Annotated in this window: 56 protein-coding genes and 3 pseudogenes (2 of these 59 cut by a window edge); 19 read left to right on the forward strand and 40 right to left on the reverse strand. The window is 35.7% G+C overall.

Going from position 1 to position 57,671, the window contains the following annotated elements; genetic code table 11:
• Positions 1 to 252, reverse strand: partial view of an FAD-dependent oxidoreductase gene (locus BAQ46_RS05515; protein ID WP_071741754.1) — the start only. It extends 1,368 nt beyond the left edge of the window; only the first 252 of its 1,620 coding nucleotides appear in the window; the start codon lies at positions 250 to 252; its stop codon lies beyond the left edge, outside the window.
• A 475-nt stretch (positions 253 to 727) separates the two neighbouring features.
• Here BAQ46_RS05515 and BAQ46_RS05520 point away from each other — a divergent pair, with 475 nt between their 5' ends.
• The 5 genes from BAQ46_RS05520 to BAQ46_RS05545 all read left to right on the forward strand — a co-directional run bounded on the left by BAQ46_RS05520 (position 728) and on the right by BAQ46_RS05545 (position 5,365).
• Positions 728 to 1,123, forward strand: coding sequence for an ArsR/SmtB family transcription factor (locus tag BAQ46_RS05520; RefSeq protein ID WP_001041183.1), 396 nt, complete (start codon positions 728 to 730; stop codon positions 1,121 to 1,123).
• Positions 1,124 to 1,231: 108 nt separating this feature from the next.
• Complete coding sequence (locus tag BAQ46_RS05530) at positions 1,232 to 2,230, forward strand: NADP-dependent oxidoreductase (RefSeq protein ID WP_000646405.1); 999 nt, start codon at positions 1,232 to 1,234, stop codon at positions 2,228 to 2,230.
• A 179-nt stretch (positions 2,231 to 2,409) separates the two neighbouring features.
• Positions 2,410 to 3,876: a protein adenylyltransferase SelO gene (locus BAQ46_RS05535; protein WP_000164891.1), complete on the forward strand. Its 1,467-nt coding sequence runs from the start codon at positions 2,410 to 2,412 to the stop codon at positions 3,874 to 3,876.
• A gap of 257 nt (positions 3,877 to 4,133) precedes the next feature.
• On the forward strand, positions 4,134 to 5,228 hold the full coding sequence (locus BAQ46_RS05540) for a response regulator aspartate phosphatase (protein WP_061131706.1): 1,095 nt from the start codon (positions 4,134 to 4,136) through the stop codon (positions 5,226 to 5,228).
• Positions 5,228 to 5,365: a Phr family secreted Rap phosphatase inhibitor gene (locus BAQ46_RS05545; RefSeq protein WP_071741755.1), complete on the forward strand. Its 138-nt coding sequence runs from the start codon at positions 5,228 to 5,230 to the stop codon at positions 5,363 to 5,365. The genes BAQ46_RS05540 and BAQ46_RS05545 overlap by 1 nt, the downstream gene beginning before the upstream one ends.
• Positions 5,366 to 5,411: 46 nt before the next feature.
• On the opposite strand, the gene BAQ46_RS05550 is transcribed toward BAQ46_RS05545, so the two are convergent.
• The 6 genes from BAQ46_RS05550 to BAQ46_RS05575 all read right to left on the reverse strand — a co-directional run bounded on the left by BAQ46_RS05550 (position 5,412) and on the right by BAQ46_RS05575 (position 10,025).
• Entirely contained in the window at positions 5,412 to 6,047 is a 636-nt protein-coding gene (locus BAQ46_RS05550; protein WP_071741756.1) for an FMN-binding negative transcriptional regulator, read from the reverse strand.
• 134 nt (positions 6,048 to 6,181) lie between these two features.
• Positions 6,182 to 6,709, reverse strand: coding sequence for a GrpB family protein (locus BAQ46_RS05555; RefSeq protein WP_071741757.1), 528 nt, complete (start codon positions 6,707 to 6,709; stop codon positions 6,182 to 6,184).
• A gap of 23 nt (positions 6,710 to 6,732) precedes the next feature.
• Positions 6,733 to 7,080 carry a DUF4260 domain-containing protein gene (locus tag BAQ46_RS05560; RefSeq protein WP_001172036.1) on the reverse strand — a complete coding sequence of 116 codons (348 nt, stop codon included), beginning with the start codon at positions 7,078 to 7,080 and terminating at the stop codon, positions 6,733 to 6,735.
• Positions 7,081 to 7,092: 12 nt separating this feature from the next.
• Positions 7,093 to 8,061, reverse strand: a complete 969-nt coding sequence (locus BAQ46_RS05565) for a bile acid:sodium symporter family protein (RefSeq protein WP_071741758.1) — start codon at positions 8,059 to 8,061, stop codon at positions 7,093 to 7,095.
• A 4-nt stretch (positions 8,062 to 8,065) separates the two neighbouring features.
• Positions 8,066 to 9,457: an FAD-binding oxidoreductase gene (locus BAQ46_RS05570; RefSeq protein WP_061131703.1), complete on the reverse strand. Its 1,392-nt coding sequence runs from the start codon at positions 9,455 to 9,457 to the stop codon at positions 8,066 to 8,068.
• Positions 9,458 to 9,626: 169 nt separating this feature from the next.
• On the reverse strand, positions 9,627 to 10,025 hold the full coding sequence (locus BAQ46_RS05575) for a DUF2871 family protein (RefSeq protein ID WP_000737903.1): 399 nt from the start codon (positions 10,023 to 10,025) through the stop codon (positions 9,627 to 9,629).
• Positions 10,026 to 10,282: 257 nt separating this feature from the next.
• Here BAQ46_RS05575 and BAQ46_RS05580 point away from each other — a divergent pair, with 257 nt between their 5' ends.
• Positions 10,283 to 10,786 carry a GNAT family N-acetyltransferase gene (locus tag BAQ46_RS05580; protein ID WP_000636234.1) on the forward strand — a complete coding sequence of 168 codons (504 nt, stop codon included), beginning with the start codon at positions 10,283 to 10,285 and terminating at the stop codon, positions 10,784 to 10,786.
• A 93-nt stretch (positions 10,787 to 10,879) separates the two neighbouring features.
• On the opposite strand, the pseudogene BAQ46_RS29395 reads toward BAQ46_RS05580, so the two are convergent.
• A pseudogene (locus BAQ46_RS29395) lies at positions 10,880 to 11,255 on the reverse strand (Tn3 family transposase); the annotation flags it as partial.
• Positions 11,256 to 11,299: 44 nt separating this feature from the next.
• Positions 11,300 to 11,602 carry a hypothetical protein gene (locus tag BAQ46_RS05595; RefSeq protein WP_000717603.1) on the reverse strand — a complete coding sequence of 101 codons (303 nt, stop codon included), beginning with the start codon at positions 11,600 to 11,602 and terminating at the stop codon, positions 11,300 to 11,302.
• Positions 11,603 to 11,959: 357 nt separating this feature from the next.
• Between BAQ46_RS05595 and BAQ46_RS30000 the strand changes: the two genes are divergently transcribed.
• From BAQ46_RS30000 to BAQ46_RS05610, 3 genes are all read left to right on the forward strand, one after another.
• Positions 11,960 to 12,346, forward strand: a complete 387-nt coding sequence (locus BAQ46_RS30000; protein ID WP_161490997.1) for a transposase — start codon at positions 11,960 to 11,962, stop codon at positions 12,344 to 12,346.
• Between the two features lie 4 nt (positions 12,347 to 12,350).
• A complete protein-coding gene (locus BAQ46_RS30880; protein ID WP_239696967.1) occupies positions 12,351 to 12,569 on the forward strand; it encodes a transposase in 219 nt (72 codons plus the stop codon).
• Between the two features lie 121 nt (positions 12,570 to 12,690).
• Positions 12,691 to 12,876 (forward strand): hypothetical protein, encoded by a 186-nt coding sequence (locus tag BAQ46_RS05610; RefSeq protein WP_071741760.1) that lies wholly within the window; start codon positions 12,691 to 12,693, stop codon positions 12,874 to 12,876.
• A 39-nt stretch (positions 12,877 to 12,915) separates the two neighbouring features.
• Here the strand turns inward: BAQ46_RS05610 and colA are convergent, their stop codons facing one another.
• Positions 12,916 to 15,831, reverse strand: a complete 2,916-nt coding sequence (colA, locus tag BAQ46_RS05615) for a collagenase ColA (protein ID WP_071741761.1) — start codon at positions 15,829 to 15,831, stop codon at positions 12,916 to 12,918.
• A gap of 203 nt (positions 15,832 to 16,034) precedes the next feature.
• Complete coding sequence (locus tag BAQ46_RS05620; RefSeq protein ID WP_071741762.1) at positions 16,035 to 16,712, reverse strand: MgtC/SapB family protein; 678 nt, start codon at positions 16,710 to 16,712, stop codon at positions 16,035 to 16,037.
• 292 nt (positions 16,713 to 17,004) lie between these two features.
• Between BAQ46_RS05620 and BAQ46_RS05625 the strand changes: the two genes are divergently transcribed.
• Both BAQ46_RS05625 and BAQ46_RS05630 read left to right on the forward strand, forming a co-directional pair.
• Entirely contained in the window at positions 17,005 to 17,523 is a 519-nt protein-coding gene (locus BAQ46_RS05625) for a GNAT family N-acetyltransferase (protein ID WP_071741763.1), read from the forward strand.
• On the forward strand, positions 17,520 to 18,437 hold the full coding sequence (locus tag BAQ46_RS05630) for a GNAT family acetyltransferase (protein ID WP_071741764.1): 918 nt from the start codon (positions 17,520 to 17,522) through the stop codon (positions 18,435 to 18,437). Before BAQ46_RS05625 ends, BAQ46_RS05630 begins: the two co-directional genes overlap by 4 nt.
• A 21-nt stretch (positions 18,438 to 18,458) precedes the next feature.
• Here the strand turns inward: BAQ46_RS05630 and BAQ46_RS05635 are convergent, their stop codons facing one another.
• Both BAQ46_RS05635 and BAQ46_RS05640 read right to left on the reverse strand, forming a co-directional pair.
• Entirely contained in the window at positions 18,459 to 19,367 is a 909-nt protein-coding gene (locus BAQ46_RS05635) for a VOC family protein (RefSeq protein ID WP_071741765.1), read from the reverse strand.
• A 189-nt stretch (positions 19,368 to 19,556) separates the two neighbouring features.
• Positions 19,557 to 20,468, reverse strand: a complete 912-nt coding sequence (locus BAQ46_RS05640; RefSeq protein ID WP_000488988.1) for a VanW family protein — start codon at positions 20,466 to 20,468, stop codon at positions 19,557 to 19,559.
• A 361-nt stretch (positions 20,469 to 20,829) separates the two neighbouring features.
• Between BAQ46_RS05640 and BAQ46_RS05645 the strand changes: the two genes are divergently transcribed.
• Positions 20,830 to 21,171: a hypothetical protein gene (locus tag BAQ46_RS05645; protein ID WP_001997954.1), complete on the forward strand. Its 342-nt coding sequence runs from the start codon at positions 20,830 to 20,832 to the stop codon at positions 21,169 to 21,171.
• A gap of 117 nt (positions 21,172 to 21,288) precedes the next feature.
• Positions 21,289 to 22,380 carry a DUF3900 domain-containing protein gene (locus BAQ46_RS05650; RefSeq protein ID WP_000345047.1) on the forward strand — a complete coding sequence of 364 codons (1,092 nt, stop codon included), beginning with the start codon at positions 21,289 to 21,291 and terminating at the stop codon, positions 22,378 to 22,380.
• A gap of 239 nt (positions 22,381 to 22,619) precedes the next feature.
• On the opposite strand, the gene BAQ46_RS05655 is transcribed toward BAQ46_RS05650, so the two are convergent.
• From BAQ46_RS05655 to BAQ46_RS05695, 9 genes are all read right to left on the reverse strand, one after another.
• The gene (locus BAQ46_RS05655) at positions 22,620 to 22,967 is read right to left on the reverse strand and encodes a hypothetical protein (protein ID WP_071741766.1); all 348 of its coding nucleotides are present in this window, start codon (positions 22,965 to 22,967) and stop codon (positions 22,620 to 22,622) included.
• Positions 22,968 to 23,000: 33 nt separating this feature from the next.
• Positions 23,001 to 23,162: a hypothetical protein gene (locus BAQ46_RS30600; RefSeq protein ID WP_000387292.1), complete on the reverse strand. Its 162-nt coding sequence runs from the start codon at positions 23,160 to 23,162 to the stop codon at positions 23,001 to 23,003.
• Positions 23,163 to 23,339: 177 nt separating this feature from the next.
• Entirely contained in the window at positions 23,340 to 24,185 is an 846-nt protein-coding gene (locus BAQ46_RS05665) for an exonuclease (protein ID WP_071741767.1), read from the reverse strand.
• 191 nt (positions 24,186 to 24,376) lie between these two features.
• Positions 24,377 to 24,577, reverse strand: a complete 201-nt coding sequence (gene cspB / locus BAQ46_RS05670) for a cold shock-like protein CspB (RefSeq protein ID WP_001179150.1) — start codon at positions 24,575 to 24,577, stop codon at positions 24,377 to 24,379.
• 215 nt (positions 24,578 to 24,792) lie between these two features.
• Positions 24,793 to 25,692: a WD40/YVTN/BNR-like repeat-containing protein gene (locus tag BAQ46_RS05675; protein ID WP_071741768.1), complete on the reverse strand. Its 900-nt coding sequence runs from the start codon at positions 25,690 to 25,692 to the stop codon at positions 24,793 to 24,795.
• Positions 25,693 to 25,708: 16 nt separating this feature from the next.
• On the reverse strand, positions 25,709 to 26,152 hold the full coding sequence (locus tag BAQ46_RS05680; protein ID WP_001062756.1) for a flavodoxin: 444 nt from the start codon (positions 26,150 to 26,152) through the stop codon (positions 25,709 to 25,711).
• A gap of 138 nt (positions 26,153 to 26,290) precedes the next feature.
• Positions 26,291 to 26,911 (reverse strand): acetate uptake transporter, encoded by a 621-nt coding sequence (locus BAQ46_RS05685; protein WP_000070938.1) that lies wholly within the window; start codon positions 26,909 to 26,911, stop codon positions 26,291 to 26,293.
• 86 nt (positions 26,912 to 26,997) lie between these two features.
• Entirely contained in the window at positions 26,998 to 27,393 is a 396-nt protein-coding gene (locus BAQ46_RS05690; RefSeq protein WP_000197779.1) for an NUDIX hydrolase, read from the reverse strand.
• On the reverse strand, positions 27,390 to 27,731 hold the full coding sequence (locus BAQ46_RS05695; protein WP_001268357.1) for an ASCH domain-containing protein: 342 nt from the start codon (positions 27,729 to 27,731) through the stop codon (positions 27,390 to 27,392). Before BAQ46_RS05695 ends, BAQ46_RS05690 begins: the two co-directional genes overlap by 4 nt.
• A 110-nt stretch (positions 27,732 to 27,841) precedes the next feature.
• Here BAQ46_RS05695 and BAQ46_RS05700 point away from each other — a divergent pair, with 110 nt between their 5' ends.
• Entirely contained in the window at positions 27,842 to 28,399 is a 558-nt protein-coding gene (locus BAQ46_RS05700; RefSeq protein ID WP_000966320.1) for a CatB-related O-acetyltransferase, read from the forward strand.
• Positions 28,400 to 28,446: 47 nt separating this feature from the next.
• Here the strand turns inward: BAQ46_RS05700 and BAQ46_RS05705 are convergent, their stop codons facing one another.
• Positions 28,447 to 35,919: a DUF7507 domain-containing protein gene (locus BAQ46_RS05705; protein WP_071741769.1), complete on the reverse strand. Its 7,473-nt coding sequence runs from the start codon at positions 35,917 to 35,919 to the stop codon at positions 28,447 to 28,449.
• Between the two features lie 116 nt (positions 35,920 to 36,035).
• Between BAQ46_RS05705 and BAQ46_RS05710 the strand changes: the two genes are divergently transcribed.
• On the forward strand, positions 36,036 to 36,785 hold the full coding sequence (locus tag BAQ46_RS05710; RefSeq protein ID WP_001271062.1) for a (S)-benzoin forming benzil reductase: 750 nt from the start codon (positions 36,036 to 36,038) through the stop codon (positions 36,783 to 36,785).
• A 35-nt stretch (positions 36,786 to 36,820) separates the two neighbouring features.
• Here BAQ46_RS05710 and BAQ46_RS05715 read toward each other — a convergent pair whose 3' ends face one another.
• From BAQ46_RS05715 to BAQ46_RS05740, 6 genes are all read right to left on the reverse strand, one after another.
• Complete coding sequence (locus tag BAQ46_RS05715) at positions 36,821 to 37,654, reverse strand: GNAT family N-acetyltransferase (protein WP_048557163.1); 834 nt, start codon at positions 37,652 to 37,654, stop codon at positions 36,821 to 36,823.
• A gap of 67 nt (positions 37,655 to 37,721) precedes the next feature.
• Positions 37,722 to 39,230 carry an argininosuccinate lyase gene (gene argH, locus BAQ46_RS05720; protein WP_071741770.1) on the reverse strand — a complete coding sequence of 503 codons (1,509 nt, stop codon included), beginning with the start codon at positions 39,228 to 39,230 and terminating at the stop codon, positions 37,722 to 37,724.
• A gap of 101 nt (positions 39,231 to 39,331) precedes the next feature.
• Positions 39,332 to 40,441 carry a serine hydrolase gene (locus tag BAQ46_RS05725; RefSeq protein ID WP_000751358.1) on the reverse strand — a complete coding sequence of 370 codons (1,110 nt, stop codon included), beginning with the start codon at positions 40,439 to 40,441 and terminating at the stop codon, positions 39,332 to 39,334.
• Between the two features lie 117 nt (positions 40,442 to 40,558).
• The gene (locus BAQ46_RS05730) at positions 40,559 to 41,506 is read right to left on the reverse strand and encodes a nucleoside hydrolase (protein WP_155005152.1); all 948 of its coding nucleotides are present in this window, start codon (positions 41,504 to 41,506) and stop codon (positions 40,559 to 40,561) included.
• A gap of 106 nt (positions 41,507 to 41,612) precedes the next feature.
• Positions 41,613 to 43,046: a sodium/pantothenate symporter gene (gene panF, locus BAQ46_RS05735; protein ID WP_001104829.1), complete on the reverse strand. Its 1,434-nt coding sequence runs from the start codon at positions 43,044 to 43,046 to the stop codon at positions 41,613 to 41,615.
• Positions 43,047 to 43,049: 3 nt separating this feature from the next.
• Complete coding sequence (locus BAQ46_RS05740; protein ID WP_000800722.1) at positions 43,050 to 43,328, reverse strand: YhdT family protein; 279 nt, start codon at positions 43,326 to 43,328, stop codon at positions 43,050 to 43,052.
• A gap of 273 nt (positions 43,329 to 43,601) precedes the next feature.
• Between BAQ46_RS05740 and dhaS (BAQ46_RS05745) the strand changes: the two are divergent.
• A pseudogene (dhaS, locus tag BAQ46_RS05745) lies at positions 43,602 to 44,372 on the forward strand (aldehyde dehydrogenase DhaS); the annotation flags it as partial.
• Between the two features lie 52 nt (positions 44,373 to 44,424).
• Here the strand turns inward: dhaS (BAQ46_RS05745) and BAQ46_RS30300 are convergent.
• Complete coding sequence (locus BAQ46_RS30300) at positions 44,425 to 44,673, reverse strand: hypothetical protein (RefSeq protein ID WP_131801177.1); 249 nt, start codon at positions 44,671 to 44,673, stop codon at positions 44,425 to 44,427.
• Positions 44,674 to 44,694: 21 nt separating this feature from the next.
• On the opposite strand from BAQ46_RS30300, the gene BAQ46_RS05750 reads away from it, so the two are divergent.
• A complete protein-coding gene (locus BAQ46_RS05750; protein WP_061157477.1) occupies positions 44,695 to 44,901 on the forward strand; it encodes a hypothetical protein in 207 nt (68 codons plus the stop codon).
• Positions 44,902 to 44,934: 33 nt separating this feature from the next.
• On the opposite strand, the gene BAQ46_RS05755 is transcribed toward BAQ46_RS05750, so the two are convergent.
• Genes BAQ46_RS05755 through BAQ46_RS05770 form a run of 4 tightly spaced genes read right to left on the reverse strand, consistent with a single transcriptional unit; the run spans position 44,935 to position 51,365 of the window.
• The gene (locus tag BAQ46_RS05755) at positions 44,935 to 45,624 is read right to left on the reverse strand and encodes a hypothetical protein (RefSeq protein WP_061157476.1); all 690 of its coding nucleotides are present in this window, start codon (positions 45,622 to 45,624) and stop codon (positions 44,935 to 44,937) included.
• Entirely contained in the window at positions 45,617 to 47,293 is a 1,677-nt protein-coding gene (locus BAQ46_RS05760) for a tyrosine-type recombinase/integrase (protein ID WP_061157475.1), read from the reverse strand. Before BAQ46_RS05760 ends, BAQ46_RS05755 begins: the two co-directional genes overlap by 8 nt.
• A gap of 16 nt (positions 47,294 to 47,309) precedes the next feature.
• Positions 47,310 to 50,045, reverse strand: a complete 2,736-nt coding sequence (locus BAQ46_RS05765) for a hypothetical protein (protein WP_061157474.1) — start codon at positions 50,043 to 50,045, stop codon at positions 47,310 to 47,312.
• A gap of 21 nt (positions 50,046 to 50,066) precedes the next feature.
• A complete protein-coding gene (locus BAQ46_RS05770; protein ID WP_061157473.1) occupies positions 50,067 to 51,365 on the reverse strand; it encodes a hypothetical protein in 1,299 nt (432 codons plus the stop codon).
• Between the two features lie 257 nt (positions 51,366 to 51,622).
• On the opposite strand from BAQ46_RS05770, the pseudogene dhaS (BAQ46_RS05775) reads away from it, so the two are divergent.
• Positions 51,623 to 52,336: pseudogene (gene dhaS, locus BAQ46_RS05775) on the forward strand (aldehyde dehydrogenase DhaS); the annotation flags it as partial.
• Between the two features lie 50 nt (positions 52,337 to 52,386).
• On the opposite strand, the gene fabG reads toward dhaS (BAQ46_RS05775), so the two are convergent.
• Entirely contained in the window at positions 52,387 to 53,127 is a 741-nt protein-coding gene (gene fabG / locus BAQ46_RS05780) for a 3-oxoacyl-ACP reductase FabG (RefSeq protein ID WP_000395021.1), read from the reverse strand.
• 283 nt (positions 53,128 to 53,410) lie between these two features.
• On the opposite strand from fabG, the gene BAQ46_RS05785 reads away from it, so the two are divergent.
• Positions 53,411 to 53,560 carry a YfhD family protein gene (locus BAQ46_RS05785; RefSeq protein ID WP_001035808.1) on the forward strand — a complete coding sequence of 50 codons (150 nt, stop codon included), beginning with the start codon at positions 53,411 to 53,413 and terminating at the stop codon, positions 53,558 to 53,560.
• 72 nt (positions 53,561 to 53,632) lie between these two features.
• Here the strand turns inward: BAQ46_RS05785 and BAQ46_RS05790 are convergent, their stop codons facing one another.
• The 5 genes from BAQ46_RS05790 to BAQ46_RS05810 all read right to left on the reverse strand — a co-directional run.
• Complete coding sequence (locus BAQ46_RS05790; protein ID WP_071741771.1) at positions 53,633 to 55,486, reverse strand: terpene cyclase/mutase family protein; 1,854 nt, start codon at positions 55,484 to 55,486, stop codon at positions 53,633 to 53,635.
• A gap of 99 nt (positions 55,487 to 55,585) precedes the next feature.
• Entirely contained in the window at positions 55,586 to 56,011 is a 426-nt protein-coding gene (locus BAQ46_RS05795; protein ID WP_000447815.1) for a divergent PAP2 family protein, read from the reverse strand.
• A 77-nt stretch (positions 56,012 to 56,088) separates the two neighbouring features.
• Positions 56,089 to 57,030, reverse strand: coding sequence for an EamA family transporter RarD (gene rarD / locus BAQ46_RS05800; RefSeq protein WP_000535534.1), 942 nt, complete (start codon positions 57,028 to 57,030; stop codon positions 56,089 to 56,091).
• A gap of 92 nt (positions 57,031 to 57,122) precedes the next feature.
• Positions 57,123 to 57,371 (reverse strand): DUF1294 domain-containing protein, encoded by a 249-nt coding sequence (locus BAQ46_RS05805; protein WP_000871337.1) that lies wholly within the window; start codon positions 57,369 to 57,371, stop codon positions 57,123 to 57,125.
• Between the two features lie 159 nt (positions 57,372 to 57,530).
• Positions 57,531 to 57,671, reverse strand: partial view of a hypothetical protein gene (locus tag BAQ46_RS05810; protein WP_048557167.1) — the 3' end only. It continues 258 nt past the right edge of the window; 141 of the gene's 399 nt are visible here — the last part of the coding sequence; its start codon lies beyond the right edge, outside the window; it ends in the stop codon at positions 57,531 to 57,533.

Genomic DNA, 57,671 nt, shown 5'->3' on the forward strand with positions numbered 1-57,671 from the left:
TGTATGAACAGCTATTCTTCCTCGGCAATTTTCTAATGTTTTACCCGCTGATCTAATTCTTTGTTCTAAACCTAATTCTCGAAATAACTCCATCGTACGAAAAGCGATTCCACCTGCTTTCGGATGAATGGCAGTAGACGGATGCCTTTCAATAAGCAAGTATTCAATATTATGTTTTGCAAGGAATAACGCAGACGCTAATCCTGATAATCCCCCTCCAACAATTAAAACTGGTACATAATTCAATTCCATATACTTATCCTCCACATCATTGTTCTGAGCTCAGTGACATAAATATAATCAAAAAAACAACAAAGATATAGACTTATATTTCATTTTAAATTATCATATAGATAGATTACGCCCCAAATTACTTTTACTTTTTCATACATCTATAATCTGCTTGAATTATGCATGTATGAAAGAGTAAAACGAAACAACTCACTTCAAAATAATAAAAACATGATAAGCGGTCGCAACCCAATAAATTATATAGGGTTACGACCGCTTAATTTTTTGTGCAATGACTTAACCATCCTCATCTGTAAACAACGTATTATTAAGCCTTTTCTATCTCCTACCATTTTCAACTCATAAAATTTCATTCGTCTCGATTTTCTTTCCCAATATTGCAGCTCATACAACAATCATGTAGCATTACCGTATCGAAGTAATGGTCCATCATCTTAAACCTTTCGACTCATTAGCAGGAGGTAAAGTAATTGAAATGAATAAACAAGAACAATTAAATGTTATAAAAAAAGATTTTATTGATTCTCAAAAAGTATTATTAGCAATTGGCGATGAAACACGTCAAGCTATTTTGTTAGTTCTCATGGAAACGGAATGTCAAACAGGATTACGTGTAGGTGAAATTACGAAACAAACACACCTTTCTCGACCAGCGGTATCACATCACCTTAGAATTTTACGAGAAGCCGGTATTATTTTAATGCGAAAAGAAGGTACAAAAAACTTTTATTATATTGATATACGTACAAAATTAAGTTTATTAAAAAATCTTGTATTAGATATCGAAAAGCTATTGCACAACTTTTATCCCACTTTAACGGGCAGTAAGACCCCCACCTCAGAATTCAGCGAAAGTAAAGAATTTAGATAGGGGATCAACTGCCCGTAAAAGTCCGATTGGTTCAACTAATAATCAGTGGGAGATGAAGAACCCCCACTGATTAAAGTTTCACTTTATTGAAATTTGGAGGTATAAGAAATGAAAGCGATGATAATTGATAAGTACGGAAAAGTCCCAATGCGTATGGCCGAGGTACCTATTCCTGAAATAAATGAGCATGAAGTGCTCGCAGAAATTCATGCAGCTAGTATTAACCCAATTGATTTTAAAATACGCGATGGAAAAGTAAAGGTGTTACTTAAATATGAAATGCCCCTAATCCTTGGGAATGACTTTGCTGGTGTCATCATAAAGGTTGGATCAAAAGTAACTCGTTTTAAAGTCGGCGATGAAATATATGCACGTCCAAGAAAAAATAAGATTGGTACTTTTGCGGAGTATATAGCCATTCATGAAGATGACATAGCTTTAAAACCGAAAAATTTAAGTTTTGAAGAAGCTGCTTCAATTCCACTTGTTGGCTTAACATCCTATCAAGCATTACATGACATTATGCAATTACAAAAAGATCAAAAGATTTTAATTCACGCTGGATCTGGTGGTGTTGGTACTTTCGCAATTCAGTTAGCAAAAATAATGGGCGCTACCGTTACAACAACTGCTAGTGAAGCTGGTTCCGATTTAGTAAAGTCTCTTGGAGCAGATCAAATTATTAATTACAAAACAGAAAAATTTGAAGAAATACTAAAAGATTATGATGCAGTATTTGATACCATTGGTGGTACAACACTTGAAAAATCATTCAATATTATAAAAAGCGGCGGCAACATTGTTTCCGTTTCAGGAATGCCAAACGCTCGTTTCGGTAAAGAATTTGGTTCTGGATTTTTTAAAACATTCTTATTTTCATTAGCAAGTAAAAAACTTACTGCACTTGAAAAAAAGCATAATGCTCAATATTCATTTTTATTTATGAAGCCAAGCGGAGATCAATTACGTACTATCGCAAACTATATTGAAGCCGGAAAAATCAAACCTGTAATCGATCGAGTTTTCCCTTTTGAAGATGCGCAAAAAGCAATGGAATATTCAGAGGCCGGAAGAGCAAAAGGAAAAATAATTGTAAAAATGAAATAATAATAAAGACTCCATTTTCTTCAAATGGAGTTTTTATATTTACTGTTAAATAGACATAGTGCAGTGAAGTCCTTACAATAGATTGCAAGGGGAAATATCATATTATACTTTTAGCTAATTTTACAAAGAATACATACGTACAAATACATAATAAAAAAAATAAACAAGGAGGAGATAAAATGACTAAAAATAATGAAGCTGGTTGGAATTTAGACCATAGTTATACGACTTTACCACAATCATTTTATACAGAAATCCCACCTACTCCCGTAAGTTCACCGGAGTTAGTTAAGCTAAACCATTCACTTGCGATATCTCTTGGCTTTAATCCTGAAGAATTGAAGAAGGAAGCCGAAATCGCTATTTTCGCTGGTAATGCACTCCCAGAAGGAGCTCGTCCATTAGCACAAGCATATGCCGGTCATCAATTCGGACATTTTAATATGTTAGGCGACGGTCGTGCTCTTTTAATTGGTGAACAAATGACTCCTTCAGGTAAACGTTTTGACATTCAACTGAAAGGTTCTGGTCCTACTCCGTATTCACGCCGCGGTGATGGTCGTGCTGCACTCGGTCCAATGCTACGTGAATATATTATTAGCGAAGCAATGTATGCACTTGATATTCCAACTACCCGCAGTTTAGCAGTTGTCACAACAGGCGAACCAACATATCGTGAAACAAAGTTACCTGGAGCTATTTTAACTAGAGTAGCAAGCAGCCATATACGCGTCGGCACATTTCAATATGCTGCAGCTCGCGGTTCTATCGAGGATCTTCAATCACTAGCTGACTATACAATAAAAAGGCATTATCCAGAAATTGAAGATCATGAAAACCGATATACTGCATTGCTACAAGAGGTCATTAAAAGACAAGCAAGTCTTATCGCAAAATGGCAACTTGTTGGATTTATTCACGGCGTAATGAACACTGACAATATAACGATTAGCGGTGAAACGATTGATTACGGCCCTTGTGCATTTATGGACAATTACGACCAAGGAACTGTATTTAGCTCCATTGATACACAAGGTCGCTACGCATATGGAAATCAACCATATATGGCCGCATGGGATCTCGCGCGACTAGCTGAATCCTTAATACCAATCCTACACGAAGATGAAGAAGAAGCATTAAAGATTGCTCAAGACGAAATTTCAAAATTTAGCGTACAGTATGAAAACCAGTGGTTCCTTGGAATGAAAAAGAAATTAGGACTATTTAGCAACGAAGAACAAGATCAATCACTTATTGAGCAACTTTTAAAAATGATGGAGAAATTTAAAGCGGATTACACAAATACATTCCGTTCATTAACTCTTAATACGTTAGAAAATACCCCTCTATTCGATAGCCCTGAATTTAAAGAATGGTACAAACTGTGGCAATCTCGATTAGAAAAACAAGATGAATCGAAAGAAAATGCCTACGAAATGATGAAAAATAATAACCCATCAATCATCCCAAGAAACCATCGCGTAGAAGAAGCACTAGAAGCCGCTGTCACAAATGGCGACTATAGCGTAATGGAAAAACTTCTTGAAGCTCTAGCAAATCCTTATGCATATTCTACAGATCAAGAAGAATACTGCCTTCCACCTGCGCCTACGAATCGCCCTTATCGTACTTTTTGTGGGACTTGATTGTTTAATCTGTAAAAAGGTGTGTTCATACAAATTGTGTGAACGCACCCTTTTTTATATTTTCACCTCTCAACTAGAAATTTAAAATGCCCCCCTCCCCCGACACCTTTTCTTTACTCCAAAACAAATTAATACTATTCCAATCGGCTTACTGAAAAGTTTGTTAAACAAATATTGAGAAATAAAAATCGTATTTCTAAATATTGTTATTTTTGATACTATATTTTATAAGAATATTCAAAAAGCGAGGGGATTTCATGAACGTTCAACTACAAGGTAATGAACAAATTACGAAATTATTTAATGATTGGTATAGAGTAATATTGAAACATCAAACTATTCAAGCAACAAAGATTAAAAATGATATTGAGGATAAAATCTCTAGTTCTGAAAAAGATACTAATCTACTATTGTATTATTCACTTTTTAATTTTAGATATGAAGTTTTAACGGATGGTTTAAATATTACTAAAGATGCTTTTAATAAAATTGATATTTATCCAGTACCCGAAAATAATTGTCTTGCTTATTATTATCACTTCTTTAAAGCCATTCATAGCACCATTCTTGCAGACTATAATGAAGCTAAAAATCACTTCGAGAAAGCTGAAAAACTTTTAAAATATGTACCTGAAGAATTAGAACTTGCTGAATTCAATTATCGTATCGCCTCTTTTTATTACCAAATATACAACCCATTATTAGCAATCAACTATATACAAAAAGCTAAAAAAGTTTTCTCTACACACTCAGGATATGAAGTTAATTTAGCTGCATGTGACAATGTTTTCGGGCTATCTTGTCTAGATTTAAGACAATATGAACAAGCTGAAGAAAGTTTTAACTCCGCTATCGATATTCTTAAAAAGAAAGGCGAAAAATCATTACTTTTACGTACAAGAAATAATATTGGTTTACTGTACGCAAATCAAAATCTTTCTTCTTTAGCAATTCGTCATCTATCCGAAGTTACTGAAAGTATGCCGAATCATTTTAAAGCTCTTTATCTGCAAGCAGATGAATATTTGAAATTAGGTGAAAAAGAATCTGCATCTCAATTTATTGAAAGAGGTTTATCCGTCTGTAACAAACTAGAAATTAAAGAATATCAATATCGATTTAAAATCTTAGACGAGCTTTGTAAAGAATCAAATACAATTGAAATAGAAAAAGTAGTTTTAGCAGGAGTTTCTTATTTCGAAACAGAAGAGTTATGGGAATGCATCGAAGAGTATACAGAAAGAATAGCAAATAAGTTTTATGCAGAAGAAAATCACTTCAAAGCAAGTAAATATTTTTATTTAAGCAATCAAGCACGTAAAAAATCATTAGCTAAAGGGGCGTTAAAATAATGAAAAAAATTGGTTTAGCACTATCGGCAGTAGCATTGACATTAATTTTGAGTTTTGGATTTAGTCATAATTCCAAAGATGTAGCCTTAAATAAAGGCGATACATGGTCTCCAGCATACGGGCTTAAACAAGCATAACAAAAATTCGTGCTAATTATTAGCACGAATTTTTAATTTATATAAATTAAACGCACATATCCTTTATATAATCGTTAATCGTTAATCTTTCATCAACCCTGCAATCCCCCCTACTCCCCTCACTACCAACTTTCTCAAGTTCCTCCACAACTAAATTCCGTCTCTCCACAGAATGATTTTGACTTAACTTCGCTTTTCCTTCTATTTTATTTATCTTTACTTTGAACCCAACTATTCCCTTACTTAATCCTCCCATATAATTCGGGTCTACATCATTAAGTGAGTAGGTGCTCTCCGGATCTTCATACTTATGTACTAACTCTTGAAGAGAGTCTATTAATTCCTGTTCATCTTCAACAATTTCTAATTCACCATATACATGCACTGCAACGTAATTCCATGTTGGTACTGCATTGTTTGTTTCATACCATGACGGAGAGATGTAACTATGTGGTCCTTGAAATATAGCTAGTACTTGCTGATTCCCAATATCTTTCCACTGTTCATTCGGCCGTGCGAAGTGACCATGTAAAGTAAGGGTCTCCCTATTTAATAACAATGGTAAATGCGTTGCATATGGTTCCCCATTATGTTGAGAAAATAACGTTGCAAAGCTATTTTGTTCCATTATTTCGTACTTCATTTCTTCATCTTGTATTGCGAAATATTTTGGTATATACATAAGTTCCCTCTTTTCCGATCTTTTATTTCTCATTATATTTAAGTATCGTAGCATTCAACAGGGCCAGTTTGTATTTCTTTTACAATGGCAGCGTTCTATTTCAAAAGAATAGGCAGCATGTATTCCATGCCGCCTTAGTTTATCTTTTCTAATATATTTGTAATAAATGCTGTCTTACCTTCACTATAGCTCGTTCTACTTTTTGCCTCTCTTGCTAACTCTTCCTTTAAATGTCCATATTCAACAGCAACACCTTCATGTTCACGAAGATAATCCCGAAACGCTATATGTCTTCTTAGCTCTTCACTTTCTTTATCACACACATACAAATGATGTTCCATCCAATCTGTACTTTCTCCGTCCCACGGAACGAAAGCGTCCTTTCTGCCAAACGCCTCTCTCCCTTTGTAGCTCCATTCTGCCTGATGATAGTATCCTATCGCTTCAAGCTTTGTTACTACTTTAGGAAAAAAACCATAATCTTCTATTACGATATCAATATCTAATATTGGTTTTGCTGCAAGTCCTTTAATAGATGTAATCCCAACATGTTCAATGGATAAAATACTGTCTTCCATTACATCGTTAATGAGAGTTTGTAACTTATTAAATTCACTTTCCCATTTGATGTTATACTCTTCGATAGTAATTCTCTGTTTCAAAGTATCCCTCTCCTCAAAAGCAACTATAACCTCTGAATATGAGTATCCTTAAAATCCGTCTCATATTTCAATCCATATCCAAACATTCGATCCATTCCAATATGTGCGGTCCATATTAAACCAATCATAATAACTATATCTATCTTAAAATAAGCACCTATGATAACAATTAATATCGATATGATATATGTGTGAAATAAATTATAAATGTTAGCCCCAACATGATTATTTATACCATACGCTAACATTGATAAATCCGGAGCTAAAAGGAACAGAAAAAATATTATCCAACTAAATTCATATAATGAATACGCATAAATCGCAGCTATGAAAACAACTAGCCCTTCAAAATGTACAATACGTTTTTGCATTCTTTATCATTCCTATTTTTCTATATTTACCGATAAAGTTTCATCACTGAAAGTATCCTTTGCATTTTTTGACCAGATGGTTGCTAAAATCGGTCCTGCAATGTTATGCCATACTGCTGCTAACACACTTGGGAGGGCGGCAGCTGGTCCAAAATGTGCTGTTGCTAGCGCAACACCTAAACCTGAATTTTGCATTCCTACTTCTATTGAAATAGCTCTTCTTGTCCCTTCGTCTAGTCTAAGTATGAATGCTGTTATATATCCGAGTAAAAAACCGAAAGCATTATGAAGCATAACGGCAATAAAGATAAGAAGGCCTGAAGAAGTAATGCTACTTACATTCGCTGAAACAACTGCAGAAACGATAATGATAATTGCTACAACCGATATGAAAGGGATAACGGTCATTCCTTTCGTAACAGTTTTAGGGAATAACTTCTTCACTACTAATCCTAAAATAATCGGTATGATAATGACTTGTACGATAGAAAGAAACATGGACATAGCATTCACTGGCATCCATTGCCCTGCAAGTAATAATAAAATAAGAGGTGTAGCAATTGGTGCTAGTAACGTTGATAATGACGTCATTGCAATAGACAACGCTAAGTTCCCTTTTGCTAAATAAACCATAACATTTGATGCGGTGCCACCCGGTACTGAACCGAGCAACACTAATCCAGCTGCTAATTCGGCTGGCAGATTCATAACGTAGGCTAGTACGTATGCGACAAGTGGCATAATAATAAACTGAGCACATACACCGATAATAACTGGTAATGGTTTTGTAGCTATGATTTTGAAATCAACAGCCTTCAATGTTAATCCCATCCCAAACATGACAACCCCAAGTAAAATCGTTATGTAACTAGTTAACCCCAGAAATGGAGCAGGAATAAAATATGCAATAGCTGCAATACAAATAACCCAAAATGCAAAATACTTTCCAGCTATATTACTTATCGCCTCTAGTACTTTCACCCAATCAGCCCCTATCCTTTAATTGAAACACCTTATTCGGATTCAAAATATTTTGCGGGTCAAGAGCTCTCTTTATTTTTTCCATTACGAATAATGCCGCCCCATGTTCTTCTTCTTGATACTTCCTTTTTCCGACTCCGACGCCATGTTCTCCTGTACACGTTCCCCCTCGTTTAAGAGCATACAAAACGATACTTTCATTTATTTCATCTGCTTTTTCCACTTCTTCTTTATCGTTTGGATCAACCATTAAGAGCACGTGGAAATTCCCGTCTCCTACATGACCAAGAATACCACCAACAAGCCCAACCTTATCTAATGTATCTTTCGCATGTTGAATTGCCCCAGCCAATTCTGAAATTGGTACACATACGTCTGTACTCATAAGCTTTTTACCAGGATAGCTATGAACGTAAGCGTATGCTAGGTTATGCCGTGCATCCCATAATTTATTTCTCGCTGCAGTTTCCGTTTCAAAAGCAACTTCTTTACATTTATGATCAAAAACAATTTCTTTCGTAAACTCAACATCTTGCTTTAACCCTGCTTCATTACCGTGAAACTCTAAAAACAATGTAGGTTCTTCTCTGTAACTTGTTTCACTGTAATGATTGACTTGTTTCATAGATAGTTCATCAACGAGTTCAATTCTCGCAATCGGAATACCCGCTTGCAATATGTTAATAACAGCTTCTACTGCATCATTTATAGTTGGAAACGATGCTCTCGCGGCCATAACATGCTCTGGTATGCCGTATACTTTTAATGTTAACTCTGTAAAGCATCCAAGCGTACCTTCTGATCCTACGAAAACACCATTTAAATGGTAACCTGATGACGACTTCGCAGCTAAATTCCCAGTATGTATTACTTCCCCATCAGCAAGAACGACTTCTAAATCACGAACTTGATCACGCATTACTCCATACTTAACCGCTGTCGTTCCGCTTGCATTTGTAGCAGCCATTCCCCCTAACGTTGCATCTGCTCCTGGATCCACACTAAAAAACAATCCGTATTTCTTCAATTCTTTATTGAGCTGAGAACGAGTCACTCCTGGCTGTACTTTCACCAGAAAATCTTTCTCTCTTATTTCAAGAATTTTGTTCATTAATGAAAAATCAACCGTAATTCCTTTTTCATAAGGAATTACATGTCCTTCTAAACTAGAACCTACCCCAAACGGAACGACGGGTGTCCCGTGCTCACTCGCTATTTTCATTATCGTGCTAACCTCTTCGGTCGTTTTCGGAAAAACTACTACATCAGGTAAACTACTAGCATGATAAGATTCATCTTTACTATGTAACTCTCTTACTGTTGTATTGATTACTACTCGATCTTCGGGAAGTACACCCTTTAATTCATTTACTAAACGCTCTACCGTTATTTCCATCTTACACTCTCCTACTTTCTATAAATTTGAATTACAAAATATGTTAACTATTTTATACATAATAATCCGAAAAATTAAATAATTCAAGTTTTACATATACGAAATTCATTTCTTACTTTCGAATAAAAAAAGAACTTGCAACAATTACTGCAAGTTCTTTTCTATAAAACTATATTTTAAATGACTTCTTTATTAACAACATAAACCAAATTAAAGTAAATGCCATCAGCGAATGAGAAAACCCAACAATATAAGTTAACCCTTTAAAGTCCGCTCCATTTAACTGAAGAAGCCCTCTTGCTGCCAATGAACCTAACATTAATATTAATGCGATATTATGTACAACAAACCACTTATTAAAACTTTTCGCTTCATGAAACGCGAATACTTTTGCTAATCCTAAAGCAATTAAAAAGAAGAAAAAGCCGAGTACAAGTGTATGTGTATGTAAAAGGTTTAACAAAGTAGATCCTACAATCCCCTTATACTTTCCATATTCCCTAGCGAAAATCCCTGATAATAAACCGATAATCAAATACGTAAACGATGCATTATATAATTTCTTCATTATGTACCTCCTTGGGTAGAATGTGTAGTGTGTCATATTTAGTAATAATGATAGTTATATAGTAAAAACTCCTAGTCACCTAGGAGTCATTGTATAAGCATCTCACTCTTTACAATCAATTCTAATTATAAAATATCCCTTTATACAAAACAAACGAACTTTATGTGAACAATCCGGGCTCTTGTAAAATATGTTGCGATTTTGTATTACACAATCCATACTAATGATTATAAATGTTAAAGGTGGTGCAGTAGATTGTGATAGTTCTTGAAACGGAACGACTCGTTCTTCGCTGGTTTCATCTAAAAGATGCTCCATTTATTCTCGAGTTAGTAAACGATCCTGCATGGATTCAGTATATCGGTGATAAAAGGATTAAAAACTTAGAAGATGCAAAAAAATACATCTTAAACGGACCCGTTGATATGTATAATAAAATGGGCTTCGGCCTTTACTTAGTAGAACGAAAAGAAGATCTCACTCCGCTCGGTATGTGTGGCCTTATTAAAAGAGATTCATTAGAAGATGTTGATATTGGCTTTGCCTTTTTAGAGAAATTCCGTTCGAAAGGATATGGCTACGAGTCAGCTTCTGCTGTAATCGAATACGGAGTACAAAAACTAGGTCTGAAACGAATTGTAGCCATTACTACTACTGATAACATCCAGTCAGGAAAGCTTTTAGAAAAAGTAGGATTGAAGTTCGAAGAGATCATTTCGAACTCAGGGGAAGATTTAAAATTATTCGGCTATAACGCGTAAAAAGATTTTGAAAGAAAAACCCTTGATTTATCTACGCTAAGCAGAAAATCAAGGGTTTTATTTATGTTCTAAGAGGCGTAATAATCCAATAGAATGCTCTTCAATATGTAAATCTGTTTCGTGATGTAGTAAACCATCAATGACATGAACGGCATCCCTAGCATTCGGATTAATCACTTTTGTATGAAAGCTAGAGAATTGATCACTCATAAAGCGATAAAGTGAAACTTTAATTAGTGGGGGTTTTCTTCATCTCCCACTGATTATTAGCCTTCACTAATCGGACTTTAATGGTAGCACCTTTACCCGTTCCGTACTGTGGATTTGCGTCTGCATGTAAAGATGAAACCTCCATTTGCATGCCCATCCCATCTGAAGACGAAGTGGTACCATCTCCCCAATAAGAAGCTAAATCTAGTTGGTGCTGGTAATTTACTAATGTTGCTTGTGCCTTATTCATTGAATCTTCACCACTCGTTTTTTATCGGACTTCTTTTTATACTTTTATTTTCTTTATGAGTTATTAGAAAAATAATTGTCTATATAAGTCTTTATTTTTTCAAAATCCTTTTCCATAAATAAGTTTGCTGGTACTTCAATTATTGGAAGATTATTTTCATTATCAAAAGGTGGACACGGTTTGGGAACTACCAAATAGTCAACTGAGTTTTTATCCCTAATATAATTAATCGAAACATCATAATACTCAGAAAAATACCCCTTCAAATCATCGTGATTCCTTAAAAATGGTAGAGAAAATATTGAACCATAATTTATACCAGCGTCGACAATTAATACAAAGCATATTTTTTTCATGATACACCCTCCTAGTATAATAAGTTTTAAGTTAATAACTGTTCCTTGAAAATTAAATAGTTTTTATCTTCAAGAGCTACATCAAAAAAATAATGTAAGGGTAAAATGTAGTCTTGGATACCAGGGGTTTCCCAAAATAATGGAAGTGCAGAAATGGATCCATCGGGAATATGCTTACTCCTCCTGTAGTTCGAGCACATTAAAAGACTGCGACCTAGACCAAAATGCACTGCATACGCACAAGCTGTATCCGTTTCCTTTTTCTTTATATTCAATTAAATTATATCATTATTTTACATAAATTTACAGACTTTGTTTTTTATTTTATTGGTAAACTTATGCTTAGCATGAATTGGAGTGCTTTGGATTGAATTAGCGGTACCTCGTCAACGTTGTACACAGTGCAATTATACATTTACTTTTGATTACGGGTTAGAGCGGATTCACTCTTCAACAGCCTCATTTCGTCGTGAAATTGTACAGCGTTGTAAGGGGCGCGCTTTGTCAGATGTTGCCTGCGAATATAACTTGCCTTACACCACGGTAGAGCGCTGGTTTTATTGGTATGCAGCTGAACAATTCCATGATGAAATAGCTACTCGAATTTGTGTAGATGAGTTTGCGATTCGTAAAGGGCACACGTATGCAACAAGTGTGCCAAATGCAGATACAGGGCGTGTTTTAACTGTCGTTCCGAATCGTAATCAAGAGGCAATCGAAACAGGCAAAAATACGATTAGCTGATTGGATAAAACGCTATCAATTCCATGTTTGCGGTGCAGTTGCGAAAATTGTGAAAAGCTTCGTATTACGTGAGAAAGCGATGCTCGATACAATTGTGTCACCTTTATCCAATGGAATCATGGAGGGAACAAACAATAAGATTAAACTTATCAAACGGCGTGGGTTTGGCTACAGAAGTGATGACCATCTTTTCTTGCGCATTCGCTTAGAAACAGAACGTTGATTTTATCAACCCCATCTTTTGGTGATGATCCTTTCATATCGCATTTTTGGTACTTTATAGAAATAATTCTTCCGTTTATAAATTTATTATATTAATATATTAAATAAAGAGGTGAGAATAAATGGGACAACCACTATTTTTATTAGTTCTTCAATTCATTGCATTTATATTAATCATTTGTATCTTATATGGAATCTTGTATAATGTCGTATTGAATTTAAATATGCCTAAATGGACTGCACATATGGTAGCTACGTTATTTTCTCTTGGTAGTGCCTATCAAGCTTTTGTAATTTTTTTTGTATAACACGCAACAAAAAGGTCGCCACTTACGGCGACCTTTTTACTATTTCACTTCTACCGTATAATTCCCTGTTCCCCCGCCATACTGATACACATGTAAATAATACTTTCCTGGATACGTGTAGTAACTTCCTACTAACTTATTTCCTTCTTGCTGGGCATACGTAACATAATTATTTAAATCTGCTTCCGAATAAAGAACCCAGTTTACTCCAATATTATTTTCCTTCGTTACATTAATTTGCAGGTTTTTCGCCGTTTCCACATTTATTTCAAAGAAATCACTCGTATCACCATTTCCTAAACTAGCACGTAAAACTTGATTGAGTTGCAGTTTATTTGCTGTCTGGAATGAATTATTCGGTTCTTTTTCTATACTATTATCTTCTTTCTTTTGAACCGTTACATTCGTTGTAACAGTATTCGTTAATCCTTTGTCATCTGTTACTGTTAATTTTGCCGTATATGTTCCTTCTTTTGTGTATACATGAGTCGGATTTTGTTCATTACTTACAGTACCATCACCAAACTCCCATTTATAAGCAACAATTTTTCCATCTTCATCTTTCGATCCATCGCTTTTAAACGAAATTGCTGCATTTACACTTCCGCTATATGGGCCGTTTATAACCGCAACTGGCGCTTTATTCACAGCACCTTCTTCTGTATTAATACCATGGAATACAACATCATATTCAAATTGTCCTGATGCATTCACACGGTAATTTACGAAGTAAGCTGTTACTGTTTTATAGCCTGTCCATTCTTTCGCACTTAAACGTTTTAACGTATCATTTACGTTTTGTGTAATTGTCTTCCAGTCTTCATATTCTCCTTTTGCAGTCGTACCTGTATATGTTCCTTGTAGTGTAAATGTATGAAAGAACTGTGATTTGTTTTTCTTAACTGATACATTACTTAATTTTGCTTCTGCTGTAATTTCTGCTGCAATATCTGAAACTGGTTTCGGTGCGTGCGTCACTAAATAATCATCTGATACTAATGGAACATTATATTTCTCACGGTTATCTACTAACATTTGCATATAGTCTTGATACTCTTTATTTAAATTCGCATCTTTACTTAAAGCAGAGCGGTATGCATCATATGCTGTTACATCATTTTTCCTAATAAGATCATGAATTTTGTCAAACATATCATATCTCTTATTGTACATGTACGATTGTAAAGCGAAGGAATAATTATAGAAATCCCACGTTCCATACTTTGCGTTTAACGTTCTCTCTGCTGTATAACGTTCTGCTGGATTTGAAGATATGCCTCCTATAATACTCTTTCTCGGTACAACATTATCTGTTCTCGTTGCACCTGCAAAAAACTCCGCATTTCCTTCTTCAAACCAAGATAATCTCTCATTCTCATACATCTTCCCTTGTCCCCAAAGTCCTGGCACTTCATATCTACCTTGTAAATAATGCGTGAACTCATGTCGGAACAATTCTTCCAAACTATAAATGCTTTCTTCTGGCGTACGTTCATAAGTAAAGAACGTACCTGTTCCTTCTATATAAAGACCGCCGTTATTCGTTTCATACCCGTATAATTGACGGTTAAATTGATATTCAGCTGGGCTATTATAAATAACCATCGTTAATACATCATCAGGATTGCCTTTTTCTAACGGCTGGTCACTTTCAACCGTACGATGGAATTGTGCCTTCACTTCTTTTGCCGCCCAATATAGACGTTTTACTTTTTCCTCAGTCACCTTATCTCCAGCTTTTAACACAATTGCTCCATCATCGAACGTATACGTTTTCGGTAAATATTTTTTCTTACCATCTTCTCTTATTTGATCTAGATCAACCACTTTACCATTCGCATCTTTCCCGCCATAATTCGTCGCAATTTGCTCAGCAGCTACGAAATATTGCTCACTTAAATACGGATAGATTTTTATGGCATCTGTTACAACTTGTAATCCTTTCGTTTCTGTACTATGGAACGTACCAAGTCTACCTGTATAATAAATACCATTATTAATTAACCAACCATTTTTCGCTGTCACCGTTCCAATTAAGGCAAAACGACTTAATTCATTAATATAGCTATCAATTTTTTGATACCATATTGTATCTTTCGGTGCTTTTCTCGTATCGTACAAATACGATTGAATATCGTAATCAACACCTTGCATAATATCGTAAATCGCATTTCCAGCTGAAAGATTATCTACCAATGTAGAAAAATTATCATTATATTGTTTAAAAATCTTTGCAGCTGATGTGATCGTTTCCACATCACTTGAAGCATTTCCAATTAATTTTCCATATGATGAGACAATTCTATTTTGTTCTAACGTACCGAGTTTAAAATTCGGGTTATTCGCAATCGTTTTTAGTGCAGGTAAGCATTTATCATGATAGCTTCGCTCATTTAGTTTACTTAATTCTGTATGATAAAATCCTAAATAAAAACCAGATCGTAACACCTCTACTAAAGTCTCAATCCCTTTTGAATCATCTTTCGTATAAGCTTGTCCTTGCTGGTTCAATTTATCAATAATTGCCTGCATTCTACTATCATTTTGATAGAATGCAAGACTATCCTTATTAAACTGAAATAGCCCAGTAATTTGCTCCCAATCAATTGTTACAAGTAAGTCCACTAACTGCTGATTGCTCAATTGATTTAATTCAGCAATTGTATACGTTTTCGCTACAGCTAATTGCTTACTTTCCTTTTTCACTTCAGGCGGTCTTTGTGACAAATCAGCAAATTGTAGCCTTTTCTCAAAAGACTTATTTTCCAAAACTTTTGATGAATGAGCTAATTCTTGCACTGGTAATTGTACACCAACCGGCTCCATTTTGAGCACATTCCGATATGAAACTTGCTCTCCCTTTGTACCTTCTGCCAATGCGCCCCCTTGAAAACTCCCTAACATGAAACTAGCAAAACTTACCCCTACTAACACTTTTTTTGAATAGCCTTTCATGCTCTCCCCTACCTTACATTTTTTAGTGTACCGCACCATTATTTTACTATTTTTACTTTTTATACTGTATTGAGAAAAAATAAGGTAACGTTCACACATGTATCCATACCATGCAAAATTAACACTTGACTTTATGTGCGTTTTATATCAAAAAAAGATAGATAATAGCGAAATTCCCGCTACATCTATCCTCGTTTTCAACACTATGATTTTAACTTTATGAATGTAACTTCTGGTAATGTTTGCATATGCTGAATAAACTCATTCTTTTCTTCTGACGATATATTTTTCAGTTGCATCCCTACCTTATAAACAGTTTCTATCCCTTGCTGTGAAGCTTCCACTTCATATGAAAGTATTGGAATGCCTTTCATATGAAGTGTTTCTAATATTTGTTGTACTGCTTCACGTTTATTTATACACATTTGCACCATTATATTTTGCGGAAATAAAAATTGCACCTTAAAAATACGACTTACAATCTCTAAACCAATTAAAACGAGAATCGTCGCTCCAATTCCTACTACATACATACCAGCACCAATTGCTAATCCAATTCCTGCTGTGGCCCATAAACCAGCTGCTGTCGTTAATCCTTTCACCGCCTGCTTTTGAATAATAATTGTCCCTGCACCTAAAAAGCCTACACCACTAACAACTTGTGCTGCAATACGGCTTGGATCAAGTGCCATATGTTCTTCATTCATAATATCTGAAAAAGCATATTTCGAAACGACCATTATTAATGCACTTCCTACCGCTACTAGGAAATGTGTTTTTAAGCCCGCTTCTTTTGATCGAATTTCCCTTTCAATACCGATTATTGCTCCTAACAAACCAGCAACACCGATTCGTATAATGAAATCAATATTTACACTCACGAGCTCTTCCCCCTTTCATTCATTATAGATAGATAAAATAAAAATTATCACACACATCCATTTATCGATATGAAGGAATTTTACTAAAATACACTTAATACCTAGGCCGTTTTATGTTAATATTTTAAATATTAACATAAAATAAATAACTTCTAATTTTAAACATCCAATCATTTTCTTGAAAAAACAAAGGTGGATAACATTAAATGAGGTTGAGAAAATTAGGAAAACGCTTTCATTTTGTGTCGTAATTTTTTTATACATACTACATAAATAAAGGAGCTTATTAACAATGAACGTCTCTTTACTTACACCTACTATCGATTTACAAGAAGAATACTTAGATTTTTATAACGAATGGAAAGATAGCGGTGAAACGATGATTCCGTGGGTTATTACAAAGGATCCTTCTAACTTCCCCGCTATGGTACAAGAATTACTCGATGCACATAATGGAATAAATCTTCCTGACTCTTGGGTACCAGATTCTACGTATTGGCTCGTTACAGATCATAATAGGATCGTAGGAGCTGTTAATATACGCCATAGTTTAACCGAACATTTATTTAACGCTGGCGGTCATATCGGTTATGGCATTCGCCCTTCTGAAAGAAGAAAAGGTTATGCTACGAAATTACTAGCATTATCACTGGAAAAAGCGAAGGAATTAAATATCACGAAAGCACTTGTCGTTTGCGATGAAGTAAATACTGCTTCAGAAAAAACAATTTTACATAACGGCGGGCTTCGTGATGAGGATTTCACTGAGGAAGATGGAAATGTAGTAAGGCGTTTTTGGATTGAGCTATGAAGAAGTCATCCAATGAACATAATCTTGTTATAGAGAGTTATAATAAAAGTAATGAATTAAAAGTAAAACAACTTATTGATTTATACAATGAAGAATCGTACGTATTTCACTTATTACGAGATAATAAAACAAAATGTGCGTATGTTGCCTACTATAAAAAAGATGTAGTAGGCATCTTTTTCACCTGGGGCAGTAACTTCCATCCATACTGCACATACTTTCGAATATATACGAATCCTTTCTATGCAGAGCTACACATTGAAGAATTTTTATTAAACGAGATTCAAAAGCGAGAAAACTTTAAACTCCCATTACAAACCTCTATATGGGAAACATCAGCTCATTTAAAAACGTTTTTTGAAGAACATAATTTTACGGAAATTCGAAGAACATATATGCCGATATTAGACTTACAAAAAATAGTTTCTATCGATATAGTCCCTAATTCAAATTATCATGTACAAACTTTATCGAACATCGTATCAAATAATAATTTATTAGAAAAACTAGCCTACTTAGTAAAAGAAAATTATGAGCAAACCCACCTAGCAAATCCCGTTGCCTCATTCCCACTACAAACTTGGCAAGAGATGATTTTAGCTGATGACGTACTACTAGATGGGAGCTTTCTCATTATAAATGAAGAGCATCAAATTATGGTATACTCTTTCCTCCATACATCAGAAAAGGATAATACGGTAGAACTAGGATGGTGTGGGACTCACACTATAGACGATATATCTTTACTGAAATTGCTCGTTTTCAAACAAGCTATGTATGCAAGTAAACACGGTTATTCCTTCATTCAAGGTGAATTCGATTCAACAAGTATATATGCAATGGAGATATTAAAATCCGTTCCTTTCAATCCTTGTGCTACCTGGATTACGTATCAAAAAGAAGTCGGAAGGTAATTATACACCTTCCGACTTCTTTTATGCTGTTTCTATTTCAAACTGTACTGTAATACCACTCGGGTCTACTACAGTAAATCCAGTTAAAATCTCATTTATTCCATGTTGTTTTTCTATTAATCTTTCTTTCACTTCATCTAACGCTTCTTTATGCGGTAATACAATCGTATATACCTTAAGTCCAGTTGCATGTGCTGGTGAATGCGGGTTATTTACTCCGTTCCACGTATTTGCGCCTATATGGTGATGATATCCTCCTGCAGAAATGAATAAGCAGTCATCTTCACGTTGCTGCACTTCAAAGCCTACTGTATCTACATAAAAGTCATGTGACTCTTCTACATTAGCTATTCGTAAATGTACATGTCCAACGACAGTATTAGCAGGTAATCCATCGAACTCATAATCAACAAGCGTTGCTAGTTCTTTTAAATCAAGCGGGGTACTTCCTCCTGGCCCTTCTCCCCATTGATCGCGCGGACGATCCGCATAAATTTCAATACCATTTCCCTCTAAGTCTTGTAAATAAAACGCTTCGCTATACGTATGATCGCTTGCGCTATTAAACCTTGAAATTGGTAAAATTTCATTTGAATATGTATAACGCCCCTCTTGCTCAGCCGGACTATCAATTACATTCTTATTACGAATCACACCAAATAATGCCGACGCAAAAGCCTCACGAGTCGGAACCAAAAAGGCTACATGATATATACCAGTCGTACGCGGCTCTTGCAGTACCCCGTCCTCTAACTTTTCAAGAACAAGTAATGTATTCTTTCCACCTTTTCCAGATAAATATGCTTTATTCCCCTCTTGCTTAATTACTTCTAAGCCTACAACATTCTCATAAAAGGCAATTTGACGTTCTAAATCTATCACCTTAAATTCAACATGACCAATACGTGTTTTCGGATGAATTTGTACCATGAATAACTCCATCTCCTTATCCCAATATTCTTCCATTACATATAACCGTTACTATGAAGGATACAACTAAAATCATCCTATGTAAATAAGAAAAGTCAGAATTTACAATTATTTTTATATTCATAATAAAAAGTCACCTCTTCTAACTTTCAGAAAAGGTGACTTTACAAAAATAGTCTGTTCTAATTCTTATCGCATTTTATGTACTTCAGCAACTAACTTTCCGCCCTGAATGCCCATATAAAGCTTCACAGGTGCATCATTCGTATTTTCAAACACTAAGTCTAAGTATGGATATGCAATTGTAGCATCTCTTCCTTGTGGAACGTAACCTACCGTTTTAGAATGTGTTGTTCTCTCTACCATTTTCAAACCAGCTTGATCTGCCGCATTGTATAATGTTGATGATGTTTGACAAACACCACCGCCATATCCATCTACTAATTTACCATCTACAATTTCTTTTCCTAATTGATATCCTTTATCTGGCGTTGTATCACCAATTAATGCATTGAAAGAGAAACGGTCTCCTTTTGCTAATACAACTCCATTTATGCTCGCTGCTGACAAACGAATATTTTCAATACGGCCACCTGTTGAGCCACCTAAATTCGTTTCATATCTACCAATTACCGTACCACTTCCTTGCGCATCACTTAATGTTGCAGTAGGCTTCTTCTCAACAATAGGTAATTGATAGGAAGAATCCCACATACCTACGTTTAATAATTTATCTACTAATTCTTTTTCCATTAATTCATAAGAAGGTTTCCCTTCTTGCCAACTTCCATCAGATCCTAGACGTGAAGGGACCATCTTTTTGTCAACATTTTTCCCAACTTCCCTAGCAACCTTCTCAACTGATTTTTTAAATTTCGCTTCATCTTCAAAATAACCTAGACTCGACAAATCTAACTTTTTTACTTCCGTACCTGTACGCCCATCTACTAAACTAATAGAATCCTGTACTTCTGCTTTAGCCTCTACCGTGTGGCCACCAATATCACTTACTAATGCAACATCACTTACTTTTGTACCACAGCCACTCACTACAGCTACACATAAAACCCCAACTAATATACCCTTTACTTTACGGAACAATATACTCTCCCCTTTTCCCCAATACTACTTTTATGTATTATTTCATTTTTATGTATGTTTTGTTACAATCATTTTACAATATATTTATAAATTGTTACAAGTTATTTTTTACTCTATATAAATTACTCTTTTCTTTTCCAAATGTCTATATATATTTACATAAAAGTTTGAGTTTGATAGAATTGTAACCTTTACGTAACCTCTCCCTATTATCCAGTATATACCATAAAACGAACGAAATACAAATGTAAAACTCCATATTCGTATTTATAAAAAACATCCTGTGAACATAAATAGGTATTTGCCGTGCCACACTCCGCTTTTACACATACATTATGGTGAATTAACCTATTTTAAAGAAATGGAGGATGTTTTTATGTACCCCTACAATCCATACGATCCATATAACCAAACTGGTTATCAACCTCAATATGATTTACAAGCACAATACCAACAATATATAGATCCAGTAGAACAAGTTAATCCATATGATCAAACTCGACAATTCCAACTTCCAATCTCTTTTCCTGGTGCTGGAAACCGTCAATTAGAAAGACGAGTAAATGAGCTTGAACAAAGAGTACGTCAATTAGAAAACACGGTTGAACGTCATACACGTAGATTAAACCGCTTAAACCAACGTTTACGTACAGTAGAAAACAGACTGAACATTCCATTTTCAGCATTAGAAGACGGATTTTAATTTCGGAAATAAAAAATATATGAAGGAAGGGGGCTTCCCCTTCCTTATATAAATTGACGAAAGTTTTTTCCATCTCTATACTGATAAGAGTTAATGAAATGAAACAAGGTGATAAATATGGATTTTGAAATAAATTATCTTTCCTTTTATGTTGTACAAGTAGAAGGAAAAGGTGAAGCTGTTGATAAACGCTACAAACATTTTCAAACATTAGACGCTGAAGAGTATGAAGATAGCTCCTTAAAAGAATTTTTGAATGGAGAATTATTAAAAATTTCAAAGAGAAAAGTAGAACGTCATGCGAAAACAGAACAAGCTCCGACAAAGATCGGTCGCTTTATTGTAGAAGAAGGGCACGAACTTGATTCAAATCCTCATTACAACTTATTTAATCGCATCCGCTTTGCAGAAACGAAGGAAAACTTCAAAGATATGAGCGAACCTCTCGTTTATACATATCTTGACACAAGTGCTGTACGCGGTGGTGTATTTTTAATTGCGCAAGCTAAACTACGCAAATACTTTGATGATCCATTCGTCTTCGTTATGAAATGTGACTTCGAGCCAAAAGTCGCTTCCATTTCCGATGAATCCACACTAATTCGTAACGTTGAAATGGCCATCACAACAAAAAATATGAAATCTATCCAATATCCGTACATGCCCGAAGAAGGTATGGTCGAAGTGGGCGAGCTAAAGATTCACCAAGCATCACACGCCCGTTACTTTGAAGACTTCTTAAAATTCGTCGAATACGAACGCTCTATGCCTGAAATTATGAAAACACAAGTAATGGACATGGTATACGACCAAATTGAAGATGTATTTGAAGAAGGTACGGAAGAGCGCGAACAGTTCGACCAAGCAATGGAAGTATGGGCTGCCAGTCCGAAACGCGAAATTATGGAACAATTTTCAACCGAAGAAGTAATGGAAGCTACCGCTCAAATCGTCGAGCATGCGCCTGAAGTGGAATTAAAGCTAAAAGCAGATCATATCTCTGTAAAGGCCCTGCTTGCTGATTTCGGGGATCAAATACATATCGCAAAGGTAAATGACCGATACGTATTAATGATTGAGGCTGATACACTTACATTTGAGAAAGGCTTCTCTCCTATTGAATTTCTGAAGCCAGACGAGTTGCAAGACGTAATTGAACGGATTGAGAATAAGCAGCAGTATTCTTATGATCCGAACGGGATTGAATAAATTCTTCTATATACCTATTTTTACAGAGCACTATTAACAAACGATCTTTTATTTGTGACATATTTGAAAGTTATGTAAAAAACCGATTCTACTAAGAATCGGTTTTTCTGCTTTATAATAAAATATGCTTATTTTTGATCCAAGAGGACATTTGTCACAGGATTCAGTAGATTTGTTTTTTGTTGTACAAGTGTATTTCCATTAGAGTAGTCACTATGTATATTGGTAAAATGAAATTTTCACTTTACTACCTCAAATTTATTGTACTCGTAAAAAGATAATTGAAAACGATATTTTGGATGCTCTCTCACCCAATCGTAAGCTTCTTCTAAAATATCCATTTTGTTTTGCAAGTCATTCAATTCACTACATTCGTTCCTTTTCTGTTTGCATAGCGGACAGAATCCATTCACTATTTCAATACTCGTCGCCCTAATCGTTTTCCTTTCTAAATCAACTACTAGACGAAGAATAAGAGAATGTTCTTCTTTTGTAGTCACCGTCATTTCAGCAATCCCATCCTCATTCCAAAAGACTCCGTTTAATTCCATCTGTACGGTAACATCGTTAATATCCAAGTCTATCACTATCACACCTCCCATATATATAAGACTCTTAGCTTACTCTTCTATTTTAATCTTTAATACACCACGATTTAAAGATATATTAAGCCTTTTCCAATTCTTCTTCTGTGCTATGAAAGGAAGTGTAATTACCGCTAATAGCGTGGTAAATATTATCCCAAAAACTAAAACTGTTACAATGTTAAAGATTGCTTCCATTCAACTTTACCCTCTTTCATTTCTATGGGCTCTAATTTTATGAATATATTAAAAAATTTCTTACCACACCTTAAATTTCAAAGTAGCACAACAAATCAATTCCTATTTATATGAATACTTTATTCATCCATCAATACAATGACAGTAAATTTATGTAGCTAGAAATAGAGAAGAATGTCATTTAACCTCTGCATTCTTCTCCATCTCAGCCAAATACCTAATCTGCCTTTCCGCCTTTCTAACCGCCGTACGAAAATGCTTTTTCAGTAGTTCTATTGTAGATTCACTTATATCATATCTTTCCGTTATACTTTCCCACGTGTCACTACTTTCAAATGTACTCCAAGCGAAAGGACGCTCTGTATTTTTTCTCATTTCTTTAAATACCCATTTTCGCATCTTTTTTTTCGCTTTTTCTGTTAATTTTCCATCCTTTACAAGCTCGAGTTCACCATGTCTTTTATACCTTTTAGTAATCTCTCTCTCGCTATATGCTTTAAGAAGTATGTTCGCTGTATTCTCAGCATCCGCTAAAGCACGGTGCTGCTTCCCTTCCCATATTAAACCGAGCTGTTCTACTGCAGATTGTAAACTTGGTGTATGCTCAAACAATTCTTCATACGCTTGGAAAACAAACTTTTGCAAATCAATTCTTCTTTCTTTTTCCATACACGGACAATCTACACCATGTAACGTACAATCATGAGATAGAAATCGATAATCTTCTTTTCCCCATGTAACAAATATAGAATCTTCTCCTATAAACTGAATAAATCTCTCTATAATTTGCGGAAATTTCTCTACATTCATTAAATCTTTCTTTGTAATTCCCGTTAATTTTGTCGTATGACGAGTAAGTCGTGCACCGGGTTTTACTAACTCCGAAAATTCTCCAATTATCTTCATTGTACTTGCTTCTATTTTTACAGCTCCAATATCAACTATCTCTGACGGATCTTCTGATTTGTACGGCCTAAAATTTCTCTCTATATCAAACACAATAAAATGTGTAGTGTTTTTCAATTTATTTACCTCTTTCTACATTCCTTTTCACACACATACTTTATTTTCAGTATTTATTTATTCATACACTTTATGCATGTAATACTTCATCTAAAAAACGAAAATTCAATCTCATTATGCTATGTACATAGGAGGTTCTTCAATTAAAACGCAAAAAAAAAAAGAAGGGCAAGCCCTTCTTTCTTCCACAATTACTTCTTGTTAACGTTTGTAGCTTGAGGTCCACGGTTACCTTGTTCTACTTCGAAAGTAACTTCTTGACCTTCTTCTAAAGTTTTGAAACCTTCGCCTTGGATAGCTGAGAAATGAACGAATACGTCTTCTCCGCCTTCAACTTCGATGAATCCGAAACCTTTTTCTGAGTTAAACCATTTTACTTTACCGTTTTGCATGTAAAAAATCCTCCTACAATGTACCTATATGTACATATTCATTTTCAACCACTTTACAAAAATAAGTCAGACATTAAAAAAACTGCAACTCTGAGGAGATTTAACATTGCTATCCTCCTCGGAAGTTACAGCTCATTTAAATCTCTATATTATTAAAAGTAAAATGGTTTAAATATAATATATCATATCAATATAATAAAAGCAAAGTTTTTTTGCTATACAATTTTTTTCTTCCACTGCATCGCTTTTGATTCACCTGATCCCGCTACAAAATAGGCTTCTTTTTGGTTCACAATGCGCCAGCCATGCCCTTTAACTGAATCACATACTGTTACAATTCCTTCTTCTAAAAGTACACGACAAACAGTACTAATCCCAGCCTTATTTTGCGTTGACGTTGTATATAACACATGTTGATCTACACTTAAGTCTAAATAGCTACTTGCTTTTTGCTCACTTTGACATGTGTGCCAATATGTTTTTTCACTCTCTATACTTTCATCTATTTTACAAAAAGAAATATTACCGCTAATCCCCTTGCACGACCCACTGGCTGCTACTAAATAAGAATTGTGTAACGTCAACGCTGAAATCATCTGATTCATTACGATTTTAATCCTCTTTAATTTACGTGTCTCCAAATTAAAGAGCCAAACACCACCATATTTAGCATGTATTTTCGTACCGATAAATAAGTAATGTTTATATAAAAACAACGATCGAATAGATGGTGCTCCGCCACCATATTCAAGAAATGGATGAACGGTTTCCCATGTCGAACCAAAATCATTCGAATGATACAACGTTTTATCTCCATGAGCAATGACAGTTCCTTCTATATTACTACACACATTCCAACTCGTTGCCTTTGTTGGAAAACGTTGAACCGTCCAATTCTCTCCACCATTCATACTACGAATAAAAATTCCTTCGTCACCTACACCATACACTACATTATCTTCGCTATGTAAATCCCTAATTCGTTTTTGAAAACCATTTAAAATTTGTTTCCATTCTCCGTCTTGTTCAATAAATAAACCATTATATGTAGTAGCTAACATAAGCTTTCCATCTCTTAACTTTGTAATAGCGGTCGCACTTAACATTGTCTCCACGTTGACACTCCCATTCTTAGAACTTCTCAGCAAATGCAATTGCAAAATTACTGCATTTTTCAACATCCTCTTCATCTTCTGGAGCTAGTTCGATTTTCAACCCTTCTTGTACAAGCTCTGCACCGCGCTCTACAAGTCTTTCTTCAAATATCGTTACCGCTTCACAAAATAGTTCATACGCCGTATCACCTGATCCGAATACCGCTACTTTCTTCCCTGATAAATCTATATTTTCTAAGTCATCATGGAAATCTTCCGCTTCAAATGGTAATTCCCCATCTCCCCACGTATAAGATCCTAAAATGATTCCATCATAAGCTAATAATTCTTCAGCATCCATGCCTTCCATTTCTTGCAATACTACTTCATGATCAAAAGCATCTAAACTAACTTTAATTAAATCAGCAATACTCTCTGTATTTCCTGACATACTTGCATAAGCTATTAAAATTTTCGCCACTTTGGCATCCCCCTCTTACAATAAATGATTCTCATTCTCATTATATTAATAATGATAATCAATTTCAATTGTATTTTTTATTTTTATTTATTCCATATAAAAAAGCACAGATGACTATACAATCATCTGTGCTTTTTATTACTTTTTAAAAATACCAAACGGCTTTCCAACTGGTAAAACAACTTTACCAAAGTGTGTGTTTAACACTGCTGCTGCTGAACCATAGAAAGATAATAATGAAATAAGAAGTTCAGAATATGCTGCTAAATTATGCATTGCATGCGGCATAACACCTAAAGTACTTAATGAAAGACCGATAAATAAGAAATCAATAAGGACGAAAATCATAAATAATACTTTATGTGTTTCCATTGCACCAATTGTCATAAAGATTGTGAAAATTAAATATCCGATAAAGGCTACACCAAGCTGTTTTGAATCTGCAGCTTGTGCTAATTTTTCGCCAAATACTCCAAGTTGAATTAACCAAGTCATTCCAACACCTAGCCAAAATAGACCGTATGCACCGAATGCTGTTGTACCGAATGTATTGTTATGCTTTGCATCGTGAATGCAAGCAAAGATTTGTGCAAATCCTCCTAAAAAGATTGCCCATGGTAATACTAGTGAAACGCCATCTGTTAAGCCTAACTTTTGAGATGATGCTACAAGTGTTACCATCGCTAATCCAAATAGACCAATTCCAGATGGATCTGCTGTTGTCATTTTCACATGATGTGTAGTTGTTTGATTGCTCATATAAACCTCCTGATTATAAACATACTCGAATACAATACTTAAATCAGAAGACTATGTCAATGGTTTTTTTTGTATGTTGTCAGACCTTATATTTTATAATGTTCTAATATACTTTCAACCACTTCATACGGTTTTATATTCACTTTTTCCAACTCATATATCGGCAACCATAACGGAATATAAATCCCTCTATCTTTCATTTCGAATTCTTCAGCTTTACCACTTCCAAAAACTCCACCTACAATATCGGCATTAAAATAATACTCCGTACCCTTATACTCCACCTTTGCAATTAGATGCTCCACTTTTATATGTACCCCTAATTCTTCAAAAATTTCTCGCTTTGTTGCTTCTTCCGGTGTTTCTCCTTCTTCAATTCCTCCACCTGGAAAAACATAGTACGTTTCATCTTCTTGGATACGTTTTATAAGAGCAATTTTCCCTTCCTGCACAATGATAGCTGCGCCGCGATTTCTTGTCATTTTATTACCTCAATACCGATCGCAACTGTTCCCCACTTTTGTTCTTGTTCTTTCGTATATATTTTGTATGTACTTTCTAACATTTCCTCTAAACTATCATTTCCACAATCCAATAATTTTTTATCAATTTGTTCGTACATTGCTTGAAAGTTTTTATATCGTTTTATCTCCGTTACTTTTACAGCCATCGTTGCTGCTGTCGTAAGGTTCGTAAATACAATATGATCGCCTTGTTTTATGAGTTGACGCTTTTTATCGTATAAGCGCACTTCATACACTTTTTTTCCTGATTGAATTGACTGAAAAGGTTTATTATATAATCCCATTTCATATCTCATACATTCCACTCCCATTTATTTATTTTACCTATTAACACTGGTCACCTTACTACACCTTGCATATAATATTCCACGCTTATTTCTTGATTGAGAAAGAAGGTTGAAGAATCATGTTATATTTAAATCAAAAACCTGAATATAGTAAGTATGATATCGGTGATTATACTTATAGTAAAGTAGGTCCAACTATTTTTTCTTGGAATGATGAAACGAAATTAAAAATAGGTAAGTTTTGTTCATTAGGAGAAGAAGTTGTTTTCATACTTGGCGGAGAACATCGCGCGGACTGGATAACGACTTATCCATTTAACGCTCTTTTCAGCGAAGGAGCCCATATTACTGGTCACCCCTCTTCAAAAGGTGATATTGTAGTCGGCAATGATGTATGGATTGGTTATCAATCCTGCATTTTATCTGGTGTTACGATTGGTAACGGTGCCATTATTGGCGCAAAGAGTGTTGTTACAAAGGATGTACCACCATATGCAATTGTAGCTGGTAATCCTGCAAAATTTGTTCGATATCGTTTCCCACAAGAAACAATTGACAAACTAGAAAATATCTCATGGTGGGACTGGGACATTTCTGTTATAAAAGGAGCTATTCCATTTCTACTCTCCGACAAAATTGATGAATTTTTCAGCTCACCCGAAAAAGAATCTACTTGATTCATATAGAAAGAGCATCCTTCTCTTACAGGATGCTCTTTCTGCATTTATTTTCTCTTTATTTGCAAGTGATCACACGGAGAACATTGAAAAGAACTTTTCCCTAAACAATTAAGATTCGTTTCGCAAATTTGTTCTATCGTTGGAACAAATGGAATAACAACTATATTACTTTCTACTATTTGTGTAACAGGTGGTAACACTGTGCCTACTTGATGTTCGAAACGAATACTTGCTTGATTTATATAATTCCCCGAACCACTTGGGGCACTCTGAACTACTACTTGGAACGAAACTGTTCGTGCTTCACCTGGATTTAAATTCCCTATAAGAAATCCTGATACCGGGCTTACATTTGGTACTGGTGTATTATCAACCGTTACACTTCCAAGTACAAATCGAACACTACTATCTAACATATCTTGAAAACGAATATTTTGTATGACAGTATCCCCCGTATTTGTAATAACTGTCGTAAACGTAATGACATCTCCAATCGTTGCTGCCTGTAAATCTGCCGTTTTTACGACTGTCGTTGAGACATTTTGAGGAATAAACGGGATAACAACTGTATTGCTATCACCTTCCACTACTACTGGTAACTCATTCGGATTTACAATTGCGAGCCCATTTGCTATAGCAGTATTTGTGACTAAATTATTTATTTGCCCTCCTGTTATGACAACTTGGAAATTAATAATTGCCGCATCATTTGGCTGAAAATCACCTAATGGAATACCGGTATTTGGATTAGCAAATGGAAGAGCTACATCGTTTACCGTTACCGTGCCATTTATAAATAACGTATTTGGATCAATGATATCCGTTAACACAATGTTGGTCACAGGAACTGTACTATCATTTATAACGGCAATTCCGTAAGTGACAACATCCCCTACCATCGCTACTTCAAAGTTTGCTCCTTTTGCAACAAATAAGATTGCAGTATTTACCGTTACAATAACTGTATTGCTCGTGTCCATCACTGTAACTGGAGGCTCTCCTGGTACTAAAATATATTCTGCTAACGCTCCAGCAACGTTTACTACTGTTCCACCATCCGGAAAACTTGTAATCGTAGCTTTATATGTTACAAGTGCCGTCTCACCAACTGGAATATCTGGTATCGTAAATCCAATTTGCGGATTTATCCCCGGTTGCAGAACCCCATTTATCGTTACACTATTTGGAACGAAATCAGCTTCCTGAGATAGCACATCGATAAATTGAACATTCATTGCATCAGCAGTACCAGTATTTAATATACGAACCGTATACGTTACCGTTTCTCCTACGCCAACAATTGAATGGTCTACTTCTTTTAGCATATCTAAGCTACCTCTATTTACCGGCGTAACCGTCGTATTACTTGAATTTGTAATTGTAGACGGAGGTTCTCCTGGAATCAATTCGAAATCACCCGTTACTCTTGCTGTATTCATAATACTACTAGAAGGCGGAACTGCGATTACATTTACTTCAAATGTAATTAATACGCTATCCCCTACAGCAAGATCCGGTAATGAAAAGCCTACAAATGGATCTAAACCTACTTGCGGAATCCCATTTATTTGTACACTTCCAGGAACGAATTCTAAACTAGGTGATGGAACATCGATAAACTGAACATTCGTTGCTGTTACCGTTCCCGTATTTGTAACTTGCACACTATACGTTAACGTATCTCCTAATCGTGTCGCTTCTTTATTTACAGATTTTATAACGCTGAATCGTCCTCTATTCACTCTAGTTATCGTCGTATTACTCGGCTCTGTTACTACAACTGGTGGTTCTCCTGGCACTAAAGTAAAGCTTCCTGTTATATTTGCAACGTTCGTAATTGTTCCTGATGACGGGATGTTTGTAACTGTCGCTTGAAACGTCACGATAACCGTTTCACCAACTGGTATATCTCCAACTCCAAAGCCAGTAATTGGATTTAAGTTTGGTTGCAGGACTCCATTTATCGTTACACTATTTGGTACAAATGACGCCCCTGCTGAAATGGTATCAACAAACTGAACAGCATTAGCTGTTACTGTTCCAGTATTTGTTATTTGAACCGTATACGTTAATATATCTCCAACGAGAGTAGCAACCCTATTTACTTGTTTAATAACATTAAATTGCCCTCTATTTACAGTTGTAAGTGTTGTATTGCTCGGCTCTGTTACTATAACTGGTGGTTCTCCTGGTACTAATACAAAACTTCCAGTTACATTTGCCGTATTGGCAATTGTTCCGTTTGATGGCGCACTAACAACGGTTACTTGGAAGATGACTTCTACACTTTCACCTGGGTTTATATCTGGAAGCGGGAATCCATTATTCGGATTGAATCCAGGTTGTAACACACCGTCTATCGTTACACTGTTCGGCACGAATGCTATAGAAGAAGGTAGTACATCACTATATTGAACATTCGTTGCTGGCACTGTCCCTGTATTTTGAACTACTGTTGTATATGTGATTGTATCACCTACTGCAACAACCGGCTGACTTACTGATTTTAAAACATTCAAACCAGGCTCATTGATTTCTGTTAATGTCGTATTACTTGTCGTCGTCTCCGTAATCGGTGGTTCTGTTTCACTTACAGCAAATGTAGCTGTAACGTCTACAAAGTTAACAATCGTACCACCTTCTGGTATGCTTGTAACCACTTCCTGATATGTGACAACTACAAAATCATCTACAGGTATATTTGGAACTGTAAAACCAATGAAAGGATCGAACCCTGGTGCCAGTACCCCGTTTATGCTCACACTTCCTGGTACAAATGCTACACCAGCAGAAGTCGTATCGATAAATTGAACATTGGTCGCTGGCACTGTTCCGAAATTAAATATCAATACATCATACGTTAATATTTCTCCTACAGTGGCTACTTCTTTATCTACTAGTTTTAACGGAAAAATAGACGCTATATTAATTGTCGTAACGACTAAATTCGTTAATATCGTTTCTGTAATCGGTGGTTCCTGCGGATTTGGTTGTGAAGTAAATGTAACATCTGCATCATTTAAGATGACTTCATTATCTGGAATTTCCGTAATGGTCACTTGGAACGTGACCTCAATACTTCCACCAGCGATTAATAATGGCGTAACTGTAAATCCTATTTCTGGATTTACACCAAATTGCTGCACTCCACCTATCGTTACACTACCTTCTACAAACGTTGTTCCTTCTGGTATGACATCTTGGAAGAACACATCTGTAACTGGTATAATTCCTACGTTTGAAATGAGCACGGTATACGTTAATACATCTCCAACCGCTCCAGTTGCAACGTCAACTGTTTTTGTTGCTGTTACTTCACCAGGAGGAGGTAATGGTATTGTAACTACCGTTGTATTACTTGAGTTCGTTGTTGTTACAGGTGGCTGTAAAGGATTTAATAAGAAAGTGGCTGTAGCAGATGCTGTATTTAATACTGCTCCACGTGTAGATGGTGCAACCACAGTAACTTGGAACGTTACGGTCAATGATGTTCCAGCTGCAATATTAGGAAGCGGGAATCCAGCATTTGGATCAAATCCAGGTTGTGGTGTTCCATTTATCGTTACACTATTTGCTACAAATGTTGTTTCTGGAGCAATTGGATCAATGAAAGAAACGTTCGTTGCTGTTACTGTACCATTATTACGAATGACAACAGAATACGTGTAAGTTTCTCCAAGTGCTGCTTGTTGTACAGATGAAGTTTTTTGTATATTTAACTGTGCTGTGTTTACTTGCGTCACAACGAAATTACTATTTGTAACAGTCGTTATTGGAGGGTTTGCTGGGTTTATAAGAAAACTGGCAGTAACGTTAGATTGGTTTCTTATATTTCCACCGCTCGGAACACTCGTCACGGTAACTTGAAACGTAACCGTGGCCGTTTGCCCGACCGGAATATTTGGTACTGGGAATCCTGCCATAGGATCCGCGCCTTGCTGAACGACTCCATTTATCGTCACACTATTTGCTACAAACGCAGTACCGGACGGAATTGGATCTTGAAAAATAATATTCGTTGCAGGAACAGTTCCTGTATTTTGAATAAGAATCGTATACGTTAACGTATCCCCTACTCCTGCTTGTGGTGTATTTACACTCTTCATTATATTAAGTGATCCTACATTCACTCGCGTCACAACAATATTACTAATCGTTACAATTGTAATTGGTGGCTGGAGAGGACTTACTTGGAAATCAGCAGTTACATTCGCATTATTCGGAAGAACTCTATTTGGTGGTACACTCGTGATTGTTACTTGGAAAGTAACTGTTACCATCCCTCCTACTGGAATATTAGCAAGTGGAAATCCAGTTGTCGGGTTTAAACCTGGTTGAGGTGTCCCATTTATTGTTACACTATTCGCTACAAAAGTGGTTCCAACTGGAATCGGATCAAGGAACGATACATTAGTTGCTGCTACTGTCCCACTATTTTGTATACGTACTGTATACGTTAACGTATCTCCTACACCAGCTTCAGTAGCGCTTACACTTTTTATTACATTTAATCCTGAAGAATTTACGACCGTCATAACAGTATTACTTGGTTCTGTTACAGTAATCGGTGGCTCTGTTGGATTTACAAGGAAATCTCCTGTAACATTCGCACTGTTTACAACATTATTTCCAAGTGGAACTTCATCAATTAATACTTCAAATGTAACAATTACACTCGCACCAGCGGGCAAATTATTTAATGGGAATCCGAATTCTGGATCTGCCCCTTCTTGTAAGATCCCATTCACAAAGACACTGTTTTCAATAAATAATGTACCTTGTGGAATTGAATCTTGGAAAAATACATTTGTAGCTGGTACACTACCTGCGTTTATGACTTCTATTGTATATACTAAAATATCCCCTACCGTTGCAACATCCGTATTTACTGATTTCACAACTTCAAAGTTACCTGATTGTACAGTTGTATTCACAATGTTACTCGGAACATTGATTGTTACGGGTGGTTCACTCGGATTCACTTGAAAACTTGCTGTTACATTTGCTTGATTTAAAATATCTTCATTTTCTGGATCCTGTATAATTAATACATCAAATGTGACTACAACGGTTTGAGCCGCAGGAATATTCGGAAGAGAAAATCCTGTATTCGGATTCAATCCACTTTGCGGTACTCCATTAATTGTTACAGAATTTGCAACAAATGAAACAGCGGAAGAAATAGCGTCTTGGAAAAATACATTTGTTAACGAAACGTTTCCTGTATTTTGAACGGCAATTGTGTACGTTAAAGTGTCCCCTACTGCGGCTTGCGTTGTATTCACTTCTTTTATTACATTTAAACCGCCTGTATTAACTTGTGTCACAACTGTATTCGTTTGTCTATTAATCGTTATTGGTGGCTGATTTGGAATAACGACGAAATTAGCAGTTACATTTCCGCGATTCGCAATCGTGCCTCCTGATGGCGTCGATGTAACTCGTACTTGAAATGTAACAGTCCTACTTCCGCCGGGAGATATATTAGCTACTGTAAACCCAGTCGCTGGATTTGCTCCAGGTTGTGAAATCCCATCCACAGTCACACTATTTGCGATAAATGTCGTTCCAATTGGGATTGGATCTTGAAAAATAACGTTCGTTGCAAGTACATTTCCTGTATTTTGAATTGTTACCGTGTACGTAAGAACGTCGTTAACCGTTGCAAAAGCTTTATCCACTGTTTTTCTCGTTGTTATATCAGCTATATTAATTGTCGTAACTACAGTATTACTTGTCGCTTGCCCAGAAACTGGTTGTTGACCAGGCACTGGAGTAAAGGTAAATGTTGCACTTGCACGGTTCGGAATTGGATTGACAAGAGGGTTCGATGTTACTCGAACTTGAAAGCGCACTACGGTCGTTTGCGAAGCATTAATACTGCCTAGATTAATACTACTTGCTGGATTCGCTCCTGGACGTGCTACTCCGTTTACCGTAACGCTGTTTGCTACAAATGTTGTTCCTGCAGGAATACTATCAACAAAAATAACATTGTTTGCAGTAACGTTTCCATTATTCGTCACATTAACCGTGTACGTTAATACATCATTAAGCGTTGCCGTCTGTAGATCTACAGATTTTTGCATACTTATAGTTGCTTGATTCACTGTCGTTTGTACTGTATTCGAAGAAGACATACTAGTAATAAGTGGACTACCGACGAAAGGACGGAATTGATATGATACCATTGCACGATTTGGAATAGGATTGGGGTTCGGAAACGATGTTATTCGCACTTGAAAGGTAACAATTCTTTGCGTATTATTTGGGATTGTACCTAAATTAATTCCAGTAGCAGGGTTCGCATTCGGCTGTGTTACCCCTCCTACCGTTACACTACCTGCAACAAACGTCGTTCCGCTCGGAATACTATCACGTAATACAACGTTTTCTGCACTTCCTGTTCCTGTATTTGGGACCGTAATCGTATAAGTGAGAGTATCCCCTACCCCTGCGACTGTTCTATTGACCGATTTAACAGGATTAATAATTGGACCTGTTGCATCAATTTGAACACCAAAACCAGCTGCAGCGTATCCATCTCCATTTGTAACAAATCGAACAGTTGCTGACGTTTGATTGTTTACTAAAGATGCGGAGGCATCTACATTCGTAATATCCCACCCCTGTCTTCGGACAGCCAAAGCTACCCCTAACGGCTGATTTAAATCTCCAAATGTACCGCTCGTATCTAAATTTCCGCTGTCATTACAAATTTGAGACTGGAAGAAATTATTTGCAGGGTTTCTCGGCCCGAATAATGCAACTGTAGCACTCGCATTCGGTCCAAAGCGAAGTTGATCTCCAGAAATGTTAGAATCACCTTCTTGAGCAGTTACAAGTACCCTTCCTGTTACAGCTCCTGTAGCTGGCGTAGCAAATCCGGAAATAGTAGCATCAACTGGTGGTGATGAAGCATCAATAATTTCTTGACCTGCATATACTGACAAATTTCGAAGTGGTAAACTTGCATTTTGATACACAACCTCAAGCGTCCAGCCCGCTGAACGGCTAATTGTTGGGTCAGCTGAAGTTCTTGCAGCTGGCACGGCACCTGTAGTATATGTGCCTGCTCCACCTGCACTAACAAGATTCGTTACATTGGCAGAGCGAGCATAATAAAACTGGGTTCCTACTGAACCTTGCTGCGCGGTAGCAGGATCTGGCGTAACAGAAAACGTCCCTGCTGGCGTTGTAAATGTAATGTTATCATTTAAAAATGGTAAAACATCTTCCGTATCAGTCCGGAAAGTACCAGCCCAAACTAATTCTGCATATAACACACTGCTTCCCGCTGGAAGATTTAAAATTGCACTTGAAGAATTCAATTGCCACTCATCTGTTGTCCCCGCTGGGAATCCTGGTACTTGCAACGCTGTATTTACTGTCGTAAACACAGCAAGTGTACCAAAAATATTACCTGGTGCAGGCGATGTAGGGCTAAGTCCCAGCGTATTCCCAGTAAACGTGACGGCACCAGGTACTGTTGTCGTAAACCGATTTATAAAAGGCACACAATCATCTCATTTCAATTATAGTAAAAAGTGCTCTATACTATAAAATGTAGACAAACTATACAATGTACGTTGTCCAACAAAATTCCGCACATATGAGAGGGGTTTATAAAACTATGCGCTACGTTATTATAACAGGAACTTCACAAGGTTTAGGTGAGGCTATTGCCACACAATTGTTAGAAAAAAATACAACTGTCATCTCTATTTCTAGAAGAGAAAATAAAGAGCTTACGAAACTCGCAGAACAATATAATAGCAATTGTGTTTTCCACTCCTTAGATCTTCAAGATGTACATAATTTAGAAACGAACTTTAACAAAATCATTTCATCTATTCAAGAAGACAGTGTATCTTCTATTCATTTAATTAATAATGCGGGTACGGTTGCTCCTATGAAGCCAATTGAAAAAGCAGAAAGTGAACAATTCATTACGAACGTTCACATTAATTTACTTGCACCTATGATTCTCACCTCTACTTTCATGAAACATACGAAAGAATGGAAAGTAGATAAACGTGTTATAAACATCTCATCTGGTGCAGGAAAAAATCCTTACTTCGGATGGGGCGCTTATTGTACAACGAAAGCTGGCGTAAATATGTTTACACAGTGCGTGGCAACGGAAGAAGCAGCAAAAGAATTTCCAGTAAAAATCGTCGCTTTTGCACCTGGTGTTGTTGATACAAATATGCAAGCACAAATTCGGGAAACAAATAAAGAAGACTTCACAAATTTAGATCGATTCATCGCATTAAAAGAAGAAGGAAAGCTATTATCACCTGAATACGTTGCAAAAGCTATTCGTAACTTACTAGAAACCGAAGACTTCCCTCAAGGCGAGGTTATTAGAATTGATGAATAACAAAAAGGCGTGCTATTTTAGCACGCCTTTTTGTTCTACTTCTCTAAAAATATAAGCACAGACTCCGCAATTTGTTCATAACCAATTTCTTGATAAATTTTATTCGATGTTGGATTTGCCAGGTCCGTATATAATGTCGTTGTTTTGTAACCTTCATCTAACATACGTTGACTAAGTGCCGCTACACAATTAGATGCGTATCCCTTTTTCCTTTCTTCTTTCGGCGTATATACGAAATTAACTGTTATATTATTTTTAGTTGGACGTGTTTTTGCTGCTACAGAAACAAGTTTTCCATCTACTTCTAGACCAAATAAACGATGATTAGTAATTAATGTATGTGCCGTTTGTTTTGCTTCCTCTTTCGTAGTAGGAAGATTCACATCTCCGCAAAATTGGTATATCCACTGTTCTATTAATGTTAGCTCATCACTATTTACTTCTCGAAAGACTTCATCTCCGTTCCACTTTTTCTTCACTTGTTTTAATTCATATATACCTTGCTCCATCGCAACAGTAGTTTTCTTATTTGCTAACACTGCAATCTCTTCGGCTAATCTCTGTACAATTTTCTTATTACCGATTAATCCAGGAACATTTGGATATACTTCCGCTAATTTTTTTGCAAGTTCCACGATGTCCTCTTCCGTAATTTCAGACGTAGCAACAATAATTTGTTTCTTCTCTTCTGTTTGAAGAAATACAACCGCAATTTCTTCTCCTTGTTTCGCTATCCCCATAAATATCGGTTGGTGGACCATTTGTAATACGCCTAATATGAGATTATTTTCCTGCTCATTCTTTTCTAGAAATGGTGTAACCTCTTCTTTAAAATTAACAATCTCTTCATATACATGCAATTGAATCATCGACAATCTCTTCTCTCTATTTATAGTTTTATTAAGGTATTGGCGATTAATTCACTAAATCCCTCTTTTACGATTCAATAATATTCGAAGCTAACGTATTCAAATTATTTTCAGCTTGTAAAATTCTCTGTTTTTCCTTTTCAAATACCTCTTCTTCTTGTCGAAATAACTCTTTTCGATTGTTAATCATGCGCTCCACTTCTTTTTTACTCGGCCCACCGTATACATTTCTTTTTTGTATAAAAGCTTCTGGCGATATAATTTCTTTCCACTCTTTTTCTAATAAAGTTATATTAAATTTTTCTTGTAAGTACATATTCACATCTTTCAAATGTAATTCATGAAGCTCCTTTTTCTGCTCCAATAACATATTTGCAATAGCACTCGCTGCATGATGCGCATGCCGAAATGGAATGTCATAGTTTTTTGTTAAAGCATCTGCGAAATCAGTTATCGTAATTGCATGTTTATAGGAACGATTTTTCAACGTTTCTTCCTCAACCTTCATCGTTCGAATAACTGCATTCATAATAGAAAAAACACGAATAGTCTTTTCAATCCCTTTATATAAGTATGGCTGCAAGTCATCCTCTGTATCAACAATATCACCAAATGGTGTATTATGAATCATTTGAAATACTGTAAATGCTTCTCCTAAAGCACTACTCGTAATTGCACGGGCGTGTTCAATGGAAACTGGATTTCGCTTTTGCGGCATAATACTACTAATTTGCACATATGGCTTCGCCACAGTAATACCATCATATTCTTTCGTCGCTAATAGTAAGAAGTCATGGATCCATCTGCTCGTATTCGTCATCATTACCATAAGTAAAGAGCTAACTTCTAATAAATAATCCGCTCCAGCAACAGCATCATATGAGTTCTCAATTACATTTGTAAACCCAAGTAACTCGGCAACTCGCTCTCGTTTAATTGGGAAACTTGTTGTAGCTAGCGCAGCGGCTCCCATTGGGGACTGATTTAAAAGTTTGTACGTTTTTTTCATGCGTTCTAAATCTCTCTGCATCGTATCATAAATCGCTAACGTATAATGACCAAATGTCGTTGGCTGCGCTGGTTGTGTATGGGTATAAGCTGGCATAATCGTTTCCTTATGATCAGCAGCAAGTTGCAATATACTCTCTTGCAATAACAAATGATGTTCCATTAATCGTAATACATACCGTCTTAAACTCATGCGATACATCGTGACACCCATATCATTTCTACTTCTACCAATATGCATATTACTTACAAAATTGCTTTTTGCTTCTTGAGAAATTAAATGTTCTACTAAAAAAAAGAGATCTTCATGCTGCTCTGTATAGAGCAATTGCTCTTCTGGCATTCCCTCTACCTTTTTTAACGCGTGTAATATAACTTTAGCTTCTTCCTTTTTCATTAAATTTTCTTCCATCAGCATCGTAATATGCGCTTTATGCACTTGAAACATATCTTTCAATAAGTAATTTCGTTGAAAATTAAATACATGTTGTAATACACAATCCACATATGTTTTCCCAGGGAAATCAGCGCCTTCACTCTTTATAAACTCTTCTTTACTTTGTTTCATCACCTTTTCCCCTTTCACCTAAGTATTACTACCCATCATACCCAGAGATAGCAAAAAAGTGCTTGTACACAAAAATAAACTCGGTGCTCTCTGCACCGAGTTTATTTAATAAAAGTCGCATCATACTTATCACTTTGCAACACTTGGAAATGCAAGTTTGCTAAATGTTTCCGTATTTCTGCACTGTCGTCCTCATTTAAATTATTTGCTAAAAACACTATTTCTGTACAGTTCCCCCGTTTATCCATCGCATAAACTGCTTTTGTAACTGTCCATGGCGTATAGCCGTTTTTTTGCCCTGCATGTCTAAATGTTTTACGGTATTTCTTAGCGCTCATATCTGTTTCAACGATGTTAGCCCATACTTTTTCTTCTGCTTCTGTCAGTCCACCCTTATGATTTGCCTTTTGAAGCAGTACCATATAATCGTTTGCAGAAGCAGCTGGCAATCGATCTGACCAAATTTTATCGTAACGTTCCTCTAAATAAAGAGGAATTTCCTTCTGTAATAATGGTCCCTTCTTTTTTAAGCGCTCATGAATAATCATCGCATATTGACGATATTGCTCTTGAGACATTTCTTTTAACTTTTTCTCTATTTTATATTTCGGAACGTGTAGTTCTTTATGCAAATATCCTGGAATGTACAAAGATGAAACAATTGGAAATAGCGGCTGATGTGCTGGAAGCGATAAACTTTGTAAATTCCGATTAATATTATCTAATCCTAACACTTCCATTAAATATTCAGCATTCGCATTCGAACTAAACTTAACCATTCCTTTTGCCACTTCTTCTAAAGAAATCGCTCCTTCAGTTATCTTACCTGTCTTCTCCAAATACCTTTGCCATCTATCTTGCGCACCACCATCTGTATTCGGTACATAATAACGATTCACATCATTTATGGAAACAAAACTAGACGAATCAATTTTCCCTTCCGTAACTTGTTTCGTAAATTCAAGCGCCACAATTAATTTCATTGTACTAGCAACTGGCAATACAACATTCGGATTTACAGAATAAACGACTTTATCATTTCTTTTTACTAGAAGCGCGCTATTTTTTTCATCTTTATGTTCTTCAATAAAGGATGCGATATACTGCGCATCATCATTATTCGAACTCCAAACTTTTTTCACTAAAAAATTACCCGATATTAGCAAAACGAAAATACCCACAATCACTGCGCATACTATAGTTTTTTTCAAGTAAAATTCCTCTCCTATTGTGTAGCTCTTCTCTATCTATCTCTTACAAACAAAATAATGGAGATGATTATTTTAGTAATCATCTCCATTATTTTAACTTGTATTCTCCCATTATGTCTACGTCATAATTTTAACGAAATCTTCGAGGAATTTTTTATAGTGTAACGACCAACCAATTCGAACCCAATTCTTTAAAGCTTTTGCATCAGGTTGAGGACGAAAATCAGCAATACTCTCTCCTTTTGCAATCCCTACTGTATCTACATCGACACGGCGGTATACATAGTCCAAAATAGAGGGATTTGCCGCAACCATCATTGTAACGACGTCATGTACTGGACTCCCTGTTATTTTCGGATTTAATTTTCTATAAGCTTTATAATAATACGTAAAAATCGGTTCAATTAATTTATTAAAACTTGTTTTAGAATGTTTCGTAATGTACTTTACCATCTCTGGCGTAATTATAGCTTCAGATGTAACATTAAGCGGCACCAATGTCACATTCTTGGCATTTTGCATTACTAATTGTGACGCAATAGGATCACCATGAAAATTAGCTTCTGCGACTGGTGTCACATTGCCAGGCATTAAAAAAGCACCGCCCATTATATAATATTCCTTCACATACTTCATCAATGGTTTTTCTAAAATAAATGCTGTCGCAAGTGTCGTTGACCTACCAGCATCAACTATAATTAATTCTCCTTTATATTTTTCAAGTATGTCAAAAAACTCACAAAAAGGCTTTATATTTGGAGAAAGATTTTTTGGCGGTCGAATTGGTCCTAAACCTTCCGCCCCATGAATTTCTGGATAGTATGTTGTAATATCTCCAGATAAAGGGATTTTCGCACCATTAATAACAGGTATGTCTTCCCGCCCTGCCAGTTGCAATAAATATGCCGCATTACTTGTCGCCTTTTCTTGCGTTACATTTCCATATCCAGTTACTACACCAACAATATCAATATCAGGATGTAACAATCCATACATAATTGCCAAAGAGTCATCAATTCCCGGGTCTCCTAAAAACAATACTTTTTTCATCACCCTCAACTCCATCCCCTCAATTGTTATTAATTTATGAATATTCACAGGATTACAGAATAAAAAGAACAAATTTATACGAAAAAACGCAGTCCTCTAAGGACTACGTTCTCCCACTAACCTATACTGTTTTCTTTACAGCACTCATACTTCCAACAATATAAGCGATAAACGCAAAACAAATTGGGAAGACAACTGTATGTATACCGAACGGATTTGGATAGAAAAGATGGATACACATATATGAGCTTACCCCAACTAAAATAGATGCAAGCGCTCCTGTTGCATTTCCTTTCCTCCAATATAATCCTAATACGATTGGCCAAATGAATGCTGCTTCTAATCCACCGAAAGAAAATAAATTTAACCATATTAAAAAATCAGGTGGTTTAATTGCTGCTGCATAAACGAGCAGTCCTACGATAGCAGTAATCCATAAACTCCCTTTTCTAATCGTACTATCTGCCGCATCTTTATTTATGTAATTTACGTATATATCTTTAATGATTGATGAACTTACAAGTAGCAATAACGAGTTTACTGTAGACATAATCGCTGCCATTGGTGCAGCTAAGAAAACCCCAGCTAACCAAGGTGGCAACACTTCCATCGCGAGTAGCGGCATTACTTTATCTGGTACCGTTATACCTGGAAGTACGACTCGTGCGAACACACCCGTTAAATGCATACCAATCATAATTGTACCGACAACAATCGTCCCAATTATTAACGCTTGATGCATCGCTTTTGAATTTTTATAAGACATGGCACGCACACTAATTTGCGGTAAACCGACAACGCCAATTCCAATTAAAATCCAAAATGATGTCACATATGATTTCGTTAAACTACCATCTGCTCCGAATGGTGTAATTAAATTCGGATTGATTTGAACAAGTTCCTGCATAATCTTTTCAATTCCACCACCGGCAACGACAGTAGCAATTAAGATGATTGTCGTTCCAACTAACATAATGATACCTAATAACGTATCTGATAAAGCAACTGCACGAAATCCACCAATTAATACGTACACAAGTACAGAAAAAGTAAATAAAAATAGTGCTGTTGTATAAGAAAGACCCGTTAGCGACTCGATTAATCGGCCACCGCCGACCCACTGAGCTACTGTTGCTGAAAATAAAAAGATAATAATACATAACGCAGAAAGTATGACAACTGCTTTATTATTATATCTTCCCTTTAAATAATCGATAAGAGTAATGGCTTCCATCTTCCTAGCGATAATTGCAAACTTTTTACCGATAACTGTTAAAACGATATAACCTGTTACAACTTGAATCGCAGACAACAATACCCATCCAAGCCCCATATTGTAAGCAATACCAGGACCACCAATAAAGCTACTAGCACTACCGTATGTAGCAATCATTGTCATCGCTAATAATAAACCACCGAGCTCACGCCCACCTAAAAAATATTCTTGCAAAAATTTATTATGGGCAGTCGCTTGTACACGTCTTGAAGCATATACACCAATTAAAAATACAACGATAAACGAAATTATCATTGGAATGATTACATACCAATTCATCTATTATTCCTCACTTTTTTCTTCCTCATCGAGTGAAATATCTTGAAATACAAAACGAACAACTAAACTAAGTAAAATAACCATAACGATAAATCCAACGATACAGCTATAAAAAAACCATGCTGGAAAACCAAATACATATGTATATTCACTTGGATTTTTACTACCAAGCCCATAAGCAAATCCGTACCATATTATAAAATTGATAATAGCAAGTCCAAGACCAATTAACGCTTCTCTATGGGCGATTCGAAAGCGTGGATCATCATGATAATTCTTCATTTTTCTCCCTCCTCTCACGATGTATTATTGTACCATTGTTCTTCTAGTTTTTCCTACTAGAAAGCAAAAACAAGCAGGATTTTTTATAATCATATAGAAGACTTTCTTACATTACATATTTTTTACAATTGTAACACAAATGAAATTTGAATTTTCAGTATTTGTTAATTATGATTTTAATTAGAGGCTTTCCATCTAGTTTCCACATCCTTGATTTCGGAATAAACGCCGTCTCGTACTGCGTTTACATTATATTTTCAAGGGGGTTATACAATGAGTCAACTAGCTGTAAATCTTCATGAAAAGGTAGAAAAGTTTCTTCAAGGTACAAAAAAGTTATATGTGAATGGATCTTTCATTGAAAGCGCTTCCGGTAAAACGTTTAACACACCTAACCCAGCAACTGGCGAAACACTTGCCGTCGTTTCTGAAGCTGGTCGCGAAGATATTCATAAAGCTGTCGTTGCAGCTCGCATGGCTTTTGACGAAGGTCCTTGGTCTCGCATGAGCACTGCTGAGCGAAGCCGGCTTATGTACAAGTTAGCTGATTTAATGGAAGAACATAAAGAAGAGCTTGCACAGCTTGAAACGTTAGATAACGGAAAGCCAATCCGTGAAACAATGGCAGCAGACATACCACTTGCAATTGAGCATATGCGCTATTATGCTGGCTGGGCGACGAAAATCGTTGGTCAAACAATCCCTGTTTCCGGTGATTATTTTAACTATACACGTCATGAAGCTGTTGGTGTCGTTGGTCAAATTATCCCTTGGAACTTCCCACTTCTTATGGCAATGTGGAAAATGGGAGCAGCGCTTGCTACAGGATGTACAATCGTTTTAAAACCTGCAGAACAAACTCCACTATCTGCCTTATACTTAGCTGAATTAATTGAAGAAGCTGGATTCCCGAAAGGTGTTATTAATATCGTTCCTGGATTCGGTGAATCAGCTGGACAAGCTCTTGTTAATCATCCACTCGTTGATAAAATTGCATTTACTGGTTCTACTCCAGTCGGTAAGCAAATTATGCGCCAAGCATCTTGGTAGTTATAGGTACGTTTTTTCTTGGTCACTTTTAATTTCCCCTTGTGCCTCATAGGTTATTTACATTTCGCCCAACACCTATTGGTCGAAATAGATTGTTAACCCCTTCTAAAACCTCTATTTTTAACTCACTTTTAAGTACAAATACACATATACTATTATTGGACTGGGCATCCTGTATTTCGTTGAGATGCTCCGCATATACTGTTACTGGGTGCATCCAGCATTTTGTTAGGAAACTCTTTACTGGTAACGCATATACTGTTACTGGGTGGAGTCCTGCATAACACTGAGACATTTTTTACTAGGAGGGACTTTTATGTTTGAAGAAAAAGAAAATGAAGAACAAGACGAGATAGAAGAACTTAAAACATTTACGATTTCAGACTATGTAAAACTACGGCGCGAACAACGAAAACAAGAACAAGCAGAGTTCGAAGCAAAACTAAAAGTCCTCCAAGAAAAAACAGATAGACTCAAACGAGAATTAGGATACAAAGATCGAAATCAAAAAACCTCCGAATGAAACTCTTCGAAGGCGTTTTGATTCTTTTTTATGTTATTTTCTAAACTTACTTGCAAACGAAGACTTTACTGGCTTCTTATCGATTGGAAGAACCTTCGGCCCTTCTTGTACCTCTTCCTTCTCTTTAAACCCCTCTAGGAAAGCCGTAGGCTGTTCAAATGCTGTTTTCATGGCATAGTCCACTTTTTGGTTTACTTCTTCGTTAGCATGTCCCATGAGCGTTCTATACAGTCTATATACCACACCTTGTAGCTTGTCCTTACTTTCTTTTTCTTTTTTCAGATTGTCTTTCAGCTCATTGTGACTTTCTTGCAGTTTAGACAAATCTTTCTGTAATTTCTTCTCTCTGTCTAATGACTCATGAAATTGCTTTTCCATGAAGAGTAAATGCTTTAACAGATCGTCTTTATCTTTATATCTTTTATTGACCAAATCTACTACATTTGGCACTTTTACTTCTTTTCCGTTGGACACAGTTATGGTTTCACTAAAAACCTCATTTGCTTTTTCTACTTCCATTCGACCGAGACGACCTTCTTTTCTCCAAAATGCATCAGAGGTAGAAGCTGATATGACTCCTTGTTCATGAAGTTCATTCGCATAACGGTGAATCTCTGAAAAGCTAATATTCCCCATACCTTGTACATTTTCTCTAAACATCAAGATTACTTTTCGCACTTCTTCCTCAGTTAATTTTGATTTACGCCCCACTCTTTTAGTCATGTAACATTCTCCCTTCTTCCATTCCCTCTAACTTAGAACCTAGTAATGCCATTTTGTATATGTCACTCTGAATTTTATTTGCTTTCGTTTTTATCTTCGTTAACATTTCTGGATTTCTTCTTGATAGTTCGTCTTGTAGAAATTGTTTATTTAGGTTTTGTAGTGCTACTGTCATTTCATTTACATTGCTTTTCAATTCAAATATTTCCTTTTGAATTGTTTCTTTCTTTTCTAGGTACTCCTCTAGTGTGATTCCCCAGTGTGAACAGAAATAACAACGCTTTGATTCACATTTTTGTTCTTCATCTTTACAAAACCCTATTTTCATTTTGCGTTTAAAAGATTCTTCACTTGCATAAGCTTTCAGCTTTATTTCATCAAGAACATTCCCCACTTGTTTATTTGAGAGACTAGTATTTTTCACTTTTTTCATTAGCTTAAACACTTCACAATCCACCCAGTACTCTTTATGATTACTGTAATGTAATTGCGTTTGGATTGTTTTGTGTCCCCCTAGACGCGCAATTTCAACAGGGCTATACCCTTGCATCATTAACGAGACGAATGCTATATGTCTTGTATCATTCGTTCTAAGGTAATGTTCTTTTTCTATTTTAAAACCATAAACTTGTTCAATTGTTCTATAAAATCTTGGAATCAATGTTTCTAGGTTTCGTATATTAAATTGACTTGAATTTCTTTTCATATATCCTCGATTGTCATTAACAACACTCAAAATTGAACGATATGAAATCAGAGTATCTGTTTTTCCATACTGATTCGTTAAATCGATATAACGATTAATCAATTGATGCATTTCTTCGTCTACCGATACTTTGTCCATAATTTGTACTCTTCTTGCATTCTGTTTAATTCGCGGCAATTGTATATAAAATTTATCTCCGTCTACAACCAAGCAATCTCGTCCAATTAAACAAAACTCTGAAGCACGAAGTGGAATTATCGTTGTTAACCTCCACCATATTACCAGTGGATACACCGTCAGTAATTCCTTATCAAAATTTTCTTGATCTACAAATCTTTCCATCAAGGCTTCAAAATGTTTTTCTAGATAATAAGAAAACGTTAATACATATTGTGAAGAAGGCAATTTTCTTATATTACTTTTAAGTTTAGGCATTTTGTCTTTTAATTCCACAAGTTGAGGAATATAATCATCACCTATCTCTAAGTCAGCATAATCAAAGAAATTACACAATACGTCTACAAAATCTCGTCTATAATTATGACTTAGTTCCCCAAATTCGATAAAATCTACTAAATTTTTTATTTCTGTTATTTGAAACCCTTTCGTCACTTCGAATCCATTGGAAAAATGAAGCAAACAATGAGTTGCTGTTTCTTTGTATTTATCAATAAGGTTGACAATCCAGCATTTCACAATCGTTTTAAATTCTTTTGGTAATTTATGATTAAATTGTGCAGAATCAAATTGACTAAAGTTATAACTGTTGTAACTTTCACTATATAAAAGTCTACTAACTACCCAATGATCGTCTTCAAATTCACCACGAAGCCAACGATTTTCTTTTTCTAATTTTTCTACAATTTCTTTAGCTTCAATAACGCTTCGTTTTAAATCAAATCCCTCGTCAGAAAAAACATCTATATCAAGTTCTATTTCTTTTACTGTATCCATTACAGACATAATAGTTCCCCCTGTACTACGATAAATATTTTGGATTGTATGTTAGATACATCTCAAAATCTTCACCCGTTTTTGTTTGTACTTCCCCAATCAAATCTACTAATTCGTTATATTCTTCTTTTCCTCTTTCAAAGAAATGAAATACTTCCTCTTCCCCAAACTTCTGCATGGCACGATGTAAATGGTCTAAATCCTTGTATAATACGTTCATAAGGCGTGTTTTTTCGCCTTCAAAGGTATTTGGGTCGAAATCTTTAACAAACTCCAAAATGGACGTTTTAAAACCTTCTACGAGAGAAGAGAGTGAATAAAAGTTTGGAATAGCGAATGGGCAATCCTTACAAGATTCCAAATGTGGTTTTTGACAGTTTGGAGAAACAAGACATTGGTAATTTTCTTCGTTACTTGTCAAGGCATTAACTTGCAAGTCAAACATTAAATCTGTGACCTCATCCAATCCCATACTGAAAATTTGATCCGCTACTTTTTTTCGTTCCGCTAAAGTCCTATTTATAAATCCAGCAGTTGCTTCTAGTTTATGAATACCACCAAACGTTGTTTGTAGTGCTACTATTTCTTGCGTCCTTTGATTTCTATCTTTGGTATCCCCAAGTAAAATATCAGCCATTAAATCAGGTATATAACCAAAACTTTTTCTGTCAAACAAACTCTCACTTAGTTCATCCAATTCATGTTGCGGAATCACAAGATAAATATTAGTAGTTTCAAAATTCTCGTGTGCTCTAAGTCGTTGAGCTATCTTTAACGCTGCGCTACCTTTCCCTTTTTTTACAAGAACCATATATATCAATACTAATATTGTACGATTCATTTTTCGGCTTTGAAATTGAAAATCTTTTATTTCAAAGTTTTCGAAGAAAGTATTATGTGCTTTTTTACTGAAAATATCATCTTTTATGCCAAAATCTATAATTTTTGTTTCAGTAATTTCTGACGTAATGACAAGACTTGTCCGTTTAGCAATAATCGAACAAATAACAGCCGCTGTTGCAAATGGAACAACTAACTCCTTTGGACAATTGAAACGATTAACTGCACCTGTTTTGTTTGTTGTTAAATTTTTTCGTTTGATTTGATTAATAACCGCATTCGCTTCTTCTTCTGTCAAATCTCTTGCTTTTAATGTTTCTAAAGATTCAATTCCAACCGAATTGAAATCAACCATTGGCATGTCCATTATATCTCCATGTCGCCAGGCATTGCCCAAATGAGCCAACACATATAGCCAAGCAGAAGCGTAATACGATATTCCCTTTTTAGACTTACCTGCTATAATCTTTTCTGCATCAATAATAGCTTTATGTTTATGTTCCTCTTTTTGGACATAATCATATACTTTTATGTACTCGTCATACTCATATACTTCTTTTGGTTGCTCCACAGCTTCATATTTATAAGGATTAATAATCCTATCCATATCAAATGTCTTTTTTCGTTCCTCTTTTTTCTTTAAATACACAACCAGCTTCGCATGAAACTCTTTTAAGAAACTATATAAATATTGTTGTGTTGCCACCCCTATTGAACTATTAAATAATTTAAGATTGATTTCATTTGAAGTGAACGAATATAATTCTTTTTCTAGCGTTAAGTTTGCTAAAAGTTCCGTACAATCAACATAAGTTCTTATTAAAGTTCTCCTAGACTTTTTAGTACTTGTGGATAGCGATAACTTTTCTTTGCAATATGAATACCATTCTCGTTCTGTATATGGACTATTTCCAGAAAAAGAAATTTCTCTCAATTCCAACCATTCCTCAAATGCTTTTATTGATGTTTTTTCCAAAAGAATTCTTTTTATTTTATCTTGCATATCAAGCTTGTTTTTATATTCTCGTACTTCTTCCACTGAGTAAACATATTCTGCTATCGTTCGAAAAACATACCTTATAAGGGCAGTTGTTTTTATTGGTGTGAATGTTTCCGTATGCTTTCTAACTTTCACACCACAAACTTCTTTAATTTTACTTGCAGAACAGTATTTTTCTTTGATTTCCTCCATCTTTTCAACAAGTCCATCAATAACCTTTTTGGAGTAATAAACCTTCTTACTACTTAATTTTAATGGTTCTATTCCTTCCTCATCAGCAATAGACCGAAATACATGCCCTGTCATTCCATGAACAGCCTGTGCTTCCTCTAACGTATAATAATCTTCTAGGTTCTCATTAAACATTTCAAAACATTTAACATCCTCTACTCGATAATACGAAACCTCTCTAGTAAGACGTATTTTTTTTAGATTGTACCGTCTATCTACGATATCAAATTGCATATGATTTATATTGTATTTTTTTGCTATTTCAGCGTTACTTATATGAGTTTCAACAAAATGAAGAAATTGCTCTTTATTCACATATAAAAAGGCTTTATTGAATCCTTTTTCTAAATATTTATACTGAATTTTTTCTGAATTACAAAGAGTAATTATTTGATTTATCTTTTTTCTACCCGCTTCACTATTCCCCGTAAGCGTTATTTTATATCCAAGTATTTTAGCAACTTCTTTTTCAGATAAATAATTTTTTTCCATGTCTTCTATTTTGGTCATCAAATTATCTAATTCACTTACATTAAAAAAAGTTGAATTCATTCCATTATCTGCTCTACCTTCTTTTGTAGTAAGGTGTCCTTCTTTAATCCAATGTTTGAAACCATGATTGTGTTTTGAAATCTTCCCATATTTTCCACATTTAATTGCTTTTGTTTTTGTAATCCATCCTTGTTCCACTAATTCCCCCGCCTTATAATTTTATAATTTTTTCTTCCATTTCTTCACTTGTTCATAATCAATAACCCCTAATTTTTCAGTAGGGTATTTTTTAAACTCATCTACAGCCTGTTGAATTTGTTCTGTTGTGAGCGTTTGGTCAATGTATGACATAGCAGAAGACAGATTTCGATCACCACGCGCAATCGCTAACTGTGTAGGGGTAAATCCCATATCAATTAGCATGTTTGTGAACACTCCTCGACCAATATGTGTTGACCAAAACGTATCCGCTAAAAGGTCATAATCTTTATGTCCCATTAACGATTCAAGAAATACCTTTTTCACTTTCTGAAAACGTCGATCATACACTTTTCCTGACATTGTTTCTCCGTCACCGTCAAGGAACAAAGCACTATGATTCTTACACTTCCCACTCTTAATCATGTAATCTAGTCTTTTTTGATGTTTTCGATATACTTCCCAAACAAGATCATTATCTAAAATCGTTTGCCGACACATATCTGTTTGTAAATAGTTCAATCTTTTTGGGTTCTCCGTTTTCGTGTCCTTTAGACGAGAAAAGAATTTGTTACGATTATCTTTGACTTGGACTTCCATTGATTCGCCTTCGCTTACAATCAAATCCCCTCTAGAAACATTAACAACTTCCCCTCTTCTCAATCCTCCAAAAAACTGAAAACACAGTCCTAAAGCTATATCTTCTGCAACGTCCATAGCTGTTTGAATGAAGTGGGTTGTTAATTGTTTTCGATCTTCTCCAAAATCCTTTAGCTTTGCCACTTTTCTTTTACTTGTTTCTCGTGAAGGAAATCTTGTTCCTAATGCTGGTTCTCTAAATATTGAACGATAAATAGTATCACCATTAAAATTCTTTTTCCCCTCTAAAGGAAAAGCTTCTTCTATCCAATTCATTTTTTTCAAAAACACATAAAATGCCGAAAGGTATTTCTCATAATATTCTACTGTTGTTTTTTGCAATCCCTCCAGGGAACAATGTGTCAGATATTGACTACCATGTTTGCGTTCTAATCCATTTATCCCCTTACCTTTCATATCCACAAACTCTTCATGTCCCTCTTCAATCTTTTGTAGACAAAAATTCAAGAAACGACATACTACCCTTGCAGGTGCATCAGAACTATTTAATGATCTTCCATAAAACTCGTACTGTCTTTTTATGAACTCTGTTATAGGATGTGGATATACAATACCTGTACTTTCTTCTAGCACACTTATTGTAATCACTTTTATATTTCTCATTTTCCCTCTAATCATTTCATTTACAGTAGTTTCTTTACTCACAAATTTATAATCCATTACTTCATTCACTTCCCCTTATTCATAAAAGAAATTCTCCCTATGTACTCTCTTTTATTTTTGTTTAATATGATTACTTTTACCACTTTCTTTTCTCTGAAATAACACCTAACTCTATCTTATTTTATTACTCCTATTTTGTCCAATAAAATGTATATTGGGCTATTTTAAAAATACCCCTTTATTCCTTTTATATCAATACTTCTTTTATCCTCTTTTAAATATATTTTGTATTGTGACCAATAACGTGTATATAAGAAACATTAAAGCGTGTTACACTTGAGTTAGGCGGTAAATCACCAAATATCATCTTGCCAGATGCTGATTTATCTCGCGCGATTCCTGGTGCACTTTCTGGTGTTATGTTTAACCAAGGACAAGTATGCTCTGCTGGATCACGTTTATTTGTTCCGAAGAAAATGTATGATAATGTCATGGCTGACCTTGTCCTTTACTCTAAAAAATTAAATCAAGGTGCTGGCTTAAGTCCAGAAACTACAATCGGTCCTCTCGTTTCCGAAGAACAACAAAAACGTGTAATGGGCTACATCGAAAAAGGGATTGAAGAAGGTGCTGAAGTACTTTGCGGAGGAAGTAATCCATTTGATCAAGGCTACTTCGTTTCTCCTACAGTATTCGCTGACGTAAATGATGAAATGACGATTGCAAAAGAAGAAATTTTCGGTCCAGTTATTTCTGCTATACCGTTTAACGATATTGATGAAGTAATTGAACGTGCAAATAAATCACAATTCGGCTTAGCAGCTGGTGTGTGGACAGAAAATGTTAAAACAGCACACTACGTTGCAAGTAAAGTACGTGCTGGTACAGTATGGGTAAACTGTTATAACGTCTTTGATGCAGCATCTCCATTTGGAGGATTTAAACAATCCGGTCTTGGCCGTGAAATGGGATCTTATGCATTAAATAACTATACAGAAGTGAAGAGCGTTTGGCTTAACTTAAATTAAAGAGAAAGAACCTGACCTATCCGGTCAGGTTCTTTTCATTATGTATGTCTTTAAACTTGCAGTCCCCCGCTCACATTTAATACTTCTCCTGTAATATAGGATGCGTATTCTGATGCTAAGAAGGCAGCTGCGTTCGCAATATCTTCTGGCGTTCCAATTCTACCAACCGGAATCGCGCCGACCATCTTTTCTTTCACTTTATCTGGTATCGTTTTTGTCATATCTGTATCCATAAATCCTGGGCAAATCGCATTACACGTAATACCGAAATTTCCAACTTCCTTCGCTGCCGTTTTCGTTAAACCTACAACGCCTGCCTTCGTAGCTGCATAGTTTGCTTGACCTATGTTTCCTTCTCTACTAATTGAAGATATATTAATAATACGTCCATACCCTTGTTGTCTCATGTAAAGCAGCGCTGGTTGCATACAATAAAAAACTCCAGTTAAGTTCACTTGTAATACTTGTTCCCAAGCAGACTTCTCCATTTTATGTAACATTGCATCCCTTGTAATCCCAGCGTTATTCACCAAAATATGTAATGTCCCGAATTTTTGAACGGCATATTCAATTAACGACTTTGCTTCATTTTGATTACTCACATCACATCGATATAAGCTCACTTCATATCCTTCATCCAAGAACTCACGTGTCGTTTTTTGTAATTTTTCTTCATTTACATCACTAATTAATACTTTCGCCCCTAGTTTTGCATACACCCTTGCAATCTCTTTTCCAATTCCCTGTGCAGCTCCTGTTACAACAGCTGTTTTCCCGTTTAAAAACTCCATACCTATCCCCCATTTCTATTACTTATACTGTATATTTCGGTTTTTTACTTTCCAATTCCTCTTTGTATAAAAAAGTCTATTTGTGTCAAACTAACTTTGCAACGTCGCATAAAGTGAAACTTTAATCAGTGGGGATTTTCTTCATCCCCACTGATTATCAGCCCTCACCAATCGGACTTTTATGGGCAGCCCGTCCCCCCTAACTTCTTTGCTTTCACTGAATTTTAAGGTGGGGGTCTTACTGCCCATTAAAGCGGGATAAAGTGCAAGGAGATTGTGTCGAATGAACAAAAAAAATTTCAAACAAAACAAAGCTACTGATGGCATTGATGTAGAGTTCTCTCGTGAACTTGCTGACCACAATGACTTAGAAGCAAACGCACGTGCAAATGCCGCTGATGCACGTCAAAAACGCCAGTCAACTGAAAAATAAGGAAAGCACAACCTTATTCTTTTCAACAGGGACCTACTACCCAACAAAATAAACCGAGAGATATCTCTCGGTTTATTTTCTATATTTTTTTGTATAATGTGCCAAAGTAAGTAGCGGATAAATTTGGGCATAGCTATGATAACGAATATAAAACCCACCAGGTAAACCTGTTCCAGTAGGATATTTTTCATTCACATAAGGATTCGCAAGCAAATATGAAATGCCTTTTCGAATAGCTGGCGTTTCTGTATCATAGTAAGAAATGAGAGCATCTAACGCCCATGCTGTTTGAGATGGTGTACTAAATGGTAAAGTAATGAATCTTTTCTCCATACTACTTTGGCATGATTCTCCCCATCCACCATCTTCATGCTGTATATGTTCAAGCCATAAAGCTGCTCGTTTCAATGATGGATTGTTAGATGGAATTCCGAGTGACCGTAAACCTGTCATAACAGCCCACGTACCATATATATAACAAATCCCCCATTTCCCATACCATGATCCATTTTCCTCTTGTGCATTCATTAACCAATTTATCGCACTTTGTTTTTGTTTCTCAGGTAATTCATTTTGCGTATATGTCCCGAAAAGCTCTAACACTCTTCCTGTAATATCTGGTGTGGAAGGATCTGTAATCATATCACTTGCATTTTCGATTGGTAAATTTGCTAATAATTTGCTCGTCACACCTTTTTCAAACGCTCCCCAGCCCCCATCATTATTTTGTAATCCTTTAACCCAATCAATCCCTTTCTGCCAAGCATTATTTACCTTTTCATTCTCTCTACTTCTTGCCAACACTCTTAGTACAGCAGTTGTATCATCAACATCTGGAACTGTCGTATTTACATCCGAAAAACCCCAACCGCCAGGAATAAGTGCGGGAGCATGTACGCTCCAATCAGCTTTTTTTGTATGCTGTTTTTTTAATAAATATGTTATTGTCTGTTGAATCATCTTGTGATCTTTCGGAACTTGTGCCTCTTGTAACGCATAGCTGAGTAAAGCCGTATCCCATACAGTTGAAGGAGAGTTTTGCAAGTGACTCCCTCTTTCCATCTTCCATATATAAGATGTTATACCAGCTATAGCCTTTTGAATCATTGATGATTGAAGAGAATGCCCTAACGCAAGTAAAGCATAAATCATATAAAACGAGGCAGTTGCGTAACTATATAACGTTCCATTTTCATCAATACGCTCTTTCATGAAACGTTCGACTTCCTCATATCCTTTATGATGTAACGAAAGTGGATACGAGATAATTTGTTTTACATCACTTAATAACGTTTGAAACAAAGGAGACCGATCCTCCCGAAACCATTCTCCGCCCCCGCCCGCAATGTGATTTAAATTTGGCAATAACTTTTTCCCTACTCGAAATCTTTTATTTAAACACACCATCATCGGAATTAAATGGATACGTGCTGAGCTACTCAATTCAAATATACTGAGGGGGGAATCATTCTGTAGAAACATGATTGGTGTTGGTACATGAAAGAGTGAAGGATATTCATATTCTCCATGAATTGCTAATAAAAACTTTGTCATAAAATGAGCACGCGCCACGCCTCCGCGTTCCTTAATGAAATTTTCCGCTCGCTTCATATTCGCATCTTCTTTTGTATATTTTTGCGAAGCAAGTAAGGCGGCATAAGATTGAATGGTAGCTGATAAATTACCTCCCACTTCATCTTCATACAATTTCCACGTTCCTTCATTTGTTTGAAGTGATGCTAACCTTTTTACAAACGGTTCTATCTCTTTATCTCTACCTAATAATTTTAATAAAAAAATCATATGGCAATCTGTTAATGGAGCTCCTTCAAAACAAAATCGCCACGTACCATCTTGCCGTTGCATCGTTTGAAGTGCAGTTGCTCTTCTCGCTATTTCTTCATGCACTTTTTCATATAATAACAAGTTACTCACCCACCCTTTCGAAATCCGTATAACGATATTCAAGAAAGTAGCTGAATATGTATGAATACAAAGAAAAGCAGAACATATAAGATGCTCTGCTTATAAACAATATCCTACTCCGACAATAATCCCTAATAAAGCACCAACTACTACTTCATACGGCGTATGCCCGACAAGTTCATTTAACTTCTTATATTCTGTTTGTCTACCGTGAAAAAACTCATTCAATATTTTCGCCTGTTTACTTACTGCAAGCCTTACTCCTGAAGCGTCATACATAACTATAATGGCAAAAATAGCAGCAATTGCAAATAAAGTACTTTCCACACCTTCCACAACGCCAACACCTGTCGCCAGTGCTGTAACAGTTGAAGCATGAGAACTTGGCATCCCACCTGAAGCGAAAAACTTTGCAAAATCAAATTCACCCGTTTTAAATAATTTAAAGACTACTTTCGTTAATTGTGCTAAAAACCATGAAATTACAGCGGCCATAAGCGGATCGTTATGTAAAATCGTTTCCACGTTCTCAGCTCCCTACTAGCTATAATGGAAATCCTATAGTATCAGTATAAAGAAAAATGCGTAGAAAATACTACGCATTACGATACTTTTGCTGATTTATTTTTTATAAATTTCGGTTGTTTCTGCACCAAGAACTTTGTTTTCGCTACCGAGAATACAACTAATGCAACCCATATACAGAAAAATGCAATCATATGAGTAGATGTGAAATGTTCACCAAATACGAATACACCTAAAATCAAACTAATTGTTGGTGCAATATATTGTAAAAAACCTACCATATAAAGCGGAATAAGTTGGGCTCCTTTTGCAAAATAAAAAAGTGGCAATGCTGTAACAATGCCCGCTCCTATTAATAGTAATGTCGATGACATTGAGATCGAGCCAAATGAGCCGAAACCATGTACTCCTGTCATTACTAAATAAATAATCGCAAACGGCGTTACTAACATCGTTTCCATCGTAAGTCCAATTGTCGCATCATAGTTTAACATTTTTTTTGTTAATCCATATAATCCAAATGAAAGGGCAAGTGATAAAGAAACCCACGGAATAGCCCCGAAACGTACTGTTAAAATGATAACCCCTACTCCAGCTAAACCAACTGCAACGTATTGCCAAAAGTTTAACTTTTCCTTTAAAACGACTGTACCAAGTAAAATACTAATAAGCGGATTAATATAATAGCCAAGACTTGCTTCAATAACATGATTATGATTAACGGCCCATATGTAGACAAACCAGTTTCCGCTAATCAAGACTGAAGCTATTGTTAATGACATTAATAATTTAGGTCGTTTAAAAAGATTCACGAACTCTCCAATAAACTGACGAAATCTCTTCGTAACACCTAATACGATTAACATAAACACGAACGCCCAAACGATGCGGTGTGCTAATATTTCATCTGCTGGAACTTCCTCAACCCATTTCCAATAGATTGGTAGTATTCCCCACATCGTATACGCACCAGCCGCATATATAATCCCTTTTTTTTGCTCTGCTGATTGACTCCCCATCTTCCTTTTTCTCCTCTTCTCATTTTTTCTCCATTATACGTTCCCACGTGCTCACTTTACCAATAATCAATCTGCATTTCTTTCGACATTTCTCATACAACGAATAATAAACATACCGTTATTACAACAAGTAACGGTATGCCGAAAACAAATTTCTTTTTATGAGTTTTATGATGAAACATATACATACCGATCCAAGCTCCAACTGCTCCCCCAGCTGCTGCTGATAAAAACAACGTACTTTCTGGCGTTCTCCACTGTTTCTTCTTCGCTTTCCGTTTATCAAGCCCCATAAGGCTAAAAGCTATAACATTAATAAGAATAAAATAAATCCATTTCATCGCTTTCTCTCCCTATGAAAAATTCGCTTAATGGTAACATGAAAAAACGATGGAAACAACTGAAGAACACTTTTTATTAATTCGTTACCTTCATATTTACATAGCCAATCAAAAGACTAATTATAGCTATTAAATAGAAAGATGTTATGGGCAAGATCCTTATATTTCATTCCCTTCACCCACTACCATAGCATCAAAAAAACTTCTCTCAATCACTTTTTCATCAAAGTGAAGAACTACAATTAGCCCTACATATAAAGAAACGAAATTTAAAAACCATTCCCCATTATCATCCTTATT

The sequence above is a fragment of the Bacillus paranthracis genome (genome assembly GCF_001883995.1).
GTDB classification, from domain to species: Bacteria; Bacillota; Bacilli; order Bacillales; family Bacillaceae_G; genus Bacillus_A; species Bacillus_A paranthracis.

Excerpts from the sequence above, each read along its gene's own strand:
- BAQ46_RS05520 (WP_001041183.1), top strand. The coding sequence starts at position 728 with ATGAATAAACAAGAACAATTAAATGTTATAAAAAAAGATTTTATTGAT.
- BAQ46_RS05530 (WP_000646405.1), top strand. The coding sequence starts at position 1,232 with ATGAAAGCGATGATAATTGATAAGTACGGAAAAGTCCCAATGCGTATG.
- BAQ46_RS05535 (WP_000164891.1), top strand. The coding sequence starts at position 2,410 with ATGACTAAAAATAATGAAGCTGGTTGGAATTTAGACCATAGTTATACG.
- BAQ46_RS05540 (WP_061131706.1), top strand. The coding sequence starts at position 4,134 with ATGAACGTTCAACTACAAGGTAATGAACAAATTACGAAATTATTTAAT.
- BAQ46_RS05545 (WP_071741755.1), top strand. The coding sequence starts at position 5,228 with ATGAAAAAAATTGGTTTAGCACTATCGGCAGTAGCATTGACATTAATT.
- BAQ46_RS05550 (WP_071741756.1), bottom strand. The coding sequence starts at position 6,047 with ATGTATATACCAAAATATTTCGCAATACAAGATGAAGAAATGAAGTAC.
- BAQ46_RS05560 (WP_001172036.1), bottom strand. The coding sequence starts at position 7,080 with ATGCAAAAACGTATTGTACATTTTGAAGGGCTAGTTGTTTTCATAGCT.
- BAQ46_RS05570 (WP_061131703.1), bottom strand. The coding sequence starts at position 9,457 with ATGGAAATAACGGTAGAGCGTTTAGTAAATGAATTAAAGGGTGTACTT.
- BAQ46_RS05575 (WP_000737903.1), bottom strand. The coding sequence starts at position 10,025 with ATGAAGAAATTATATAATGCATCGTTTACGTATTTGATTATCGGTTTA.
- BAQ46_RS05595 (WP_000717603.1), bottom strand. The coding sequence starts at position 11,602 with ATGAAAAAAATATGCTTTGTATTAATTGTCGACGCTGGTATAAATTAT.
- BAQ46_RS05610 (WP_071741760.1), top strand. The coding sequence starts at position 12,691 with ATGGGACAACCACTATTTTTATTAGTTCTTCAATTCATTGCATTTATA.
- colA (WP_071741761.1), bottom strand. The coding sequence starts at position 15,831 with ATGAAAGGCTATTCAAAAAAAGTGTTAGTAGGGGTAAGTTTTGCTAGT.
- BAQ46_RS05625 (WP_071741763.1), top strand. The coding sequence starts at position 17,005 with ATGAACGTCTCTTTACTTACACCTACTATCGATTTACAAGAAGAATAC.
- BAQ46_RS05630 (WP_071741764.1), top strand. The coding sequence starts at position 17,520 with ATGAAGAAGTCATCCAATGAACATAATCTTGTTATAGAGAGTTATAAT.
- BAQ46_RS05635 (WP_071741765.1), bottom strand. The coding sequence starts at position 19,367 with ATGGTACAAATTCATCCGAAAACACGTATTGGTCATGTTGAATTTAAG.
- BAQ46_RS05645 (WP_001997954.1), top strand. The coding sequence starts at position 20,830 with ATGGAGGATGTTTTTATGTACCCCTACAATCCATACGATCCATATAAC.
- BAQ46_RS05650 (WP_000345047.1), top strand. The coding sequence starts at position 21,289 with ATGGATTTTGAAATAAATTATCTTTCCTTTTATGTTGTACAAGTAGAA.
- BAQ46_RS30600 (WP_000387292.1), bottom strand. The coding sequence starts at position 23,162 with ATGGAAGCAATCTTTAACATTGTAACAGTTTTAGTTTTTGGGATAATA.
- cspB (WP_001179150.1), bottom strand. The coding sequence starts at position 24,577 with ATGCAAAACGGTAAAGTAAAATGGTTTAACTCAGAAAAAGGTTTCGGA.
- BAQ46_RS05685 (WP_000070938.1), bottom strand. The coding sequence starts at position 26,911 with ATGAGCAATCAAACAACTACACATCATGTGAAAATGACAACAGCAGAT.
- BAQ46_RS05690 (WP_000197779.1), bottom strand. The coding sequence starts at position 27,393 with ATGACAAGAAATCGCGGCGCAGCTATCATTGTGCAGGAAGGGAAAATT.
- BAQ46_RS05695 (WP_001268357.1), bottom strand. The coding sequence starts at position 27,731 with ATGAGATATGAAATGGGATTATATAATAAACCTTTTCAGTCAATTCAA.
- BAQ46_RS05700 (WP_000966320.1), top strand. The coding sequence starts at position 27,842 with ATGTTATATTTAAATCAAAAACCTGAATATAGTAAGTATGATATCGGT.
- BAQ46_RS05710 (WP_001271062.1), top strand. The coding sequence starts at position 36,036 with ATGCGCTACGTTATTATAACAGGAACTTCACAAGGTTTAGGTGAGGCT.
- BAQ46_RS05715 (WP_048557163.1), bottom strand. The coding sequence starts at position 37,654 with ATGATTCAATTGCATGTATATGAAGAGATTGTTAATTTTAAAGAAGAG.
- argH (WP_071741770.1), bottom strand. The coding sequence starts at position 39,230 with ATGAAACAAAGTAAAGAAGAGTTTATAAAGAGTGAAGGCGCTGATTTC.
- BAQ46_RS05730 (WP_155005152.1), bottom strand. The coding sequence starts at position 41,506 with ATGGAGTTGAGGGTGATGAAAAAAGTATTGTTTTTAGGAGACCCGGGA.
- panF (WP_001104829.1), bottom strand. The coding sequence starts at position 43,046 with ATGAATTGGTATGTAATCATTCCAATGATAATTTCGTTTATCGTTGTA.
- BAQ46_RS05740 (WP_000800722.1), bottom strand. The coding sequence starts at position 43,328 with ATGAAGAATTATCATGATGATCCACGCTTTCGAATCGCCCATAGAGAA.
- BAQ46_RS30300 (WP_131801177.1), bottom strand. The coding sequence starts at position 44,673 with ATGTCTCAGTGTTATGCAGGACTCCACCCAGTAACAGTATATGCGTTA.
- BAQ46_RS05750 (WP_061157477.1), top strand. The coding sequence starts at position 44,695 with ATGTTTGAAGAAAAAGAAAATGAAGAACAAGACGAGATAGAAGAACTT.
- BAQ46_RS05755 (WP_061157476.1), bottom strand. The coding sequence starts at position 45,624 with ATGACTAAAAGAGTGGGGCGTAAATCAAAATTAACTGAGGAAGAAGTG.
- BAQ46_RS05760 (WP_061157475.1), bottom strand. The coding sequence starts at position 47,293 with ATGTCTGTAATGGATACAGTAAAAGAAATAGAACTTGATATAGATGTT.
- BAQ46_RS05770 (WP_061157473.1), bottom strand. The coding sequence starts at position 51,365 with ATGGATTATAAATTTGTGAGTAAAGAAACTACTGTAAATGAAATGATT.
- fabG (WP_000395021.1), bottom strand. The coding sequence starts at position 53,127 with ATGGAGTTTTTAAACGGGAAAACAGCTGTTGTAACAGGAGCTGCACAG.
- BAQ46_RS05785 (WP_001035808.1), top strand. The coding sequence starts at position 53,411 with ATGAACAAAAAAAATTTCAAACAAAACAAAGCTACTGATGGCATTGAT.
- rarD (WP_000535534.1), bottom strand. The coding sequence starts at position 57,030 with ATGGGGAGTCAATCAGCAGAGCAAAAAAAAGGGATTATATATGCGGCT.
- BAQ46_RS05805 (WP_000871337.1), bottom strand. The coding sequence starts at position 57,371 with ATGAAATGGATTTATTTTATTCTTATTAATGTTATAGCTTTTAGCCTT.